This window comes from Pseudomonas sp. LAMO17WK12:I10 (assembly GCF_900215185.1).
GTDB lineage: Bacteria > Pseudomonadota > Gammaproteobacteria > Pseudomonadales > Pseudomonadaceae > Aquipseudomonas > Aquipseudomonas chlororaphis.
Map to the genome: position 1 here is coordinate 278,664 of NZ_OBDX01000004.1, position 42,334 is coordinate 320,997.

41 protein-coding genes and 4 tRNA genes (1 of these 45 running past the window's edge) are annotated in these 42,334 nt (G+C 61.8%); 14 read left to right on the plus strand and 31 right to left on the minus strand.

What is annotated here, in order from left to right:
• The 3 genes from sugE to rdgC all read right to left on the minus strand — a co-directional run.
• A protein-coding gene (gene sugE, locus CRO75_RS07410; RefSeq protein ID WP_097134875.1) for a quaternary ammonium compound efflux SMR transporter SugE crosses the window boundary here: on the minus strand, positions 1–22 show its 5' end (the start). The gene continues 296 nt to the left of window position 1, outside the view; the window shows 22 of its 318 coding nt (coding positions 1–22); its start codon is at positions 20–22; its stop codon lies beyond the left edge, outside the window.
• Positions 23–140: 118 nt separating this feature from the next.
• Positions 141–1,106, minus strand: a complete 966-nt coding sequence (locus CRO75_RS07415) for a bile acid:sodium symporter family protein (protein ID WP_097134876.1) — start codon at positions 1,104–1,106, stop codon at positions 141–143.
• Positions 1,107–1,231: 125 nt separating this feature from the next.
• Positions 1,232–2,152 carry a recombination-associated protein RdgC gene (gene rdgC, locus CRO75_RS07420; protein ID WP_009045083.1) on the minus strand — a complete coding sequence of 307 codons (921 nt, stop codon included), beginning with the start codon at positions 2,150–2,152 and terminating at the stop codon, positions 1,232–1,234.
• Between the two features lie 160 nt (positions 2,153–2,312).
• Between rdgC and CRO75_RS07425 the strand changes: the two genes are divergently transcribed.
• From CRO75_RS07425 to CRO75_RS07440, 4 genes are all read left to right on the plus strand, one after another.
• Positions 2,313–2,388: transfer RNA gene (locus CRO75_RS07425), tRNA-Val, on the plus strand.
• A gap of 19 nt (positions 2,389–2,407) precedes the next feature.
• Positions 2,408–2,484 (plus strand) — tRNA-Asp (locus CRO75_RS07430).
• Between the two features lie 186 nt (positions 2,485–2,670).
• Positions 2,671–2,746: transfer RNA gene (locus tag CRO75_RS07435), tRNA-Val, on the plus strand.
• Positions 2,747–2,765: 19 nt separating this feature from the next.
• Positions 2,766–2,842 (plus strand) — tRNA-Asp (locus CRO75_RS07440).
• Between the two features lie 129 nt (positions 2,843–2,971).
• Here CRO75_RS07440 and CRO75_RS07445 read toward each other — a convergent pair.
• A complete protein-coding gene (locus tag CRO75_RS07445; RefSeq protein WP_097134877.1) occupies positions 2,972–4,108 on the minus strand; it encodes a catalase family protein in 1,137 nt (378 codons plus the stop codon).
• A gap of 28 nt (positions 4,109–4,136) precedes the next feature.
• Positions 4,137–5,945 (minus strand): di-heme-cytochrome C peroxidase, encoded by a 1,809-nt coding sequence (locus tag CRO75_RS07450; protein WP_097134899.1) that lies wholly within the window; start codon positions 5,943–5,945, stop codon positions 4,137–4,139.
• A 259-nt stretch (positions 5,946–6,204) separates the two neighbouring features.
• On the opposite strand from CRO75_RS07450, the gene CRO75_RS07455 reads away from it, so the two are divergent.
• The 5 genes from CRO75_RS07455 to CRO75_RS07475 all read left to right on the plus strand — a co-directional run bounded on the left by CRO75_RS07455 (position 6,205) and on the right by CRO75_RS07475 (position 8,912).
• Positions 6,205–6,918 carry an FKBP-type peptidyl-prolyl cis-trans isomerase gene (locus CRO75_RS07455; RefSeq protein ID WP_007927823.1) on the plus strand — a complete coding sequence of 238 codons (714 nt, stop codon included), beginning with the start codon at positions 6,205–6,207 and terminating at the stop codon, positions 6,916–6,918.
• 289 nt (positions 6,919–7,207) lie between these two features.
• The gene (locus tag CRO75_RS07460; RefSeq protein ID WP_007927824.1) at positions 7,208–7,663 is read left to right on the plus strand and encodes a DUF1232 domain-containing protein; all 456 of its coding nucleotides are present in this window, start codon (positions 7,208–7,210) and stop codon (positions 7,661–7,663) included.
• 107 nt (positions 7,664–7,770) lie between these two features.
• Positions 7,771–8,112 (plus strand): helix-turn-helix transcriptional regulator, encoded by a 342-nt coding sequence (locus tag CRO75_RS07465; RefSeq protein ID WP_097134900.1) that lies wholly within the window; start codon positions 7,771–7,773, stop codon positions 8,110–8,112.
• The gene (locus tag CRO75_RS07470) at positions 8,109–8,480 is read left to right on the plus strand and encodes a hypothetical protein (RefSeq protein WP_007927825.1); all 372 of its coding nucleotides are present in this window, start codon (positions 8,109–8,111) and stop codon (positions 8,478–8,480) included. Before CRO75_RS07465 ends, CRO75_RS07470 begins: the two co-directional genes overlap by 4 nt.
• A complete protein-coding gene (locus CRO75_RS07475; RefSeq protein ID WP_097134878.1) occupies positions 8,481–8,912 on the plus strand; it encodes a sel1 repeat family protein in 432 nt (143 codons plus the stop codon). It begins immediately after the preceding gene.
• Here the strand turns inward: CRO75_RS07475 and CRO75_RS07480 are convergent.
• Positions 8,848–10,674 (minus strand): bifunctional diguanylate cyclase/phosphodiesterase, encoded by a 1,827-nt coding sequence (locus CRO75_RS07480; RefSeq protein ID WP_097134879.1) that lies wholly within the window; start codon positions 10,672–10,674, stop codon positions 8,848–8,850. The two genes, CRO75_RS07475 and CRO75_RS07480, sit on opposite strands and share 65 nt — an antisense overlap.
• 133 nt (positions 10,675–10,807) lie before the next feature.
• A complete protein-coding gene (locus CRO75_RS07485; protein WP_177409730.1) occupies positions 10,808–12,892 on the minus strand; it encodes a carboxy terminal-processing peptidase in 2,085 nt (694 codons plus the stop codon).
• A gap of 138 nt (positions 12,893–13,030) precedes the next feature.
• On the opposite strand from CRO75_RS07485, the gene CRO75_RS07490 reads away from it, so the two are divergent.
• Positions 13,031–13,993 carry a zinc-binding dehydrogenase gene (locus CRO75_RS07490; RefSeq protein ID WP_097134881.1) on the plus strand — a complete coding sequence of 321 codons (963 nt, stop codon included), beginning with the start codon at positions 13,031–13,033 and terminating at the stop codon, positions 13,991–13,993.
• A 111-nt stretch (positions 13,994–14,104) separates the two neighbouring features.
• Here the strand turns inward: CRO75_RS07490 and CRO75_RS07495 are convergent, their stop codons facing one another.
• From CRO75_RS07495 to CRO75_RS07520, 6 genes are all read right to left on the minus strand, one after another.
• Complete coding sequence (locus tag CRO75_RS07495; protein ID WP_097134882.1) at positions 14,105–14,758, minus strand: HAD family hydrolase; 654 nt, start codon at positions 14,756–14,758, stop codon at positions 14,105–14,107.
• A 37-nt stretch (positions 14,759–14,795) separates the two neighbouring features.
• Entirely contained in the window at positions 14,796–15,785 is a 990-nt protein-coding gene (locus CRO75_RS07500) for an ABC transporter ATP-binding protein (RefSeq protein ID WP_009045075.1), read from the minus strand.
• Complete coding sequence (locus CRO75_RS07505; protein WP_097134883.1) at positions 15,782–16,582, minus strand: ABC transporter permease; 801 nt, start codon at positions 16,580–16,582, stop codon at positions 15,782–15,784. Before CRO75_RS07505 ends, CRO75_RS07500 begins: the two co-directional genes overlap by 4 nt.
• On the minus strand, positions 16,569–17,414 hold the full coding sequence (locus tag CRO75_RS07510) for an ABC transporter permease subunit (protein WP_007927839.1): 846 nt from the start codon (positions 17,412–17,414) through the stop codon (positions 16,569–16,571). Before CRO75_RS07510 ends, CRO75_RS07505 begins: the two co-directional genes overlap by 14 nt.
• Entirely contained in the window at positions 17,411–18,217 is an 807-nt protein-coding gene (locus tag CRO75_RS07515; protein ID WP_097134884.1) for an alkaline phosphatase family protein, read from the minus strand. The genes CRO75_RS07510 and CRO75_RS07515 overlap by 4 nt, the downstream gene beginning before the upstream one ends.
• A 125-nt stretch (positions 18,218–18,342) precedes the next feature.
• Complete coding sequence (locus CRO75_RS07520) at positions 18,343–19,410, minus strand: ABC transporter substrate-binding protein (RefSeq protein ID WP_009045072.1); 1,068 nt, start codon at positions 19,408–19,410, stop codon at positions 18,343–18,345.
• A 352-nt stretch (positions 19,411–19,762) separates the two neighbouring features.
• Here CRO75_RS07520 and phnR point away from each other — a divergent pair, with 352 nt between their 5' ends.
• Positions 19,763–20,476 (plus strand): phosphonate utilization transcriptional regulator PhnR, encoded by a 714-nt coding sequence (gene phnR / locus CRO75_RS07525; protein ID WP_097134885.1) that lies wholly within the window; start codon positions 19,763–19,765, stop codon positions 20,474–20,476.
• A 55-nt stretch (positions 20,477–20,531) separates the two neighbouring features.
• Here the strand turns inward: phnR and CRO75_RS07530 are convergent, their stop codons facing one another.
• The 9 genes from CRO75_RS07530 to minC all read right to left on the minus strand — a co-directional run bounded on the left by CRO75_RS07530 (position 20,532) and on the right by minC (position 29,705).
• The gene (locus tag CRO75_RS07530; RefSeq protein WP_097134886.1) at positions 20,532–21,878 is read right to left on the minus strand and encodes an amidohydrolase; all 1,347 of its coding nucleotides are present in this window, start codon (positions 21,876–21,878) and stop codon (positions 20,532–20,534) included.
• Between the two features lie 108 nt (positions 21,879–21,986).
• Positions 21,987–24,143: a mechanosensitive ion channel domain-containing protein gene (locus CRO75_RS07535; RefSeq protein ID WP_097134887.1), complete on the minus strand. Its 2,157-nt coding sequence runs from the start codon at positions 24,141–24,143 to the stop codon at positions 21,987–21,989.
• A 78-nt stretch (positions 24,144–24,221) separates the two neighbouring features.
• Positions 24,222–24,398 (minus strand): hypothetical protein, encoded by a 177-nt coding sequence (locus CRO75_RS32975; RefSeq protein WP_007927853.1) that lies wholly within the window; start codon positions 24,396–24,398, stop codon positions 24,222–24,224.
• 199 nt (positions 24,399–24,597) lie between these two features.
• Positions 24,598–25,887 carry a M18 family aminopeptidase gene (locus CRO75_RS07540; protein WP_009045068.1) on the minus strand — a complete coding sequence of 430 codons (1,290 nt, stop codon included), beginning with the start codon at positions 25,885–25,887 and terminating at the stop codon, positions 24,598–24,600.
• 105 nt (positions 25,888–25,992) lie between these two features.
• Positions 25,993–26,829, minus strand: a complete 837-nt coding sequence (locus CRO75_RS07545; protein WP_097134888.1) for a hypothetical protein — start codon at positions 26,827–26,829, stop codon at positions 25,993–25,995.
• Positions 26,830–26,981: 152 nt separating this feature from the next.
• The gene (locus CRO75_RS07550; protein ID WP_007928667.1) at positions 26,982–27,617 is read right to left on the minus strand and encodes an RluA family pseudouridine synthase; all 636 of its coding nucleotides are present in this window, start codon (positions 27,615–27,617) and stop codon (positions 26,982–26,984) included.
• A 117-nt stretch (positions 27,618–27,734) separates the two neighbouring features.
• Positions 27,735–27,989, minus strand: a complete 255-nt coding sequence (gene minE / locus CRO75_RS07555) for a cell division topological specificity factor MinE (RefSeq protein ID WP_007928666.1) — start codon at positions 27,987–27,989, stop codon at positions 27,735–27,737.
• Positions 27,989–28,801: a septum site-determining protein MinD gene (gene minD / locus CRO75_RS07560; RefSeq protein WP_007928664.1), complete on the minus strand. Its 813-nt coding sequence runs from the start codon at positions 28,799–28,801 to the stop codon at positions 27,989–27,991. The genes minE and minD overlap by 1 nt, the downstream gene beginning before the upstream one ends.
• 166 nt (positions 28,802–28,967) lie before the next feature.
• Positions 28,968–29,705, minus strand: a complete 738-nt coding sequence (minC, locus tag CRO75_RS07565) for a septum site-determining protein MinC (RefSeq protein WP_085532517.1) — start codon at positions 29,703–29,705, stop codon at positions 28,968–28,970.
• 121 nt (positions 29,706–29,826) lie between these two features.
• On the opposite strand from minC, the gene CRO75_RS07570 reads away from it, so the two are divergent.
• Together CRO75_RS07570 and CRO75_RS07575 are read left to right on the plus strand one after the other, a co-directional pair.
• Entirely contained in the window at positions 29,827–30,759 is a 933-nt protein-coding gene (locus CRO75_RS07570; protein ID WP_097134889.1) for a lipid A biosynthesis lauroyl acyltransferase, read from the plus strand.
• Between the two features lie 48 nt (positions 30,760–30,807).
• Positions 30,808–31,980 carry a patatin-like phospholipase family protein gene (locus CRO75_RS07575; protein ID WP_085531843.1) on the plus strand — a complete coding sequence of 391 codons (1,173 nt, stop codon included), beginning with the start codon at positions 30,808–30,810 and terminating at the stop codon, positions 31,978–31,980.
• 89 nt (positions 31,981–32,069) lie between these two features.
• Here the strand turns inward: CRO75_RS07575 and CRO75_RS07580 are convergent, their stop codons facing one another.
• The 9 genes from CRO75_RS07580 to puuE all read right to left on the minus strand — a co-directional run bounded on the left by CRO75_RS07580 (position 32,070) and on the right by puuE (position 41,199).
• Positions 32,070–32,924, minus strand: a complete 855-nt coding sequence (locus CRO75_RS07580) for a pirin family protein (protein ID WP_085531841.1) — start codon at positions 32,922–32,924, stop codon at positions 32,070–32,072.
• Between the two features lie 142 nt (positions 32,925–33,066).
• A complete protein-coding gene (locus CRO75_RS07585; protein ID WP_085531839.1) occupies positions 33,067–33,852 on the minus strand; it encodes an outer membrane protein OmpK in 786 nt (261 codons plus the stop codon).
• Between the two features lie 384 nt (positions 33,853–34,236).
• Positions 34,237–35,022 carry an outer membrane protein OmpK gene (locus CRO75_RS07590; RefSeq protein WP_085531837.1) on the minus strand — a complete coding sequence of 262 codons (786 nt, stop codon included), beginning with the start codon at positions 35,020–35,022 and terminating at the stop codon, positions 34,237–34,239.
• A 145-nt stretch (positions 35,023–35,167) separates the two neighbouring features.
• Positions 35,168–36,526: a nucleobase:cation symporter-2 family protein gene (locus CRO75_RS07595; protein ID WP_062825014.1), complete on the minus strand. Its 1,359-nt coding sequence runs from the start codon at positions 36,524–36,526 to the stop codon at positions 35,168–35,170.
• 189 nt (positions 36,527–36,715) lie between these two features.
• Positions 36,716–38,035 (minus strand): urate hydroxylase PuuD, encoded by a 1,320-nt coding sequence (locus tag CRO75_RS07600; protein ID WP_097134890.1) that lies wholly within the window; start codon positions 38,033–38,035, stop codon positions 36,716–36,718.
• Positions 38,036–38,086: 51 nt separating this feature from the next.
• Entirely contained in the window at positions 38,087–38,590 is a 504-nt protein-coding gene (locus tag CRO75_RS07605; protein WP_007921785.1) for an ureidoglycolate lyase, read from the minus strand.
• An 87-nt stretch (positions 38,591–38,677) separates the two neighbouring features.
• Positions 38,678–39,679 carry an allantoicase gene (gene alc, locus CRO75_RS07610; protein WP_097134891.1) on the minus strand — a complete coding sequence of 334 codons (1,002 nt, stop codon included), beginning with the start codon at positions 39,677–39,679 and terminating at the stop codon, positions 38,678–38,680.
• Positions 39,680–39,760: 81 nt separating this feature from the next.
• Complete coding sequence (gene uraD, locus CRO75_RS07615; RefSeq protein WP_097134892.1) at positions 39,761–40,276, minus strand: 2-oxo-4-hydroxy-4-carboxy-5-ureidoimidazoline decarboxylase; 516 nt, start codon at positions 40,274–40,276, stop codon at positions 39,761–39,763.
• Positions 40,273–41,199 (minus strand): allantoinase PuuE, encoded by a 927-nt coding sequence (puuE, locus tag CRO75_RS07620; RefSeq protein ID WP_007921782.1) that lies wholly within the window; start codon positions 41,197–41,199, stop codon positions 40,273–40,275. Before puuE ends, uraD begins: the two co-directional genes overlap by 4 nt.
• Before the next feature lie 420 nt (positions 41,200–41,619).
• Between puuE and uraH the strand changes: the two genes are divergently transcribed.
• A complete protein-coding gene (uraH, locus tag CRO75_RS07625; RefSeq protein WP_097134893.1) occupies positions 41,620–41,973 on the plus strand; it encodes a hydroxyisourate hydrolase in 354 nt (117 codons plus the stop codon).
• The last annotated feature ends 361 nt before the right edge of the window (positions 41,974–42,334 follow it).

Consider the following 42,334-nt stretch of genomic DNA (forward strand, 5'->3'; position numbering starts at 1 on the left):
AAAACAGAATGATCCAGGACATGATGACCTCCATCGATTGACGGGGTCGTCCCCAGATTAATGACTCGATCGAGCCGCGGGGTCGTCCCCGCGTTGCGCAGTATAGTGCCCATCATTAATCCGGGGATCAAGGTTTCTCCTCAGTCGCTCGCGTGCTGGGCAGCCAGTGCGCGGTCGTCCTTTTCGCTCGTGCGGCGGAACCAGGTGGAAAGCAGCGCCCCGGAAATGTTGTGCCAGACGCTGAACAGTGCGCTCGGCACCGCCGCCAGGGGCGAGAAGTGCGCGCTGGCCAGGGCGGCGCCGAGGCCGGAGTTCTGCATGCCGACTTCCAGGGCCAGGGATTTGCGTTGCGCCAACGGCAGCTTGAACAGGCGGCCGGTGAAGTAACCCAGCAGGTAACCGAAGCTGTTATGCAGCATCACCACGGCCATGATCAGCAGGCCGGACTCGGCGATTTTCGCCTGGCTGGCGGCGACCACCGCGGTGACGATGATCACGATGCTGACCACCGACACCAGCGGCAATACCTCCACCGCATGCCGCACCCGGTCGCCGAGCACGCGCTGGGCAATCACCCCGAGCACGATCGGCAGCAGCACCACTTGCAGGATCGACCAGAACAGCTCCATGAACGAAACAGGCAGCCAGGCCGAGGCCAGCAGCCAGATCAGGGCCGGGGTCAACAGCGGCGCCAGCAGGGTGGTGACGGCGGCGATCGCCACCGACAGCGCCAGGTCGCCGCGGGCCAGCCAGGTCATGACGTTGGACGAGGTACCGCTCGGGCAGCAGCCGACCAGGATCACGCCGACGGCGATTTCCGGCGGCAGGTGGAAGACCTGGCACAGCAACCAGGCCACGCCCGGCATGATCACGAAGTGCGCGACCACGCCCAGGGCCACGCGCCACGGATGGCGGGCGACTTCGGCGAAGTCTTCGAGCTTCAGGGTCAGGCCCATGCCGAACATCACCAGGCCCAGCAGCGGCACGATGGCGCCCTTGAGGCCGATGAACCAGTCCGGCTGCAAGAACGCCACCACCGCGAAAATCAGAACCCAGTAGGCAAAGGTATTGCCGACAAAACGACTTAATGCTGCCAGTGCACGCATGGCCTGTTCCTTCTTATATGAAAACGCCACCGAAAGCGGTGGCGTCTGTGGTGCTCCCGCAGGAGCGAGCGAGTTGGCGATTAGGCCGGATGCGGCCCGTCGCCAGCAAGCAGGCTTCTACAAGATCAGATGCCTTGTGGAATCTCTTCGCCACCCAGGGCTTCGAACAGCGCCGGGAGGAAATCGCCGAAGGTCAGCATCATCAGGGTGAAGCTGGCATCCAGCTGGCCGAGGGCTTCGTCGCCGCCGTCCTGTTCCGCCTGATCCTGCAGCAGGTCTTCGAACTTCAGGCGCTTGACCGTCATCTTGTCGTCGAGCATGAAGGACAGCTTGTCCTGCCAGGCCAGGGACAGTTGGGTGACCACCTTGCCGGTGCTCAGGTGCAGCTGGATTTCTTCGCTGGTCAGGTCCTGGCGCTTGCAACGGACGATACCGCCGTCTTCATGAGTGTCGCGCAGCTCGCACTCGTCGAGCACGAAGAAGTCGTCGGCGGCTTGTTGGGTTTTCACCCAGTCGGTCATGATCGCGGTCGGTGCGGTCTTCACGGTCAGCGGACGTACTGGAAGGGTGCCGAGCACTTCACGCAGGGTGGAGAGCAGGTCTTCGGCGCGTTTCGGGCTGGCCGAGTTGACCAGGATCAGGCCCTGTTTCGGCGCGATGGCGGCGAAAGTCGAGGAGCGGCGGATAAAGGCACGGGGCAGGAATGCCTGGATGATTTCATCCTTGATCTGATCGCGTTCCTTTTTATAGACCTTGCGCATTTGCTCGGCTTCGATCTCTTCGACCTTTTCCTTGACCGCGTCGCGCACCACGCTGCCAGGCAGAATACGTTCTTCCTTGCGCGCGGCGACCAGCAGGAAATCCTGGCTGACGTGCACCAGCGGCGCATCTTCGCCTTTGCCGAATGGCGCGACGAAACCGTAAGTGGTCAACTCCTGGCTTGCACATGGACGCGCCAGTTTGGTGGCCAGTGCGGTTTCCAGCGCCTCAGCATCAAAGGGCAGATCTTGGGTCAGGCGATAGATAAGCAGGTTCTTGAACCACATGGGGTGAATCTCTCCTTTATACAAAGGGGGGCATTATTCTCCGCGCAGCTCCATAGGCCAACCCTCCGCTAAGCCTTTGGAAGGCCTGAAAAAATTATTTTAAAAAGTGCTTGCCAGAGTAGGGGGCGCTCCGTAGAATGCGCGCCACACCGAACGTGAAGGGTGATTAGCTCAGCCGGGAGAGCATCTGCCTTACAAGCAGAGGGTCGGCGGTTCGATCCCGTCATCACCCACCATTCGCTTTCAGTGTTACGCGCAGCGGTAGTTCAGTCGGTTAGAATACCGGCCTGTCACGCCGGGGGTCGCGGGTTCGAGTCCCGTCCGCTGCGCCATATTCGATGATCTGGAACACTGAACGCCAGGTCATCACAGAAAGCCCGCTCACGCGGGCTTTTTTGTGCCTGTGTTCCGCGCGAGGCGCCCGAGACATCGAAATTCAGCTTTTTTTGATAATTTTATTATTTAAATCAGCACGTTATGAATTTCTGTGTAATAATGCGCCCCGCAACGAAGGTAAAGGGTGATTAGCTCAGCTGGGAGAGCATCTGCCTTACAAGCAGAGGGTCGGCGGTTCGATCCCGTCATCACCCACCACTTGCTTTCAACGCTACGCGCAGCGGTAGTTCAGTCGGTTAGAATACCGGCCTGTCACGCCGGGGGTCGCGGGTTCGAGTCCCGTCCGCTGCGCCATATTCGATGAGCTGGAACACTGAACGCCAGCTCATCACAGAAAGCCCGCTCACGCGGGCTTTTTGCTGTCTGGAGTATGTAAATGCTCCCCAAAAAAGCGGCCCGCGGGCCGCTTTTTTCGTTTGTGGATCACTGCTCGGCGTTGCGGCTGTGCCGGTAGTCGCTGACCGCTTCGTACACCGCCTTGCGCAGGCGGTTGATGCCGCCGATGGGGCGGTGCGCTTCCAGCCCGAACCAGGGGTTGAAGGACAGGTTGTCGCATTGCAGGTTCTGCCGCGGGGTATCGAAGTCCTGGGCGGGAATTTTGATCCGCGCCACGGTTTCGAAGGGCGCATCGCTTTCCCGCCATTCGATGCTGGTGTCTTCGATGGGCATGTAGTGGCTTGGGTCCTGGCGCTGCACCTGTAATACGAAGCAGGCCGGCACACGATCGGTCGACAGCTGCTGGTTCAGGGCGTTGCGTAGAAAATTGGGCAGGGCCTGGTTCTGTGGGGGCAGGTTGTACGGCGGGCAGCTGTCGGGGTCCGGTGCGACGCGGAACTTGGCGTTGGCGCTGCCGAACTTGTAGGGCGAAACCGAAAAATAGCGGGTTTGCGTCGGGCTGGCCGGGGGCGGTGACAGGGTGGCCAAGGCAATGAACAGGTGACGAACCTGCCAGGTGCGTGGGTCCCAACCGGGGAAAAAGGCTCCGACCTTTTTTCCGTCCGCCTGCGCGGCGACATTCTGCCGGTACTCGGCGACATCGCTGACGAAGAAGTTCGGATGGTTGAACATCACGAAATCCTGCTCGCCACGGCCCTGCTGTTCCTTCAATAGTTGGGTGCCGGGCACATTCAACAACTTGATTGCCATTCCGCGCGCGTCACGAATGCTGTCGAACTGTGGATAAGCATTGCCGTTGGACAGCCGCACCATGGCTTGCCAGGTCTTGCCGGGTTCGGCGAACACGCCCTGGCGCAACGGCGGCGCCAGTTGCTCGAGCACCTGGACCTCGGCCTTTACGCAGCCGTGGGCCTTGGCGTGGGCGTCGCGCAGGTAACGGGTGTTATCCCGGTGCTGATCGACGATGCGCACGGCGGTCTGGATGATGTCCTGGGTCATGGCGGCTTCGCCGGGCGGAACCTGTTCTTCGATCGAGACCGGCCCCTGGTAGCGCCAGATGGACCAGGCGCTGTTTAGCGCCCAGCCGAGCAGGGCGATCAGCACCAGCAGCACAAGTGTCTTGAGCAGCAGCGCCCCTATGCGAAGCCATAAGGTGATCAGCATGAAACCGTCCTTTCGATGAGGGTCAGGGTCATGGCAGTTGCGCCTCCAGCGGCCCGCCCAGCACTTTCAGGTATTCCAGCAGGGCCCAGCGTTCCTCGGGTTGCAGCAGGCGGCCGATCACCCCTTCGCCACGCTTGCCCGAACGGAATTCATGGCCGCTGTTGTGATTGCCGCTGATCCTGGTATCGAACAGGAAGCCGTTCTTGAACGGCTCGGTACGATAGCCAAGATGCTTCGGATCGTATTCGAAGGTGCCTTTATAGAAGGTGCTGGCGCGTTCGTCCTGAGGCGAAAGCAACTGATACAGGCTGGGCACCGAACCGTTATGCAGGAAGGGCGGGGTAGCCCATACCCCGGCCAGCGGCCGGGCCTTGTAGGCGCGCAGTTCGCGGACGCCGATCGGCAAGCCGTAGCCATCGAGTCGCGGGCGTTCCGCCGGGGTCACCTGGGCGTCCCGGTAGGCGCGCTCCTCGACGAAGGCAGTGACATAGGCCAGGCTCTTGGCCGCTGACAGCTGGCGCATGTCCAGCGGCTCAGTGGGCGTGGGGTGCAACTGGACATTCGATTGCGCCAGCTCGGCGGCATCCCATTGCAGCGCGCTCAGGTCGTAACGCTGATCGGCAATATTGTTGGCCGTATTCGGGTCGGTGCCGATCACCGCGACTGGCAGCATCTTCAGTTGTTGTACCGGGCGCCCGTTGGCCTCGGTGACCGGCGGGACATGGCAGCCTGCACAGTTTTCCGCGAACAGCGCTCGCCCCTTGGCCGCCAGGGGCTTGTCGATGCCGCCGAACAGTTCTTCTGGCCAGGTCGGCGGTTTCAGTCGTTGCAGGGTTTCTTCGATGCGATTGAGGTCGCGCACCCGAACGCTCGACGCGTATCGGGCGTCGCCCTTGAGCTGCTGGCCCTGGGCATCGAAGAAGTTCAGGGTGGCGCCTACACCCAGCGCCTCGCCGATATTGCGGGCCATGGGTTGCTGGGCCGAGCCGTTCCACTGTACCCAGTCGAAGGTCCAGATGTCCCATAGATGCGGATAGTCCACCGGTGCGTTGGCCACCCGATAGTTGTCGGGGGAAATGGCGTCGCCGAAGCTGGCATTGGCGATCCGGCCAAAGGCATCGGTACGCCCGGGGCCTTCTTCGGTGGGATAGAGGCCGCGGTGAGTGTCGTTCCAGGCGACGCGCAGGAAGGTGTCCAGCGACGCCTTGAAGTCCTTGCGCAGTTGTTCATGCTCGGCGTCGTAGTCCTGGCCCAGCACGTTGCGGGCGAAACGCTCGAATTTCCACGGGTTGTAATAGGTCGACGCCAGGCTGGCGACCAGCGCCTGGCCGAAGCTGCCGCCGCGCAGGGTGGGCACGCTGGAGGGCAATACATGTTGCGCCGAACCGCCGTCGACCCGCAGGGCCTGCTGGTTGTAGCGCAGCTCGCCGGTGTGGCAGGCGGCGCAGGTGATGTCCAGGTACTGCTGCGGGCTGCCAGGGTTCTGATGGCGAGTGAAGCCGACCGGCAGGTTCGCCGGGTTATCGGCGCTGGCCTGCTGCGCCGGATCCACCAGGAAGCCGAAGCGAGCCAGGTACTGCGGCGCGGCGAAGCGTTGCGTGGAGAAGGGCAGTTCCAGGGCGGCGAACCACTCATAACGCATGCCCTTCACCTGAGTGCCCTGGGGGGTGAAGTAATAGGTCTGGCGGTCGGCGGCGCTCCATTGATCCTGATAGTGCACCTGCCGGGCGGGCATATAGTCGGGCAATTTCGGATTGGCCACGTAATACAGGACCACGGCCAGGGCGACGCCGATCAGGGCGAGGATCAAGAGCAAAACACGGGATAAGAGGCGCAAGATAAACATCCTTGTCGAGTTGTGGCTCTCTTATGCCTCAAGGGCAAACTGCCGGGCAAGTGGCCATTACGTGCGCTGTCATTACTTTGCGGTCGAGGTGTTCTTTCCCGCGCTCGTTGTAATGGCTGGCGAAATGCTTTTAAACACGTGAACTTATCGGGCTAATCCGGCTCTCATGCCGGTAGCCATTGGTCGTGGCCGCCTGATAAGCTCGCGGCTTTACTCGATTGCCCTTTAGGCGCATGAACAAGGAAATAGCATGAAACAGCATCGGTTAGCGGCGGCGGTAGCCCTGGTTAGCCTGGTACTCGCGGGTTGTGACTCGCAGACCAGCGTGGAGCTGAAAACCCCGGCGCAGAAAGCTTCCTATGGTATCGGCCTGAACATGGGCAAAAGCCTTGCCCAGGAAGGTATGGATGACCTGGATTCCAAAGCGGTAGCCCAGGGCATCGAAGATGCCATCGGCAAGAAAGAACAGAAGCTGAAAGACGACGAACTGGTCGAAGCCTTCGCCGCGCTGCAAAAGCGTGCTGAAGAGCGCATGGCCAAGATCAGCGAAGAGTCGGCAGCAGCCGGCAAGAAATTCCTCGAAGAAAACGGCAAGAAGGCTGGCGTGACTACTACCGCCTCCGGCCTGCAGTACGAAGTGCTGAAAAAAGCCGATGGCGCCCAGCCTAAGCCGACCGACGTGGTGACCGTTCACTACACCGGTACCCTGACCAACGGCACTGTGTTCGATAGCTCGGTCGAGCGCGGCAGCCCGATCGATCTGCCGGTCAGCGGCGTGATTCCGGGTTGGGTCGAAGGCCTGCAACTGATGCACGTCGGCGAAAAGTACAAACTGTACATCCCGAGCGATCTGGCCTACGGCGCACAGAGCCCGAGCCCGGCCATTCCGGCCAACTCGGTTCTGGTGTTCGAGCTGGAACTGCTGGGTATCAAGGATCCAGCGAAACAAGACGACGCCAAGTAATCTTCGTCTGGTTCAATGACAACGCCCCGTCCTTACGGGGCGTTGTCGTATCTGGTCGTTGGTCCGGGAAAAAATGCGAACCCACGGCATAAGGCATAGTCTTAACAGCACGTGTTACGGCTAGCCGCATGAGGCTGCCAAGTCAATGAAATTATGGGTTTTTTTATGTGAGTAAAAAACGCCCGATCTGAGCCGAGCCCTTGTAAAACGGGGCTTTCAGCTGTGAAAAGCAGCTCTGTTCACAAGGTTATCCACAATTTGTGTGGATAACATTTCAGTGGGAGTGACGATGAAAGCACCCTGGAATTTTGCCCGCTTCCTGCCCCTGGCCGGCCGCTTGCTCAGCCGTGGCCGACTGCCGACCCTGTTGTTCGCCGTGGCCAGCAAAGGCGCCTTGCAAGGCGGTCGTCTTGGCAAGCTCAAGGACGATCTGCGCCTGCTGCAGGCCCTGTGCCTGGCTTACTGGCGTGGCGAGTACCGCGCCATCAGCCCCAAGGCGCTGTTGTCGGTGGTCGCGGGCCTGATGTACTTCCTCAGCCCGCTGGATGCCATCCCGGACTTCCTGCCGATGTTCGGCATGCTCGACGATATCGCCGTTCTGGCCTGGATCATGAAAACCCTGGACGGCGAACTCAGCGCCTTTCGCGCCTGGCGCAATCGCCAGCAACCGGAGAAGCTGGCGGTAGTGGAGCGTTTGCCTGACACTCCGGAACAACTGCAATTGGAAGGCCCGAAGAAAAACTGAGGTGAATTCGGATCCATACAACGATGCCCCCGCGACCTTAGCGACTGTTAGGATTACACTTCATAAGGAAAAGTCCGACTCGTTATGTGTCGTTCTACGGGGTAGTAATGGATATTCAGATAATTGCACGCGATGGCGAGCCCGAATATGCGGTTCTGCCATGGGCTCAGTATCAAGCTTTGCTAAAAGCCGCAGGTATCACCGAACAATCTCCGCGAGAAGCCAGGGGGCCTGTCGCGACCACAGCCGACCAGCCGCTTCCAGGTCTGAATCAACTTCGCAGTTTGCGTGAAGCCAAGGGCATCGCCATTGAGGCGCTTGCCCGTACGGTAGGTATCAGTCCGTCATATCTGGCCATGATTGAAAGCGGTGAGCGTCAACCCGACGCCGCTATACGCCGTAGCCTGGCCTGGGAATTGACGGTTCCGGGTTGGAGGGATGAATCGTGAGCGTAAGGATCAGTCGTCAACATTGGGATGGCCTGTTGGGGGAACTCGACCAGGCCCGTCGGCAACGCCATCTTTTGACCTATCGCGCTCTGCTTGAGCGCTTGCAGCTACCCAGCCCCGCCATGCAGACCCTGACGGCGGCCCTTGAGCATCTGGCCGCGCTGGATGCGCGTGCGGAGCAGCCGTTGCGCAGTTCGCTGGTGATCAGCCAGGGGGCGAGTCGATTGCCGCGCACCGGTTTTTTCGAGTGTGCGGAGCGCCTTGGGCGTTTTTCCGGGCCTTCCGATGGGGTCGCGGCCGCGTCGTGGCACGCCTCGGAAGTGGTTCGTGTGTTCGAGTACGAATACCCCGAGTCGGTGGAGGCCTGAGTGTTCTGGCGCCTCAAGGCGCGAGCCGGCTACTGGCTGGCTCGCCGGTTGTTTCATTGGCCCTGGTTTGTGCGTCAACCCCGGGGCTGGCACTGGCTGGAGGGGCAATTGGCGCGCATGGCGAACCTGGGGGACGTCGGCGCACAGAGCTTTTATGGCCATATCCTGACCTTTCGTGGCCAGGGGCTGGGGGCTCGCGAAGAAGGCATACGCCTGTTATGTCTTGCCGGCTTGGCCGGGGACGCCAAGGCGGCCTATCAGATGGGTGTCATCAGCCTGGCCGGTTCGCCCAGCAAGGCCGCGGATACGGTGCAAGCCGCCCGTTGGTGGACCCTGGCGGCGAAAGCCGGGCATCCCCTGGCCGAGGTCAAGCTGGCGCAGCTGAATCAGTCGAGTACGCCGGACCCGCAAGCAGGTCCGCGTCAGCCGTAAAGCCGTCTGCCATCTGGCGGCTGTCGATCACATGGATGCTGTAGCCCGGCACGTTCTTGGCGTGGTGCTTGGCTTGCGAGGCCAGCTCGGCCAACTGGCTGGCATCGAGTTGTCCACAGGCCTGTGGATACAGGTGCACCACGCCAATGGACAGTGACAGCAAGGCGAACTCCTGGCGAATGCCCTGGCGGTTGGGGGCGATGAAGCAGCCGGCTTCCAGGTGTTCGCTGCGATAAAAACGCCGGCACTGGCTATGGAAGTCGTCCAGCAGCTGGTTCAGGCGTTTTTGCCAGTCCTCGGGGCCCAATACCAGGAGAAAGTCGTCGCCGCCGATATGGCCGACGAAATCGCGGCTGGGGTCCACCCGGTCATTCAGGCACTGCGCCAGGCACAACAGCACTTCATCACCACGGCCGTAGCCATAGATGTCGTTGAAGGGCTTGAAGCTGTCGATGTCCACGTAGCAGATCAGCGATTCCCGTCCTTGTTGCAGCAGGTGGGTCAGGCACTGCTGGATCGGCACGTTACCAGGCAGCAGGGTCAACGGGTTGGCATAACGCGCCTGCTGGATCTTCAGCTCGGTAATCAGCTTGAGCACATCGATCACCCGCCCCAGGCCCAGGTAGCTACCGTTGAGGGTGATGATGAAATCCTCTTCGATCCGTTGTCGGGCACGGCTGGTGATCAGGCGGCTGACCTGTTGCAGCGACTGGCTGAGTTCCACCGCCAGGAAGTCATCGTTCATCAGGCGGCTGATGGGCTTGCGGGCAAACAGGTCGGTGGCGAAGGGCTTGAGCAGGGCATCGGACAACGAATGGCGGTGCACGATGCCGCAGGGCTGGCCCTGTTCGTCGAGTACCGCCAGCGAGTTGAGGTTGGCCTGGCGACGGAAGGCTTCCAGCACCGTGGCCGTGGGTATGTCGCGTGCTACCGCTGGTTGTTCGTTGAGCAGGGCACTGAGGTCGCTGCCTTCGTCGTTGAGCGTCGCCGGAGTGCTTTCGCGCTTGGGCAGCAGGTTGCGGCCATCGCGGGGCGGATGTTCCTGGGGGCGGCAGAGCAGGTAACCCTGTAGCAGGTCCACGCCCATTTCCGTGAGCACCTCCAGCTCTTCCGCCACTTCGATGCCCTCGGCGATCACCTGGGCCCGGGAGGCCTTGGCAATTTGCAGGATCGAACCGACGAACTCGCGCTTGAGGGCATCCTGATGAATGCCGTCGATAAAGTGCCGGTCGATCTTCACGTAGTCCGGGCGCAGCTCTGACCACAGGCGCAGGCTCGAGTAACCGGCGCCGAGGTCGTCCAGGGCGATCGAGAAACCCATGTCCCGATAATGATGCAGCGCATTGTGCAGCAGCTGGAAGTCATCGATCGGCGTCTGCTCGGTGAGTTCGATCACCACCTGGCTCGGCGGAATACCGAAGTCTTGCAGCAATTGCAGGGTGCGCCCGGGCTGGTGGGCTGCCTCCAGCAGCGATTCCGGAGAGACGTTGAGGAACAGCTTGCCGGGCAACTGCTGCTCGCTGAACCCCTTGCAGGCGCTCTGGCGGCAGGCGATTTCCAACTCGCTGAGGCGCCCGACCTGGCGGGCCACGGCAAACAGAGCGACAGGGGAGTGTAGCGGGCTGTTGGACGGGCCACGGGTCAAGGCTTCGTAGCCGAGAATGCGTCGTTCGGAGAGACAGATGATCGGCTGGAACAGACTGTGCAAACCGCTTTGAGCCAGGATTGAGCTCAAGGCACTCAGCTGTTCGGTCGTGGTCATGGCGATCTCTGTCGATAAAAAAAGGACCGGGCGCGCCCTTGATTCAAGAGCAGCGCCCGGTCCTTTATTTCACGACAGAATGATGACTGTTTGATGACGCTCCGAGGAGCGTCAGCATTAAATTGCCATCATCTTAGTGCTTGGCGACCGCGGTGTTGAGCTTCAGGTAATCGAGGAGGATTCGCCCGGTTTCGCTGAGGTAAGCGTCGTCTTCCGGCTTGGTCTTGTCCGGATCGGCGGCCGCGATGGCGTCCTCGTCTTCTTTCTTCAGCTCCTTGAGCGGCTCTTCACCCTTGGCCTTGCGGCGGATGTTTTCCAGCGCCAGTTGCTTGGCCTCGATGTCAGCATGCTGCGCCCGACGTTCGGCTTCGTTGAGGCTGACGGTTTTTTCCGCCATCAGCTTCTTGGCCAGGGCCAGCTTGTCGCGGATGAAGGCGAACTCGGCGTCCTTGGCCGAGCGCACGTCATGCTCGGATTTCAGCTGCGCGAGGAACGGCTTGAACGGATCCACCGCCGGCTTGATGGCCGGGCGAATGGTGTCCCATGGCATGGCTTCGGGCAGGGCGCTTTCGCCGATTTCCTTGGTGTCGATGATCGACGGGTAATCGATGTCCGGCAGCACGCCCTGATGCTGGGTGCTCTGCCCGGAAACCCGATAGAACTTGGCCAGGGTCAGTTTCAGCTCGCCGTGGTTGAGCGGCTGGATGGTCTGCACGGTGCCTTTGCCGAAGGTCTGGCCACCGATGATCAGGGCGCGGTGATAGTCCTGCATCGCACCGGCGAAAATCTCCGAGGCCGAAGCCGAGAGACGGTTGACCAGCAGCGCCATCGGCCCTTTGTAGAAGGCGCCAGGGTTTTCATCTTCGAGCACGTCGACCCGGCCGTCGGCGTTACGCACCAGCACGGTAGGGCCCTTGTCGATGAACAGGCTGGTCAGCTCGGTAGCTTCCTGCAGGGAACCGCCGCCGTTGTTGCGCAGGTCGATGACCACGCCGTCGACCTTGTCTTTCTGCAACTCGGTCAGCAGTTTCTTCACGTCACGGGTGGTGCTCTTGTAGTCCGGATCGCCGGCACGGAAGGCCTTGAAGTCCAGGTAGAAGGCCGGGATCTCGATCACCCCGAGCTTGTAGTCCTTGCCGTCCTGCTTGAGGTTGAGGATCGACTTCTTCGCCGCCTGCTCTTCCAGCTTCACCGCTTCGCGGGTGATGGAGACGATCTTGCTGGTCTGGTCGTTCGGCGCGTTGCTCGCCGGGATGATTTCCAGGCGCACCACCGAGCCTTTCGGACCGCGGATCAGCTTGACCACTTCGTCCAGGCGCCAGCCGACCACGTCGACCATTTCCTTGTCGCCCTGGGCCACGCCGATGATCTTGTCCGCTGGGGCCACTTGCTTGGTCTTGTCGGCCGGGCCGGCCGGCACCAGGCGCACGACCTTGACCTGGTCGTTGTCGCTCTGCAACACGGCGCCGATGCCTTCCAGCGACAGGCTCATGTTGATGTCGAAGTTCTCCGCATTATCCGGCGACAGATAGTTGGTGTGCGGGTCGTAGGACATGGCGAAGGTGTTGATGTACGCCTGGAAGATATCTTCGGCGCGGGTCTGGTCCAGGCGGGCGAGCTGATTCTTGTAGCGCTTGGTCAGCGTTTCCTGGATCTGCTTGGGTTCCTTGCCAGCGATCTTCATGCGCAGGACTTCGTCCTTGACGCGCTTGCGCCACAGGTCGTCGAGTTCCGCGGTGGTCTTGAGCCAAGGCGCGTCCTTGCGATCGATCAGCAAGGACTCCTTGGTGGTGAAGTCGAATTTGTCGACGCCTTTGCCCAGCTCGGCCAGGGCAAAGTCCAGGCGCGCCTTGACGCGGTCCAGGTAGCGTTTGTAGATGATGAAGCCGGCGTTCAGGTCACCGCTTTTCAGGAAGTCGTCGAACTGGGTTTTCCACTTGTCGAATTCCGCGATGTCGCTGGCCATGAAATAGCTGCGCGACGGGTCCAGCAGCTTCAGGTAGCTGTCATAGATGATCGCCGAGCGCGCGTCGTCCAGCGGTGGCTTGCTGTAGTGATGACGCTTGAGTAGCTCGACGACATTGAGGCTGGCAATTACCTCGTCGCGATCCGGCTGAAGTTTGTCCCAGCTATTGGCTGCGAACGTATTGGTCGACATCGGCAGCAGACCGAGACCAATGAAAAGAGCGAGGGCGGTGCTGGGGAACAAATGCTTCATGCTGATTCGACGCGGGGGCAATTGATAACGCATATTAGGCCGTCTTTGAAGTCGCCGGTTCCACAAGGACCGGTCGCATAATGCAAAAAGCCCGGTGCTACAGCTCCGGGCTCAGTCCAGACTCACTATGGAGGCACTGTGAAAGCATTGCAAGGCGTTGAAGGTCATGTGGAGTGGGTTGAAGAGCCCAGTCCGACGTGCGACGTAGGACAAGTGCGCATCCGCGTGGCGGCCGCGGGACTGAACCGGGCCGACCTGTTGCAACGGGCCGGGCTCTATCCGCCGCCACCGGGCGCCAGCAAGGTGCTGGGCCTTGAGTGCTCGGGGGTGATCAGCGAGGTCGGCCCAGGTTCGGCGTGGCAGGTCGGCGATCGGGTCTGCGCACTGCTGGCCGGGGGCGGCATGGCCGAGGAAGTGGTGGTCGATGCCCGTCATGTCCTGCCGGTGCCGGAAGGGCTGTCCCTGGCACAGGCGGCGGCGCTGCCCGAGGTGTACAGCACCGCCTGGCTGAACCTGTTCCAGCTGGCGGCCCTCAAGCCGGGGGAAAAGGTCCTGCTGCACGCCGGCGCCAGTGGTGTCGGTTCGGCCGCGATCCAGTTGTGCAAGGCGTTTGGCAATCCATGCTGGGTCAGCGTCGGTTCCGCCGACCGCCTGGCCTACTGTGAAGCACTGGGGGCCCAGGGTGGCGTGGTGCGCACTGATGGCCTGGAAGGCCTGCGGGATTTCGGGCCGTTCGATGTGATCCTGGATCCGGTCGGCGCCAACTATGCCGTGCACAACGTCAAGCTGCTGGCCCTGGACGGGCGCTGGGTGCTGATCGGCTTGATGGGTGGGCGCGAGGCCCAGTTGGACCTGGCGCAGATCCTCGGCAAGCGCATCCAGTTGCTGGGGTCGACCCTGCGCAGCCGCGACGAGCAGTTCAAAGCCGATCTGTTCAGCGACCTCAGCCAGCATGTCTGGCCACTGTTCGCCGAAGGGCGCCTGAGCCCGCAGCTGGCCATGACCTTCCCGATCAAGGACGCCGAAGCGGCCTTTGCCGAGCTGGCGACCAACCAGGTGTCGGGCAAGCTGATGCTGCTGATCGACGAAACCTTGGTCTGATCCTGTAACCGCTGCCGCAGGCTGCGATAAGCCCGAAGGGCTTCAGCGATCTTCAGATCTTGCGCCCACGTTGTGGGCGATCGCAGCCTGCGGCAGTGGCTACAGTGGCGCTTATTTCCACTGATGAATCGGCCAGCCGGCCTTTTCCGCGTGTTCGCGCAGCACCGGGTCCGGGTTGACCACATGCGGGTAGTCGACCTTCAGCAGCAATGGCAGGTCGTTGCGCGAGTCGGAATAGAAGCTCGCGCCTTCAAGGTTTTCTTCCTCGGCATCCAGCCATTCCAGCAGGCGGATGACCTTGCCTTCGCGGTAGGTCAGGGTGCCCAGGGTATTGCCGCTGTAGACCCCGTGCAGCACCTCCAGCTCGATCCCCAGGACCTCATCGATGCCCAGGCGTTCGGCGATGGGCTGGACCAGGTGAGTGCCCGAGGCCGAGATCACCAGGATCCGGTCGCCGGCCTTGCGGTGGGCGGCGATGGCCTTGCAGGCGTCGCTGAAAATGATCGGTTCGATCACGTCCTCGACCCAGGGGCCGACCAGGTGCCCGACCTCTTCCGGGGTGCGGCCGGCCATCGGCTCCAGGCTGAAGGCCATGAACTCCTCCATGGCCAGCTTGCCGTGGCTGTAGGCGTCCATCAGTTCATTGTTGCGGCGCATGAAAGACTCGCTGTCGACCCAGCCCAGGCGCCCCATCTGTTCGCTCCAGAGGGTGGCGCAGTCGCCGTGGATCAGGGTCTCGTCCAGATCAAAAATTGCCAGGGCCATTAGTACCGCTCTCTCTTAATCGTTTGCGTCAAAGTCATCAGGCTACCTCACAGAGGGCCGTGGGATCGATGGAAAGTGCCAGGCGTTGGCCGTCGGGGTGCAGATCGTCCGGCGAGCGGTTCAACACATCCACCACCAGTTCCACGCCACGGGCCTCGACCCGGTAGCGGATCACATTGCCCAGCAGGCTATGGCTGCGGATCTGCGCGTCGGGTTCGCCGTCCTTGCGTAGTTCGATGGCTTCGGGACGAATCGCGATACGCCCGGTGATCGGTCGCTGCAGCAGCCTGCTGGCACTTTCTGCATCCAGCAGGTTGTAGTTGCCGATGAAGCCAGCGGCGAACACATCCACCGGTGCGGTGTAGAGCGTCTCGGCGTCGCCGCTCTGGACGATCTTGCCCTGGTTCATCAGGAAAATACGGTCCGACATGGTCAGGGCTTCTTCCTGGTCGTGGGTCACGAAAATCGTGGTCAGCCCCAGTTCGCGCTGGATCTGCCGGATTTGTTCGCGCAGGTGCTTGCGGATCCGTGCGTCCAGCGCCGACAGCGGCTCGTCCAGCAGCAACAGGCGCGGGCGGGTCACCAGCGAGCGGGCCAGGGCCACGCGCTGGCACTGGCCCCCGGACAGTTGATGGGGATAACGGCTGGCGAAGTCGTGCAGTTCCACCAGGCGCAGGACTTCGAGCACGCGCTGGTGGCTCTCGTCGGCGTTGACCTTCTGCATGCGCAGGCCGAAGGCCACGTTCTGCTCCACGGTCATGTTGGGGAACAGCGCATAGCTCTGGAACACCATGCCGATCCCGCGTTTCTGCGGGCTCAGGGGCACGATGTCGTGGCCGTCGAGGAGGATCTTGCCGGCGTCCACCGGGGTCAGGCCGGCGATGCAGCGCAGCAGGGTGGATTTGCCGCAGCCGGACGGGCCGAGCAGGGTGACGAATTCGCCCTTGTGGATTTCGCAGTTGATGTCGCTGAACACCGGGGTGCCACTGTAGTTTTTCTGCAGGTGTTGGACGCTGACGAAGCTCATTGGCTTTTGTCCTTGTTCAAGATGTTGGCGGCCCAGGTCAGAACCAGCACAAAGAAGAAGTAGGAAATCACCAGCGCGCTGGTGAAGTGGCCGCTGCTGTTGCGCATGTTGTTCAGGTAGACCTGCAGGGTTTCGTAGCGGGTGCCCACCAGGATGTTGGCGAACACGAACTCGCCGAACAGGAACGAGAACGACAGCAGCAGGGCCACCATCAGGCCCTTGCGCAGGTTCGGCAGCACCACCAGGAAAGCCGCCTGCCAGGTACTGGCGCCCAGCAACTGGGCGGCGTCCATCAGGTCGCGCAGGTTGATCGCTTGCAGGTTATTGGTGATCGCCCGGTACATGAACGGCAGGGCCACGGTGAAGTAGCAGCCGACGAGGATCCACGGCGTGCCGACCATGGCGAACGGTCCCGAACCGTAGAGTTGCAGCAGGCCCACCGAGGACACCACCGGCGGCACCGCGAACGGCAGCAGGATCAGGATGTTCATCAGCGCATCGAGCCTTGGGAAGTGGTAGTGCACCACGAACAGCAGCGGCAGGATCAGCACCACCGACAGGATCAGGGCGCCGACGCAGACCAGCAGCGACTGGCCGAAGGCGTGCAGGAAGCGCGGGTCGCTCCACAGCTGGATGTACCACTTGAAGGTAAAGCCGCTGGGCAGGATGGTCGCCGACCAGTTGCTGGCGATGGAGTAGACCAGGGTCCCGGCCAGCGGCAGCAGGAGGATGGCGAACAGCAGATACACCACGACCCGGTGATAGAGGGCGGCGGAGCCGGGTTCAGCGCGAGACATGGTAGCTCCTCTTCAACAGCAGCTGATGGACGATGGTCACCAGGGTCATCAGCGCCACCAGGACCACGGCCAGGGCGCTGGCCATGTTCGGGTCGAGGGAGATGTCGCCGGAAACCATGGCGGCGATGCGGATCGGCAGCACGTTGAAGTTGCCGGTGGTCAGTGCATAGACCGTGGCATAGGCGCCCAGGGCATTGGCCAGCAGGATGACGAAGGTCCCCAGCAGCGCCGGGGTCAGCACCGGCAGGCCGATGTGGCGCCAGAACTGCCAGCCACTGGCGCCAAGCAGTGCCGCGGACTCGCGCCAGTCTTCACGCAGGGCATCGAAGGCCGGGTAGAGCAGCAGCACGCCCAGGGGGATCTGGAAGTAGGTGTAGAGGATGATCAGGCCGGTCTTGGAGTACAGGTTGAAGTCCTGAATGATCCCCGCCTGCTTGAGCATGATGGTGATGCTGCCGTTGAAGCCCAGCAGGATGATGAAGGCGAACGCCAGGGGCACGCCGGCGAAGTTGCTGGTCATGTTGGCGAAGGCGTTGACGAAGTTGCGCAGCTTCGAGTCGACCCGGCGCAGCGAGTAGCTGCCGAGAATTGCGATGACGATGCCGAACACGCTCGACCAGAAGCTGATCTCCAGGCTGTACTGGATGGCCTGCAGATAGAACCTGGAACTGAAGATCTTGTTGAAATTGGCCAGGCCCCAGCCGAACTCTTCCGATTGCAGGCTATTGATCAGCACCCAGAGCAGCGGAGCGATCTGGAACACGATGAAGAACAGGGCAAAGGGCAGCAGGCACAGGATCGCCAGCCATTTGCCGCGGGTGAATGCATTCACTTCAGCAACTCCCGGCATACAGGTTTGTCGTGGGGCACGCCGAGCAACTCGCAGATGGTGCCGCACAACTCGGTCTGATCCGGCGTGGCGACGGGGCTGAAACTGAACGCATCGCCGAGAACGAACAACGGCACTTCCCGCTCCTCCGGCAGCAGGCCGTTGTGGGAGCGGTCGTTGTTCATGCCGTGGTCGGCGGTCACCAGCACCTGGTAGCCGGCGTCGAGCCAGCCTTGCAGGTAATCGGCGAGGATGATGTCGGCCGCGCGTGCACTGTTGCGGTACTGCGGGCTGTCGAGGCCGTGCTTGTGCCCGGCGTCGTCGATGTTCATCGGGTGCACCAGGAGAAAGTTCGGGGCATGGCGCAGCCGCAGGTGTTCGGCATCGGCGAACAGGTGGGAATCGGGGTAGTGGTCGTTCCAGTAGAAATGCCCGTGCTGGATCGGCAGTTTCTTGTTGTCGGTATGCCGGTCCCGGGCCGGGTTGAACGGTGAGCGGTTGTACAGCTCGCTGATCCAGTGATAGGCCGCGGCGGCGGTGCCGAGCCCGGCGGCGCTGGCGTAGTGGAAAATGCTGCGCTGGTTGGACAGGCGCGAGATGTTGTTGTGCACGATGCCGCTGTCGATCGGTGGCACCCCGGTCAGGATGCATTCGTAGAGCGGTCGGGACAGGGCCGGCAGTTCGCATTCCAGCTTGTACAGCGCGGCGCGTCCCGCGCCGACATAGGCCTGAAGGTGCCCCATGGCGTGGCGGGCGACCTCATGGTTGAGGCCATCGAGCACGACAAGGATGACGTTGTGTGACATGGGGAAGGACTCCGCAAGACAACCAGGTGCCTGTAGGAGCGAACTTGCTCGCGATTGTATCTCCGCGGTTCCAGGACGACCGCGGCGCCTGGATCGCGGGCAAGCTCGCTCCTACAGATGCAGCATTACTGCATGTTGATGATCACTTCTTCCTGCCATTTCTGTGGCAGGCCCTTGGAGGTCTTCTCCCAGGCATCGGCGTCCTTGATCGGCGTGACTTTCTTGTACTGCTCGTTGGGCAGCAGGTTGGCCTGGACTTCGGCGGGCAGGGTCAGGTGCTCGGCGCGGATCGGACGGGCATTGCCGCGCGCCAGGTTGATCTGGCCGGCATCGCTGAAGATGTATTCACGGGTCAGCTTGGCCGCGTTCGGGTGCTTGGCGTATTTGTTGATGATGGTGGTGTAGCCGGAGATCACCGAGCCGTCCGACGGGATCAGCACGATGTAGTCGTCCTTGTTGACCATCTTGTTGCGGTAGCTCAAGCCGTTGAAGTCCCAGACCACGCCGACTTCCACTTCACCCTTTTCCATGGTGGCGATGGTCGGGTTGGCCAGCGACAGGCGCCCCTGCTTGGCGATTTCGGCGAACATCAGCAGTGCCGGCTGGATGTTCTTTTCATCGCCGCCCTTGGCGATGGCCGCGGCCAGCACGCCGTTGGCGGCCTGGGCAGCGGTGCTCACGTCGCCGATGGAGACCTTGTATTTGCCTTTCTCCAGGTCGGCCCAGCTTTTGGGGGCTTCGGAGCCGTGCAGCAGCTTCTTGTTGATGATGAAAGCGATGGTGCCGGTGTAGGCCAGCGCCCAGTTGCCGTCCTTGTCCTTGGCCCAGTCCGGGACCTGGTCCCAGGTGCTTGGCTTGTAAGGCTGGACCACGCCCTGCTTGACCGCGATCGGGCCGAAGGCCGCGCCGACGTCGCCGATGTCGGCGCTGGCGTTGTCTTTCTCGGCGGCGAACTTGGCGATCTCCTGGGCCGAGCTCATGTCGGTGTCGATGTGCTTGAGGCCGTAGTGCTTGGCCAGGTCTTCCCAGGTCCCTTTCCAGTTGGCCCAGTCGTCGGGCATGCCGACGCTGTTGACGGCGCCTTCGGCTTTCGCCGCGGCTTCCAGGGTCTTCAAGTCGGTATCGGCGGCCATGGCGGCGGTGCACAGGGCGATGGTCGAGCCTAACAGTGATGCCAGGAAAAGCTGTTTCATCCGAAGCTCCTTTGGGCGTGTTCAACGCTGTGTTTGTCTAACGTTGTTGGTCTAGGTCAGCAATACCTGAGCCAATTTAAGCCGGCTGGATGACACTTTGATGTCGGCATCAGTCCTGCAAGGCGTTTGCGAGTGTCCGGCACGGGTCTGCGAGATAAGCGTAGCCCAGGGCTAAACAGCTGATATGAAAGGACTTGGCCAGCCAATTGCAGGCGTCTGGCACAGCCATTTGGCGGTGTTGTCATCTGTCAGTCATATGCAGTGCCTAGGCTCTCGGTGAAGGCTGAGGGCCTTTTTCCCTGGCACGTTTTGCCCTGAAACAGTGCTGGTCTAGTCCAGATAGGTAACGTTGATGCGCGAAGAGGCAGTCAAGGCGGTGACAGCCATTGGGCAGGTCCTGCAGGAACAGATCGATCACGGGTTGTTGGCACCCGGTAGCAAGCTGCCGGCCGAGCGCAAGCTCAGCGAGTTGTTCGGCACTACGCGGATTACCGTGCGCGAAGCCTTGTTGCAGTTGGAGGCCCAGGGCCAGATCTACCGCGAGGAGCGGCGCGGCTGGTTCGTCTCGCCGCCACGCCTGGCCTACAACCTGATGCAGCGCAGCCATTTTCACGCGATGGTCAGCGCCCAGGGGCGGGTGCCGTCGACCGAGATGATTTCGGCGCGCCTGCAACCGGCTTCAGCGGCGGTCTGTGCCTGGCTGCAACTGCCGGCGCTGTCCAGCGTGATCCAGATCCGTCGGGTACGACGCATCGACGAGCGCCTGGTGCTGTATGTCGAGCACTACCTCAATCCGCAGTACTTTCCGGGCATTCTCGATTTCGACCTGAACCAGTCGATCACCGAGCTGTATGCCCGGCACTACGACCTGCATTACGGCCGGGTGCGCTTCGAGATCGTGCCGACCTCCTTGCCGGTGGAGGCGGCCGCGGCGTTGAAGGTTTCGGCCGGCAGTCCCGGGCTGCGGATCGCCCGGGTCAATTACGACCAGCACCAGCGCCTGATCGACTGCGACCTGGAGTTCTGGCGCCACGACGCGATCCATGTCGGTGTCGATGTGGTCTGAGCCCGCTCCCGGTGCGGGAGCGAGCTTGCTCGCGATGACGCCAGGGGGCCAATCCTTAAGGTTTGGCCCCGGCAAACAGATAATCGGTGGTCAATGACGCCAGGGTACGCACGCCCACCACCAGCGCCGATTCATCGACAAAGAACCCCGGGTTGTGGTTTGGCGCGGCCTTGGCCATGTCCTGGTCCCGCGGTGTCACGCCGAGAAACACGAACAGCCCCGGCGCCTCCTTGGCATAGAAGGAAAAGTCCTCCGCGCCCCCTACCAGCGGGCCTTGCACCACATCGTCCCTGGCCGCCCAGCGCAGGCTCGGCAGCATCTTCTCGGTCAGGGCCGGGTCGTTGATGGTCGGGTCGTACTTCTCGATGATGGTCACCTCAGCCTTGGCGCCGCCGCTTTCGGCGATCTTTTCCACGGTCTGGCGCACATCGCTGTGCAGCTTCTGGCGAATGCCGTAGTCGTAGGAGCGGATGGTGCCGCTCATGTCCAGCGACTCGGGGATGATGTTGTAGCGCGTGCCACCGTTGATGGTGCCGATGCTGACCACCGAGGGAAACGACGAGATGTCGGTGCGACGGCTGACCACGGTCTGCAGCCCGACTATGGCCTGGGCCCCGACCGTGATCGGATCGATGCCGTCCCAGGGGCGGCCGGCGTGGGTCTGCTTGCCGAGGATCCTGATGCGCAGGTCGTCGGAGCTGGCCAGGGTCGGGCCCGGGCGATAGGCGATGCGCCCGGCCGGAATCCCGGCCCAGACATGCAGGCCGAACACCGCGTCCGGCTTGGGCGATTGCATCACGCCTTCCTGCACCATCATCTTCGCGCCCCAGATGTTCTTGCCGTCGGGGATGAAATCGCTCGGGCCTTCTTCGGCGGGCTGGAAATAGAACACCACGGTGCCGGGCAGGCGCTCGCGCATGTCGCTGAGGATTTTCGCCGTGCTCAGCAGGATGGCGGTGTGGGCGTCGTGGCCGCAGGCGTGCATGACGTCCACTTCCTTGTCCAGGTAGCGCCCCTTGGCCTTGGAGGCGAACGGCAGGTCCGCGACTTCCTTGACCGGCAGCGCGTCCATATCGGCGCGCAAGGCCACGGTGGGGCCGGGCAGGGCGCCCTTGAGCACCGCCACCACACCGGTACGGGCGACGCCGGTCTTGACCTCCAGGCCCAGAGCGCGCAATTGCGTGGCTACCAGCTGTGCGGTGCGCTGTTCGGTGTTACCGAGTTCCGGGTGGGCGTGGATATCGCGACGGGTTTCCAGCAGCGTCGGCTCCAGGGCCTTGGCCTGTTCGGCGATGTGCTGGCGGGCCTGTTCCATAGCGCTGTCGTCGACAGCGTTGGCGGCCTGGCCGGACAAGGCCAGGACGCCGATCAGGCAGGCTTGGGCGATAGCGGATAGCTGCATAGGGACTCTCTCCATGATTAGTGTTGTGCTGCTCAGGTGCCAGAACCTGTGACCGCCCCCAACCCTGGAGAGTGCGACCGCGCCCTTGCCGAGGCGCGGCCGGACGCCTTACTCCTCTTGCTGGGGCCCGCCGCCGGCGGTGATCACTTGCACGCTCATGCGTGGCGTGGCCAGGTCCATTCCGGCTTCGTCGAGGTGACGCTTGAGGGACAGGTTGAAGGCTCGCGACACCTCCCATTGTTTGATCGGCGCGGTCTTGAAGCGGGCGCGCAGAATCGCGTTGCCGGACTCGAAGCTTTCCACCCCCTGGAACTCCAGCGGCGACCAGATATTGCGCCGTTGCAGCGGGTCGGTGCGCATCTTCTGGCCGACATCGCGCATCAGTTTGATGGCTTCGTCTATGTCCATGTTGTACGGAATGGCCACCCGGAAGATCGCGTAGCCGAACTCCCGGGAGTAGTTCTTGATGCTCTTGATTTCGCTGAACGGGATGGTGTGCACGATGCCGTCGATGTCCCGCAGGCGCACGGTGCGGATGGTCAGGCCTTCGACGGTACCCAGGTGGCCGCCGACATCCACGTAGTCGTCGATGGCCAGGGAGTCCTCGATGATGATGAACAGGCCGGTGATCAGGTCGGCCACCAGCGACTGGGCGCCAAAACCGATGGCCAGGCCGATCACCCCGGCACCGGCCAGCAGCGGCGTGACGTTCATGCCCATGTTCGCCAGGGCGACGATCAGGGCAATGATGAAGATCGCCACGAACAGCACGTTGCGGATCAGCGGCATCATGGTCTGCGCCCGGGCATTGGCCAGGCCTTTGCGCGAGCGGGTCAGGGCGTGGTGCACCGCGGTGTCGCTGAGGATCCAGATCAGCCAGGCGAACAGCAGGGTGCCGCCGAGGCTGAACAGCTTGACGCTGATTTCGTGGCCGTCGCCTTCGGTGAAGCGGATCAGCGACATGCCCCAGACCCGCAGGCCGAGCTCGATGAACACCAGCCATACCATCAGGTGGGCGAGGGTGTAGAAGAAGCCTTTGAGGCGCTCGGAGTACAGGGCGTGGCGCTTGTGCCCGCGCTGGGGCTTGAGGGAATGGCGGCGCACCAGGCCGTTGATCACCATGCACAGCACCAGCAGTACGGTGCAGATCAGCGACTGGCGCAGGGCGGTGCTGGTATCGCCAGCGGAAATGAAGGTGGCGAACAGGGAAATGGCCACCAGCACCAGCGCTGGCAGGTACCAGAAGGTGCCAATGATCTCGATGGTGTCGCTAAGGGCGCGGCGGGTCAGGCGGCGGGACAGCGGCTGGTTGCGGATCAGGTGCGCGATCGGCCGGCGGAAACGCAGGATGAATACCCCGGTGGACAAGGCCGCCATCACATTGGCGAAGGTGGCCGCGGTGTGCGCCAGGTGGCTGCCCAGGCTGGCGATCAACCGCGGGTCGCTCAGGGCCTCGCCGAAGGCGGCGAAACTGCCGATCAGCCACAGCGGCCGGAACGCCTGGCGACGCAGGATGTACAGCGCGCGGTGACGGTTCGGACCGTCCAGCACGGAAAAGGCGATCACGCAGATCGCCGAGAAGCAGGTGCCGACCACCAGCGCATAAGCCAGGACCATGGCCAGGTCCTTGCCCAGGGACGATGGCAGCTTGTAGGTCATGTACACGGTCATGATCAGCGCGATCAGCCAGGGCCCGAGTTTGCGCAGGGCGAAGCGCAGCAGGTCCCAGGTCTTGGGGTGTTGTGGCAGTTCTTCGGTGAGACCGAAACGCTCGCGCAGGCGGTGGCTGAGCCAGATCAGCGCCGCCGCCAGCAGGCTCCAGACCATCAGGATCAGGGCGAAGGCGAAGATGATCGGCAGCCATTCGCTGGCCGGCAGCATCAGGGCCGCCAGTTCATCCTGGGCCTGATCGAATTCGTTCGACCAGCGAGTGATCGGGCTGTCGGCGCCGGAGAACTGTTTTTCGAAGCTGGACAGGGTGCCGCCGATCAGGCCGAGCACGCCTTCTTCGGCGGGCATCTGGGCCTTCTTCGTGGCGTCGCGGAGCTTTTTCAGGTCGGTCAGCAACTGGGTGCGTTGCTGGTCGTTTTCCAGGGACTTGATCACTTCGTCCAGCGACTGCCCCAGGGGCAGCTCGGCTTGTGGCTGGGTTTTGCCGCTGTTGAGCAGGCCCGGCAAACCCACTGCCTGGGCCGATGACAGCGGCAACAGTGTCAGGAGACAGAGAAACAGGCAGTAGGGCAGAACGGAAAGACGAGCAAACACTGGGCGATCAACCTCAGAAAAAGCGGATCGACCGAGTGTACGAGGCAGCCAATACCAATGCGAGCCTGGACGGCGGATTTATTCGGCGAGTTTGGCGAGGATTTTGTAGATCACGGTGCCGAGGATCAGCAGCATACCGGCCCACATGCTGAAGATACCGGCGTTCTTGTCGCGGAAGTTGTAGCCGATGGCCAACAGGATCATTCCCGAGAGAATGGGAATGAGCATGGCGTGGAACGAAGACATCGAGATCATGGCGACAGCCTTGTCGGAAGGGGATAGTCCTAAGTCTAGGTGGCTTTGGCGAGGTTCGGGTTGATGTGCATCAGAAATGCTTCGGCACCCTTGTCGCCACTGCCGCAGGCTGCGATCACCTGTAAAAACAGGCGCAGGATCTTGAGATCGCTGAAGCCCTTCGGGCTTTTCGCAGCCTGCGGCAGCGGCTACACGGGGCTTACGGCAGATCGCGGCTGGCGTAGAACGCGCTCAAGACCTTCACCAGGTGAGCCAGGTCGTGGCTGCCGCACAGTTCGCGGATCGAGTGCATGGCGAAAGTCGGCAGGCCGATATCCACGGTGCGCACGCCCAGGTGGCTGGCGGTGATCGGGCCGATGGTCGAGCCACAACCCATGTCGCTGCGCACCACGAAACTTTGCACCGGCACTTCCTCGGCCATGCACAGGTGGCGGAAGAAACCGGCGGTTTCGCTGTTGGTGGCGTAGCGCTGGTTGCTGTTGACCTTGATCACCGGGCCGGCGTTGAGTTTCGGGCCGTGGTTGGCATCGTGCTTGTCGGCGTAGTTGGGGTGCACGCCGTGGGCGTTGTCGGCCGAGACCAGCAGCGACTTCTGGATGGTACGCACGAATTCGTCGCCTTCGGGCAGCAGGCGGCGCAGGGTCTGCTCGAGCATCGGGCCGTCGGCGCCGCAGGCCGAGCAGGAGCCGACTTCTTCGTGGTCGTTGCAGACCAGCACGCAGGTTTCCTCGGTGTCGGCGTTGAGCAGGGCTTGCAGGCCGGCGTAGCAGGACAGCAGGTTGTCCAGGCGCGCACCGGCGATGAAGTCGCCGTGCAGGCCGATTACCGCCGCGCTTTGGGTGTCGTAGAAGCTCAGCTCGTAATCGAGCACCACATCGGCGTTCAGGCCGTGTTCGCGGGCCAGCTGGTCGGTCAGCACCGCGCGGAAATCGACCCGCTCGTCGCCGGCGAATTGCGCGAGGATCGGCGGCAACTCGGTCTGGGCATTGATGGCCCAGCCCTGGTTGGCCTCGCGATTGAGGTGAATCGCCAGGTTGGGGATGATCGCGATGGGCGCCTTGAAGTCGATCAGCTGGCTTTCAACCCTGCCGTCGCGGCGGAAGGTGACGCGGCCGGCCAGCGACAGGTCGCGGTCGAACCAGGGCGCCAGCAGGGCGCCGCCGTAGACTTCCACGCCCAGTTGCCAGAAGCCCTGGCGTTGCAGCTCCGGTTGCGGCTTGACCCGCAGGCACGGGCTGTCGGTGTGCGCGCCGACCATGCGGATCCCGCCTTGCAGAGGCGAATGCCGCCCCAGCTTGACGGCCACGATGGAGGAGTCATTGCGGGTGACGTAGTAGCGACCGTTGGCTTCGGTGGTCCACGGCTCGCGCTCGTCGAGACGCTGGTAGCCCGCGGCCTCCAGGCGTTGTACGAGGCTGGCGGTTGCATGGAAAGGGGTAGGGGAGGCCTTGAGGAAGTCGATCAGGCCCTGGTTCAACTCTTCGCGCATAAGTAACTCCAGACAGCAGTGGCGCGAGTTTACCGTATCGGCTCGCGGCATTGCAGGCGCAATGCCGTTGAGGGAGACAACATTCATCGCGGCAGGGAAAACGGCTCAACCGGTGATCAGGTTGCCTTTGAGGAATACTTCGCGGCGTTGCTTGCGACCCACATATTCATGCTTGCTGGCCTGGTAAACCTCATTGAATTTCTCTGCGCAAATGCCTGGCAGTTGATCGAGGTATTCCTCCACCAGCGCATCGTACTGCGCTTCGGTGATCAGTTTGTAGACTTCGCGGCGATAGAAGAAACCCAACTGAAAACCCAGGGTTTCGCTGGCATGGGGCGTGATGGTCGCGAAGCAGTTCTCGAAGTCGATGGCCTTGAGCGGAGCCTGGGGGCTGATCATGATGTTGCCGGCCCAGAAATCCATGTGGGTGATGTTCTTTTGCGCGAGGGAGTGCAGCAGGCCGAATGCATCGCGGATAAAAGGCTCGATCTTGTCCGGGTTGTTGCGCAACCACTGTACGCCGTCGACGTAATCATCCAGCAGGCGGGTAAGGATGAAGTATTCCTGTACCAGCCCCAGGCGATCCCGGGTATAGCCGAATCCTTCAAGGTCGGACATCTGTACGCCGCGTCGCTGGGCTTCGACGGTGTTGATCAGCTCTTCCAGTGGCCAGTCGAAGCGACCGTTGCGCTGGGGCTTGCCCAGGGTGACGCGAACTTTCGCCTTGAGCGTATCCAGGGGCTGCACCTTGGCGAACAGCGGTGTCTGGCCGGTCGCCAAGGGGGCGCTGGCGCGGGTCTGTTTGTGTGCGTGACGTTGGCGGATGAGTTGTTCGAGGGCTGTGCAGGCGTCTGCCGAAGGTTTTTCGCGAAGGTGCAGGGTGGTATTCAGAAAGCAGAAGGTGAAAGGGTAATCGCGTTGAAATGGCTGACTGCTGAGCACGAGGGCTTCCTGCCTTAATGTCGAATAGCCACTATTTTAATATTTTTTTCACAAATTCATAACAAATTATTCAGATTAATCTTCAATTTTGATCGGATTTTTCCTGTATGCCCCTCAATCGAGGGGCGTCCCGCTGGGGTAGCCGCTCTCGATCAGAACGGTGCCGGGCACTCGAAGCGCAGGCGTTCGCCGCTCTGCGGATGGGTGAAGCTGAGCATGCTGGCGTGCAGGCACAGGCGTGGCCAGGCGGCCAGCGCTTGCGGATGCGCGTACAGGCCGTCGCCCAGCAGTGGGTGGCCGATGGACAGCATATGCACCCGCAGCTGGTGCGAGCGCCCGGTGATCGGGGTCAGCTCGACGCGGCACCAGTCGCCGCAGCGTTCCAGCACTCGCCAGAAGGTCAGGGCGTTCTTGCCGAATTCGTGGTCCACCACGTGCCGCGGTTTGGTCGGCGGGTCGTAGCGCAGTGGCAGGTCGATACTGCCGCTGTCCAGTTCTGGCTGGCCCCAGCACAGGGCGGTGTAGGCTTTTTCGGTCTCGCGGTCGTGAAATTGCCGGGACAGTTCGCGATGGGTATCGGGGTCGCGGGCCAGTAGGATGATGCCGGATGTTTCCCAGTCCAGGCGATGGACGATGCGGGCTTCCGGGTAGCCGTTTTCCTGCAGGCGGGTGATCAGGCAATCCTTGTTGTCATCGGCCCGGCCGGGCACGGAGAGCAGCAGGGTGGGCTTGTCCACCACCAGGACGGCGGCGTCCTGGTGAATGATGCGGATATTCGACAGCGGCATTAAAACAGCCTCGTAACAAACGCCAACGGCGGCTCGATCGACCCGGCTTCTACAGGAGCGCGTGTGCTCCTGTAGAAAAACCGAGGGACCGAGCCGCCGTGGCTCCAGCCGAATCGATCAGCGATCAGGCAGGGTGATATTGAGTTCCAGGATCGAGCAGCTGCCCTGGTTTTCCAGGGCGACATGCACGTCATCGGACCCGATATTGACGTACTTGCGGATGACTTCCACCAGTTCCTTCTGCAAGGCAGGCAAGTAATCAGGGGTAGTGCGCTGGCCGCGTTCATGCGCCACGATGATCTGTAGACGCTCTTTCGCTACCGACGCGGTGCTTACTTTCTTGCTGGCACGAAAGAAGTCAAAAAGATTCATTACCTACCTCCAAACAGGCGCTCGAAGAATCCCTTCTTCTCAACATCAAGGAACCGGTGTTCCACGGTTTTACCCAGCAGACGGTCGACAGCATCGCTGTACGCCTGGCCGGCGTCGCTCTGGTCATCGAGAATCACCGGAACGCCTTGGTTGGAAGCCTTGAGTACTGCCTGGGATTCTGGAATCACGCCCAGCAGCGTTACTGCGAGAATCTCTTTGACGTCTTCGACGCCAAGCATTTCGCCGTTGCTGACACGCGAAGGGTTGTAGCGGGTCAGCAGCAGGTGTTCCTTGATCGGGTCTTCGCCGTTCTCCGCGCGCTTGGACTTGCTGGCCAGCAGGCCCAGCATGCGGTCGGAGTCACGTACCGAGGAAACTTCCGGGTTGGTCACGACAATCGCTTCGTCGGCGAAGTACATGGCCAGGTGAGCACCTTTCTCGATACCGGCCGGGGAGTCGCAGACCACGAATTCGAAGGTCTCCTTGAGCTCCATCAGCACTTTTTCCACGCCTTCCTGGGTCAGCGCGTCTTTGTCGCGGGTCTGACTGGCGGCCAGTACGTAGAGGTTTTCCAGGCGCTTGTCTTTGATCAGGGCTTGCTGCAGGTTGGCTTCGCCGTTGACCACGTTGACGAAGTCATACACCACGCGACGTTCGCAACCCATGATCAGGTCGAGGTTACGCAAGCCGACGTCGAAGTCGACGATGACTGTTTTGTGGCCGCGCAGAGCGAGGCCGGTACCGATAGCGGCGCTGGTGGTGGTCTTACCCACACCACCCTTGCCGGATGTAACCACGAGAATCTTGGCCAAGGTGTTTCACCCCTAAGGAAAAAGGACTTTTAGCCCCTGAAAAACATCTCTTGAAAACTACTGCAGTCGGACAGCCTTGGCTGGAGGTCGGTAAACACCTGCTCCTACTTCGTTTGAGCCGTATTCGCTACGTTTTAGAGATGCTTGGAAAATGCGGCAGTATCCGTTAAAGACGTGTGATGTTCAACACGTCACCCGACAGGCTGACCTGGACCCCGGCACCCCACAACGGATCGCGCCGCAGGTCCTCGGAAACCTTGTACTGGCCGGCGATGGACACCAGTTCAGCGCTCAATTGCTGACAGAAAATCCGTGCCTTGGTATCTCCCTTGACCCCGGCCAGCGCTCGACCGCGCATCGGGCCGTATACATGGATGTTGCCATCGGCCAGAAGTTCCGCACCCGGGCTGACCGAGGAGGTCACGACCAGATCGCCACCCTGGGCATAGATCTGCTGCCCGCCGCGTACTGGCGAAGTGATGATACGGGTGGGTTTGATGGTCGGCTCAGGCGGCTTTTCAGGCTTTTTCCGGGCTTCGCTTTCCTGCGGTTCCAGCGGCCGCTCCCGGGCGCCGGAAGGCGGCAGCACGGGCAGGTCGACGGCGATCGCCGCGGCGATGTCTTCGATGCGGCTGGCGCGGATTGCCAGGGTGCGCAGGCCATGGTGACGGCAGACGCGCATCAGGCCGGGCAGATCGACGGCGCCTTCGCTGGCCGGCAGCTTGTCCAGCGCCAGCACCAGCGGGGCGTTACTGAAGAAATTCGGGGCTTGCGCGACCTTCGCCGCCAGTTGGCGATCGAGGCCCTCGAGGTCGTTGCGGGCCAGTTCCAGCACGGTGATGGCCAGCATGCTGCCCTTCAACTGGAACACAGGATCCAGGTCTTGCGATTCGGTTTGGCTCATGGTCGGCATAAAGCGGCTTGTCACTAAAAGTGCCGAGACTTATAACGAGAACGCCCGCAGGCCGCAAGCCGGGTCGAACCGATGTAGAATGCGCGACCTTGTTGTCTGTCCGGAATCTGTAATGGATCGCCCGCGTTTTCGAGCTGCATTTCTTTATCCCCGTTTTTGGCCGCTGTGGCTGGGTCTGGGCCTGCTATGGCTGGTGGTCCAGCTGCCTTATCCGTTGCTGCTGTGGATCGGTCGTGCCCTGGGCGCGCTGATGTACCGGGTGGCCGGTGAGCGCCGGCGGATCGCCAAGCGCAACCTGGAACTGTGTTTCCCCGAAAAGTCCGCCGCCGAGCGCAAGCGCCTGCTCAAGGAAAACTTCGCCTCCACCGGCATCGCCTTTTTCGAAATGGCCATGAGCTGGTGGTGGTCCAAGCCCCGCCTGGCGCGCCTGGCCCATGTCGAAGGCCTGGAGCATCTCAAGCAGGCGCAGCTGGAAGGCAAGGGCGTGATCCTCATGGCCCTGCACTTCACCACTCTGGAAGTCGGCGCGGCGTTGCTGGGCCAGCAGCACACCATCGACGGCATGTACCGCGAGCACAAGAACCCGCTGTTCGATTTCATCCAGCGTCGTGGCCGCGAGCGGCACAATCTGGATTCCCTGGCGGTGGAGCGTGAAGACGTGCGCGGCATGCTCAAGCTGCTGCGCGCCGGGCGGGCCATCTGGTACGCACCGGACCAGGATTACGGCGCCAAGCAGAGCGTATTCGTGCCGCTGTTCGGCATCCAGGCGGCGACGGTCACCGCCACCAGCAAGTTCGCCCGGCTGGGCAAGGCCCTGGTGGTGCCTTTCACTCAGCAGCGGCTGGCCGATGGCAGTGGTTATCGGCTGGTGATTCACCCGCCGTTGCAGGATTTCCCGGGTGAGACCGAAGAGGCCGATTGCCTGCGTATCAACCAGTGGATCGAGGGTGTGCTGCGCGAGTGTCCGGAGCAGTATCTGTGGGCGCACCGGCGCTTCAAGAGCCGCCCGCCAGGCGAGCCGAAGCTGTATAAGAAGCGCGGTTGAACTTATCGCGCTAGATTGAAAGCCCTTTCAGCGTCATGGAGTGTAGCGATGAGCCCAGCGGAACCGGTCACAGGATTGATTCTTTCCGGCGGCGGGGCTCGTGCGGCATATCAGGTAGGAGTACTGGCGGCGATTGCCGAGTTGCTGCCGGCGGGGGCGAGCAATCCCTTCCCGGTGATAGTCGGGACCTCGGCCGGGGCGATCAATGCGGTCAGCCTGGCCAGCGGCGCGCTGGATTTCACCGCGGCCATCGAGCGTCTCACGGCGTTCTGGCAGGGCTTTCGCAGCCATCAGGTGATCCGCAGCGACTGGCCCGGGGTGATCCGCCAGGCTACCCGGTTCGTCGGCCACAGCCTGCTCGGCCTGGGCGCGCCGGTCCCGGTGGCGCTGCTCAACAGCGCGCCGCTGCGGCAGTTGTTGAACGATAAGCTGCAGCTGTCCGGTATTCGTCATGCCATTGCGCAAAAGCATCTGCAGGCGGTGGCGGTCACGGCCTTCGGTTATGAATCGGGCCAGGCGGTGACCTTCTACCAGGGCGGCGGCACCATCGAGGCCTGGTTGCGCCATCGACGTATCGGCCTGCCCACCGAACTCACGGTCGAGCACTTGCTGGCCAGCTCGGCGATTCCACTGCTGTTCGCGCCGGTGAAAATCGACCAGGAGTTTTTCGGCGACGGCGCGGTGCGGCAATCGGCGCCCATCAGCCCGGCGTTGCACCTGGGCGCCAGCCGGGTGCTGGTGGTCGGGGTCAGCGGCAACCCCCGTGGCATCGATCCGCAGGCGCCCCAGCAACGCAGCTACACCGGGCAGCAGCCGACGCTGGCGCAGATCGGTGGCCACATGCTCAACAGTACGTTCATTGACAGCCTGGAGAGCGACATCGAGCTCTTGCAGCGACTCAACCAGTTCAGTCATCTGCTGCCGTCGGGCACGCCCGTCCGCACCCTGGGCGTGGCGCCGGTGGAGGTGCTGGTGATCGCACCCAGCCAGCCGATCGACGAGATCGCCGCGCGTCACCGGCATGAGCTGCCGGCGGCATTGCGCCTGTTCCTGCGCGGGCCGGGGGCGACCAAGACCAGCGGTGCCGGGGTCTTGAGTTACCTGCTGTTCGAGGCGGGATATTGCAGCGAGTTGATCGAGCTGGGGCGCAGCGATGCCTTGGCCAAGCGCGACGAGCTGCGGCGGTTCCTGGGGTTGGCGGCAGAAGTCGCGACCGTCTAAATGCATCGAGGGTAAGCCTGCCCTCACAGAAAACTTGCCTCTGTGTGGGAGCGAGCTTGCCCTCGATAGCGGTTTTGAGCCTGCGTGGCTCAAGCCGTCAGTTTGTCGTCGCGAAAATCCCGCAATGCCTGCTCGATCTCTTCCCGGGTGTTCATCACGAACGGTCCGTACTGCACGATCGGCTCGCCCAACGGCTTGCCGGCGATCAACAGCACACGGGCGCCGTCGGCACTGCTCAACTGAATCTCGCCCTGGTCGGACAGGCGCACCAGCTTGCTGCTGGCGACCGGTTGCGGATGTCCGGGCAGGTCGATCTGACCTTCATAGACGTACAGCAGGGCCCGATGCCCTTCAGGCAGGCGCGGGCTGATGCTGGCGCCCGCAGGCAGGCGCAGGTCGAAGTAGTGGGGCTCGGTGTCCGGCCGTTCGACGGCGCCGGTCTGCTGCGCCTGGCCGTCATCGAAGCGGCCGGCGATCACCACCACTTCCACGCCATTGGCGGTGGTCAGGCGGGGGATGTCCTGGGGTTGAATGTCCCGGTAGCCGGCCTTGTCGAGCTTGTGCTTGCCCGGCAGGTTCAGCCATAGCTGGAAGCCGCGCATCACGCCTTCTTCCTGTTCCGGCATCTCGCTGTGGATGATGCCCTTGGCGGCGGTCATCCATTGCACGCCACCGCCTTCCAGCAGGCCGACGTTGCCCAGGTGATCCTCGTGGCGCATGCGGCCTTCGAGCATGTAGGTGACGGTTTCGAAGCCACGATGGGGATGGGGCGGGAAACCTGCGATGTAGTCGTCGGGGTTTTCCGAGCCGAATTCATCGAGCATCAGGAACGGGTCGAAGCGCTCGACACCCTGGCCACCGAAGACCCGGGTCAGTCTGACGCCGGCGCCGTCCGAAGCGGGCTGGCCGGTATGGACACTGAGTACTGTGCGAAATTGAGTCATAGATGCAACTCCTGATCAGGTTGGAATGAGCGACATGCTATGCCAGCTCAACTGATCGATGGTTGCGAATATCGGCACGTTGCTATCGATTTATTCGATGTAATCCGTTCCCGCGGCCAGCACGGGAACGGCGCTCACTGCATCAGAAGTGGTACTTGAGCAGCAGGCTGGCGGTGTTCTGGTCGGTGTCGAAGTAGGGGGTGTCCTTGACCCCGTACTTGTTCTTCCAGTAGTCATATTCGATACCGACATACAGCTGTTTGTCGCCCAGTTTCAGCGCCTTGCCCAGGTCGTACTTGATCTGCGGGTTGATGTGCAGGTTGGCGTGGTACTCGCCTTTGGCATTCTTGTCGTTGTCCACCACCCAGTCGATGAAACCGTCGATGAGGATGTCAGAACTGCCCACGGGAATGGTGTAGGACCAGACCGGAGTGATCTGCCAGACATTGTCGCCGGCACGGCTGCCTTCGGTCTGGCGGTTGTAGAAGTTCAACTGGAAGTAATCGAACCCGGGGATCGCCAGGTCGAAGCCCGGACCGATCAGGTAGGACTCGTTATCACCTTCGCCGAACTCGTAAGTCATGGCCAGCAATACATCCTTGATCGGGCCGAACTCCAACTTCTGATCAAAGATCTTGCCGAACGAAAGACGCGGGCTGAACTCGCCGTAATAAGTGTTCGGGCCGACGTTGCCGTCTTTTTTACCGTTGTAGAAGATCTTGTCGATAAACAGGAAGTTGTCGCCGTACTTCCAGGCATCGGCATGTTCGAACGTAACGGTCTGCTGGATCTCTGGATTGATCGCGAAGTCTTTGCCGTAGAGGTAAGTCAGGCTGTTGTTCTGCCATTGCAGCAGGTCGCCGGCGGTGGCCTGGGCCCCTGCCAGCAAGGATCCGGCAAGCATCAGGCCTTTACAGATGCGGTTCATTCGGTTGCTCCCAAAAAGTAAGTGGTTCCACGTTTTTCTTTAAAAGCCGGTGCTCTGGTGTGGCACCTTTTAGTGGCTGAAAAATCATCCGATCGGTCAGCTTTGTTGCTGATAGCAAGAGCTGAGCCAAGGCGAAAAAAAAGCGCAAAAACTCCCGCGCGCCTGTACGAATACAGTCGATCGAGAGTGAATTCGGTTTTAACTCGGTACGCCTTGGTACTTCCCAGAGGCCGGGATAAGTTGGCTTTCCGGTCAGGTTTTAAATCCGGCCTTTTTTTTTCACCGGATTCAGGCGGCCGCGGAGAATACTGACTCCCACGGCCTTGCTCAAGTGCTCTGCAATAGCGCACTTGAAACAACTTTGGGGCACGTTTGCCGGTCATTCTAGAAATGCACCTTCACCAGCAGGCTGGCGGTGTTCTGATTGGTGTCCAGGTTGGCGCTGTTCTGAATGCCGTATTTGTCTTTCCAGTAGCTGTATTCGAGACCGACATACAGCTGCTTTTCGCCCAGGCGCAGGGCCTTGCCCAGGTCGTATTTGATCTGCGGGTTGATATGCAGGTTGGCGTGGTAGGTACCGCGGTCGTTCCGGTCGTTGTCCACCACCCAGTCCAGGTAGCCGTCGATCAACAGGTTCGAACGGCCCAACGGAATGCTGTAGGACCAGGAGGGAGTGATCTGCCAGACACCGTCGCCGGGGCGCGGGCCTTCGGTCTGGCGGCGGTAGAAGTTCAGGGTGAAATAGTTGAAGCCCGCAACGGCCAGGTCGAAACCGGGGCCGATCAGATAGGCCTCGCTGTCGCCTTCGCCATATTCGTAGGTCATGGCCAGCAACACATCCTTGACCGGGCCGAAGGCGAATGAGCGGTCGAGGATCTTGCCGAACGACAGCCTGGGGCTGAACTCGCCGTAAAAGGCGTGGGGACCTTTGTTACGGTCTTCCTCGCCGTTGTAGAAAATCTTGTCGACGAACAGGAAGGTGTCGCCGTATTTCCAACGGTCGGCGTGTTCGAAGGTCACCGTCTGCTGGATCGACGGGTTGATCGCGAAGTTCTTGCCATACAGGTACGTCAGGCTGTTGGTCTGCCACAGCAGTAGGTCGCCGGCCATGACCTGGGTCGTGGCCAGCAGTGCGCCGCCGAGCAGCAGGCGTGCGTGTGCATGTCTCATCGTGTTGCTCCCTGTTTGTTTTTATTGTCAAGGCGCAGGCAGCCGCCGACTGCGACCGGGCGCGGTGCCGGGTCTGCCTGTCGTGCGTGTATTTCGGGTATCGACGGTCAAGCAGGGGCGGCTATCGGGCCGCCCCGTCCAGGCTTCAATGCTGGTGGACGTGTCGGGCGTTGCTGGCGGCCCGTTCGGTGCCGCCCAGGATGTTGAACAGCAGGTTCAGGGCCAGCGCACTGAGGGTGGCCATGGCGATTCCGCTGTGGGTGATCGGGCTCATCCACAAGGGCAGGTGGGCGAAGAACTCCGGGCGGACCACCGGAATCAGGCCCATGCCGATGCTCACCGCCACCAGCAGTTGATTGCGCCGGTCGGCGATATCGGTCTCCTGGAGGATCTTGATCCCGGTCGCCGCCACCATGCCGAACATGGCGATAGCCGCGCCACCCAGTACCGCCGGGGGAATCGAGGCCACCAGGAAAGCCGCCTTGGGCAGCAGGCTCAGCACGATCAGCAGGCCGCCGGCGACTATGGTCACCGAGCGGCAACGCACGCCGGTCATCTGCACCAGGCCGATGTTCTGGGCGAACGAAGAGTGGGTGAAGGTGTTGAGGAAACCGGCGAAAAACGAGGCGCCGGCATCACACAGCAGGCCGCGGCGGAGCATGCGCGGGGTGACTTCCTGGCCGGTGATTTTCCCCAGGGCGAGGAACATCCCGGTGGACTCGACGAAGATGATCACCACCACCAGGCACATCGAAAGGATCGGCGCCAGATGGAACTGCGGCATGCCGAAATGCAGCGGAGTGACCACCTGCACCCAGGGTGCCTGGGCCATGCCACTGAGGTCGACCATGCCGATCAGACCGCAGAGCACGTAGCCCAGGCCCATGCCGATCAGCACGGAAATGTTCACCCAGAAACCGCGCATGAACCGATGCACCAGCAGGATTGTGCCCAGCACCAGCGCGGCGATGGTCAGGTAGATGGGGGAACCGAATTCGGCATTGTGGCTACCGCCGCCCGCCCAGTTCACCGCGACCGGGAACAACGACAGGCCGATGGAGGTGATGACGGTGCCGGTGACCAGGGGCGGAAAGAAGCGCACCACCTTGGACATGAAGGGCGCGATGAGCATGCCGAAGAAACCGGCGGCGATGGTCGCGCCAAAGATCCCCTGCAGGCCGATGCCCGGCATGCCGGCCATGGCCACCATGCTGCCCACCGCGGCGAAGCTGGCGCCCATCATCACCGGCATGCGGATGCCCATGGGGCCGATGCCGAGGGATTGCACGAGGGTGGCGATGCCAGCGACCAGCAGGTCGGCATTGATCAGGAAGGCGATTTCTTCACGACTCAGACCCGCGGCCTGTCCGATGATCAGCGGCACCGCGATGGCGCCTCCGTACATCAACAGAACATGTTGCAACCCGACCAGAATCAGTTGCAAAAGAGGCAGTCGCGCAATGGCGGGTGCGTCGGGGATGCGCGGTTCGTTTAACGCGGACATGCAACACCTCGGATCTTCTTATTCTTGTGATTAGAAAGCTGTGTGGTTGCGAACAGCTTTTTTGCAGCAGGCCAACCGCGTGGCGGTTGATCGCGGGCAAGCTCGCGCCTACAGGTATTGCATGAGCTGTAGGGGCGAGCGGGCGGCGATCCGACTTGCCCGCGATAGCGGTCGTCGGGCATCGCGGTACTAGTTGGTGCGTGCCCCCTGGTTGATCCAGGCACCGATCAGGTCACGTTCCTGCTGGGTCATCTGGGTGATGTTGCCCAGCGGCATGATCTGGCTGGCGACTGCCTGGGCCTGGATGCGTGGGGCCTGGAGCTTGATCTGCTCCGGGGTGTCGAACATCACGCCGGCCGGCGCGGCACTGAACAGCGGGCTGGTGGGCTTGGCCGAGTGGCAGACGGTGCAACGCTCCTGGATCACGTTGTGCACCTTGTCGAAGGTCGGGCCCAAGGCCGCCGTGGACGCTTGTGCCGGGGCCACTTCGGGAGTTGCCGGAGCTGCCGGAGCCGCGGCGGTTTCAGGCTTGGCGCCGCCGCCAATGGCGGTTTCCGGCAGTGGCTGGTACTCGATCTTCGCCGGCGCCTTGGCCACTTCCGGGCTGTTGGCCATTTGCGCGGGGCCGGTGACATAGGCCAGGCAGATCATGCCCAGGGCGGCGACCGGCAGGGTCCAGGCGAACTTGTGGCTGTCGTGGCGGGTGTTGAAGTAGTGACGCACCAGCACTGCCAGCACCGCGATCCCGGCCAGGATCAACCAGTTGTACTGGCTGCCGTAGGTGCTCGGAAAGTGGTTGCTGATCATGATGAACAGCACGGGCAGGGTGAAGTAGTTGTTATGGCGCGAACGCAACAGGCCTTTGGCCGGCAGGGTCGGGTCCGGCGTGCGGTTTTCCGCGATGGCGGCCACCAGCGCGCGCTGGGCCGGCATGATGATGCGGAACACGTTGCCGACCATGATGGTGCCGATGATGGCGCCGACGTGCAGGTAGGCGCCGCGACCGCTGAACACCTTGCTGAAGCCATAGGCCGCGGCGATCAACAGCACGAACAGGATGAAGCCGAGCAGGGCGGGTTTCTTGCCCAGGGGCGAGTCGCAGAGGAAGTCGTAGACGAACCAGCCGGCGATCAGCGAACCGATGCCGATGGCCACGCCTTCAGGGCCGGTCAGGCCGCTGCCGGGCGCTACCAGGTAGAGCATCGGGTTGTAGTAGAACACCAGGCACAGCAGGGCGATCCCCGACATCCAGGTGAAGTAGGCTTCCCACTTGAACCAGTGCAGGTTCTCCGGCATGGACGGTGGGGCCAGCTTGTATTTTTCCAGGTGATAGATGCCGCCACCGTGGATCGCCCAGAGGTCGCCCGACAGGCCGTCCTTGGGGTTGACGCGATTGAGGTTGTTTTCCAGCCAGACGAAGTAGAACGACGCGCCGATCCAGGCCACGCCAGTGATCATGTGAACCCAACGCACGCTCAGGTTGAGCCATTCCAACAGATGTGCTTCCACAGTCTTTACCTCTCGCCTGTCACCCTTGTTGTCGAGTGATCAGACCTTCTCTTATTGGTGGGGGGCGAGGATCAAACACTCATCCTCTTCAAAGAAATGCTCATCGCAGTTATTGCCTGTGCCACTGCGATCAACCACCAGGAAGTCATCCCGCTTTTCGATCGTCAGCACCGGGTGGTGCCAGACGCCGCGATGGTAATTAATGCCCTGCCTGCCATTGCTGACAAAGGCGCGGACCAAGCCCGATACAGGTGCATCGCCAAGTGGCGCGACCACGATCAGAAAGGGATTGCCGAGCAGCGGAATGAAAGCCTGGCTGCCCAGCGGATGGCGCTCCAGCATGCGGACGGTCAAGGGCATGTCCAGCGCGTCGGCGCGGAAGATGCTGATGATCGCCTTGTCGTCCGGCGTGGCGGTTTCCACGGTAGCCAGACGATGGAAGCGCATGGTCGAACCGTTGTTGATCATGAAGTGATCGCTGCCGTCGGTTTCGATCACGTCACCGAAGGGGGCGAAGGCTTCTTTGCTCAGCGGTTCGATCATCAATGTGCGCATGCTGTTCTTCTTAATCTGTGAGTTCGTTGTTGTCGGTGAATCATCTTTCCCACAGGAGCGAGCAGCCTCGCTCCTGTGGGCGCAGCATTACTTCGACTTCGCGACCTTGCCGAGGATCCGCAGGCGGCTGACGCCACCGTCCGGGAACACGTTCAGGCGGATATGGGTGATCGGGCCCAGGGCCTTGATCTGCTCGGCGAAGGTGTGTTCGGCGTGCATTTCCAGCTTCTGGCTCGGCAGCAGTTCACGCCAGAACAGCGACTGGGTTTCGATCTGGCTGTCGGTACCGCCCTTGACGAAGGCGCCCTGGATCGAGCAGCTGTCCGGGTAGTTGCCCTTGAAGTGCAGGGTGTCGACGATGATTTTCTCGATCTCGCCCGGATGGCCCAGGGCGACGATCACCCAGTCATTGCCCGGGGTACGGCGGCGTGCGGTTTCCCAGCCATCGCCCATGTTGATGCCGCGGCCCGGGTTGAGGATGTTGCTCATGCGGCCGAAGTGTTCGTCGGAGCAGGCCAGGGCGCGGCCGCCGTTGAGGGCGGCTGCCAGGTCGATCTGCTCGTTGTCGCCGACCGCCGACCAGTCGCGGTACGGAATGCCATGCACGCGCAGACGGGCCACGCCGCCATCCGGGTAGATGTTGAAGCGCAGGTGGCTGAACGCCTGGTCGTTGCTGATCTCGTGGTAGTGGTGGCTGTTGCCTTGCAGCTCGACGGCCGACAGCACTTCCACCCACTGGGTGTTTTCATTCGGTTCGCCTTGGGCCAGGAAGCAGGCTTCCAGGGAGGCCGATGGCGGGAAGTTGCCGGTGAAGAATGAGGTGTCGATGTCCACGCCTTTGATCTGGCCAGGCACGCCCAGGCGGATCACCGCGCTGTCGTAGCCTTCGAAGCGCTTGCGGCGCGACTCCCAGCCGTCCATCCACTTGCCGTTGTCATCGAAAACGCCCTCCTTCCATACGGCCGGGGTCGGCTGGAACAGACGGTTGGCGTCAGCGAACCAGTCATCGGTCACCGAGATGATCTTGGTGCCCAGGCGGGCGTCGGCCAGGTTGACGAACTTCTCGAAAGGTACGGCGTAAGCTTTCATTCTTCTTGTCTGCCTTTTTATAGAGTGGCTTGGGATGCTTGCTGGCCCTGTGTGCTTTGCACTTTGCACAGGGGCTGCTCGCTAAAGAGTCAGTAATCGGAACAGGGCGATCTTGTTGATCTCCGCCAGTGCGCACCTGAATTCGGTGTCCACCGAGTTGTGGATGCGTGCTTCGAACGCCGCGAGGATCTGATGCCGGTTGCTGCCTTTTACCGCCATGATGAAGGGAAACTTGAACTTGGCCTTGTAGGCGTCGTTCAGCTCGGTGAAGCGCTGGAACTCTTCGGCCGTGCATTGGTGAATACCCGCGCCAGACTGTTCTTCAGTGCTGGCCGCGGTCAGTTGCCCCTGGACGGCGGCTTTGCCGGCCAGGTCCGGGTGAGCGTTGATCAGGGCCAGCTGGCTCTGGTAGTCGGCGCTCAACAGGATATCGCTCATGCGCTGGTGCAGGACGTCGATCCGGTCGATCGAGGCATCCTGGCCCAGGTCGAAGGCCTTTTCGGCGACCCATGGCGAATGTTCGTAGATGTCGGCGAAGGCTTTGACGAAGGCGTCGCGGCTCAGGGTCGAGGGTTTCAGGGTTTGGAAGGTGCTCATTTCGCCGCCCCCGGGAACGGATGGGTTTGCTGCCAGTGGCGGGCGATGTCCACTCGGCGGGTGAACCACACCTGATCGTGACCTTTAACGTACTCGATAAAACGCTTCAGGGCGGCCAGGCGCGCCGGGCGGCCGATCAGGCGGCAGTGCAGGCCGATGGACAGCATCTTCGGCGCCTCGGCGCCTTCGGCGTACAGCACGTCGAAGGCATCCTTGAGGTACTGGTAGAAGTCGTCGCCCTTGTTGAAGCCCTGGACCTGGGTGAAGCGCATGTCGTTGGTGTCCAGGGTATAGGGGATCACCAGGTGCGCCTTGCCGGTCGGGTTGTTGGCTTCCCAGTAGGGCAGGTCGTCGTCGTAGGTGTCGCAATCGTAGAGGAAACCGCCTTCTTCCATCACCAGGCGCCGGGTGTTCGGGCCGGTGCGGCCGGTGTACCAGCCCAGCGGGCGCTCACCGGTGATTTCGGTGAGGATGCGGATCGCTTCGAGCATGTGCTCGCGTTCCTGGGCTTCGTCCATGTACTGATAGTCGATCCAGCGGTAGCCGTGGCTGCAGATCTCGTGGCCGGCCTCGACCATGGCGCGGATCACGTCCGGATGGCGCTGGGCGGCCATGGCGACGGCGAAGATGGTCAACGGAATATCGAATTCCTTGAACAGCTTGAGGATCCGCCAGACGCCGGCACGGCTGCCATACTCGTAGAGCGATTCCATGCTCATGTTGCGTTCGCCCTGCAGGGGCTGGGCGGCGACCATTTCCGAAAGGAAGGCTTCCGACTCCTTGTCGCCGTGCAGGATATTGCGCTCGCCGCCTTCTTCGTAATTGAGCACGAACGACAGGGCGATGCGGGCATTGCCCGGCCAGTGAGGGTGAGGAGGGTTGGAGCCGTAACCGATCAGGTCGCGTGGGTAGTCAGCGCTCACTGCAGTCTTCCTTCTTATCGTGATAACGGTGGCGTGGCGGGGCCTGGGGGGAAGGACAGGCTGACGTCACAGCGATGGGCTGATTGTATACAACTTTTCATTCGGTTTGTAAGCCCGATTTTTTGCATTTTTCATCGATTGTGTTCATGCCTGGGTACTGCAAGAAACCTGCCTGGTTGGTCAGCTAATGGATGAAAAGTCTTCTGTCCTCATGGTGTAGCCGCTAATCAAGGGAATACGGGGGCTTGCTCGAAGTACCCGGAAATGGGTGATTTTTATTGTGTACAATTTTTTTTAAAAGTGTCTTAATAAATTCCTCGCCGCATCCTTTCGTGCTCCGAAACGGTGCGGTCTCCTTATCAACTGACTTCAGGAGGCGCGAGGTCTGGACGTGTGAACGCGCACAGACACGCAGAATCAATGGGACGTTTGACTACACACGTGTTGGATGCCGCGCATGGCTGCCCAGGCAGCGCCATCAAGGTCGAGTTGTACCGGGTCGAAGGTACGCGGCTGGAACTGGTCGCCAGTGCCCTGACCAACAGCGACGGCCGTTGCGATGCGCCGCTGCTGCAAGGCGATGACTACCGCACCGGGGTTTACCAGCTGCAATTCCATGCCGGTGATTACTACCGTGCCCGCGGCGTACAACTGCCCGAACCTGCGTTTCTCGATGTGGTGGTGCTGCGCTTTGGCATCTCGGCCGAGCAGGAGCATTACCACGTACCGCTGCTGATTTCGCCCTACAGCTATTCGACCTACAGAGGAAGCTAGGACTTTCCCCCCACGAAGCCTGCGCAAATAGCTTCTTTGGTCTTTCGCCCGCTCACACTGCGGGCTTTTTTTCGCCCGTCGAAAATGGGGGCATCGCGAGCAAGCTCGCTTGTATGTCTTAAGGTGGGCCTGTCGGGGTGGAGGGACTTAACTCGCTTCTGCAAGCCAGACGGTAGGAGAATTCCCCCACTCTCGCGTTCATCACAAGCGCCGATAAGGAATCCATCGGCTTGAGTAGCCCCTCAAGACCGACCATATCTACAAGCCTGCGCCAAACGCGAGTCCCCGACAGGTCGTTTTATCTTGTCCGCGGGAGCGTCTCATGACAATACAAACACCCATCGTTGGCATCGATGTCGCC

What these genes read in the sequence shown, in the direction of transcription:
- CRO75_RS07415 (WP_097134876.1), bottom strand. Translation starts at nt 1,106, where the DNA reads ATGCGTGCACTGGCAGCATTAAGTCGTTTTGTCGGCAATACCTTTGCC.
- rdgC (WP_009045083.1), bottom strand. Translation starts at nt 2,152, where the DNA reads ATGTGGTTCAAGAACCTGCTTATCTATCGCCTGACCCAAGATCTGCCC.
- CRO75_RS07445 (WP_097134877.1), bottom strand. Translation starts at nt 4,108, where the DNA reads ATGCTGATCACCTTATGGCTTCGCATAGGGGCGCTGCTGCTCAAGACA.
- CRO75_RS07455 (WP_007927823.1), top strand. Translation starts at nt 6,205, where the DNA reads ATGAAACAGCATCGGTTAGCGGCGGCGGTAGCCCTGGTTAGCCTGGTA.
- CRO75_RS07460 (WP_007927824.1), top strand. Translation starts at nt 7,208, where the DNA reads ATGAAAGCACCCTGGAATTTTGCCCGCTTCCTGCCCCTGGCCGGCCGC.
- CRO75_RS07465 (WP_097134900.1), top strand. Translation starts at nt 7,771, where the DNA reads ATGGATATTCAGATAATTGCACGCGATGGCGAGCCCGAATATGCGGTT.
- CRO75_RS07480 (WP_097134879.1), bottom strand. Translation starts at nt 10,674, where the DNA reads ATGACCACGACCGAACAGCTGAGTGCCTTGAGCTCAATCCTGGCTCAA.
- CRO75_RS07485 (WP_177409730.1), bottom strand. Translation starts at nt 12,892, where the DNA reads ATGAAGCATTTGTTCCCCAGCACCGCCCTCGCTCTTTTCATTGGTCTC.
- CRO75_RS07495 (WP_097134882.1), bottom strand. Translation starts at nt 14,758, where the DNA reads ATGGCCCTGGCAATTTTTGATCTGGACGAGACCCTGATCCACGGCGAC.
- CRO75_RS07500 (WP_009045075.1), bottom strand. Translation starts at nt 15,785, where the DNA reads ATGAGCTTCGTCAGCGTCCAACACCTGCAGAAAAACTACAGTGGCACC.
- CRO75_RS07505 (WP_097134883.1), bottom strand. Translation starts at nt 16,582, where the DNA reads ATGTCTCGCGCTGAACCCGGCTCCGCCGCCCTCTATCACCGGGTCGTG.
- CRO75_RS07515 (WP_097134884.1), bottom strand. Translation starts at nt 18,217, where the DNA reads ATGTCACACAACGTCATCCTTGTCGTGCTCGATGGCCTCAACCATGAG.
- CRO75_RS07520 (WP_009045072.1), bottom strand. Translation starts at nt 19,410, where the DNA reads ATGAAACAGCTTTTCCTGGCATCACTGTTAGGCTCGACCATCGCCCTG.
- phnR (WP_097134885.1), top strand. Translation starts at nt 19,763, where the DNA reads ATGCGCGAAGAGGCAGTCAAGGCGGTGACAGCCATTGGGCAGGTCCTG.
- CRO75_RS07530 (WP_097134886.1), bottom strand. Translation starts at nt 21,878, where the DNA reads ATGCAGCTATCCGCTATCGCCCAAGCCTGCCTGATCGGCGTCCTGGCC.
- CRO75_RS32975 (WP_007927853.1), bottom strand. Translation starts at nt 24,398, where the DNA reads ATGATCTCGATGTCTTCGTTCCACGCCATGCTCATTCCCATTCTCTCG.
- CRO75_RS07540 (WP_009045068.1), bottom strand. Translation starts at nt 25,887, where the DNA reads ATGCGCGAAGAGTTGAACCAGGGCCTGATCGACTTCCTCAAGGCCTCC.
- CRO75_RS07550 (WP_007928667.1), bottom strand. Translation starts at nt 27,617, where the DNA reads ATGCCGCTGTCGAATATCCGCATCATTCACCAGGACGCCGCCGTCCTG.
- minE (WP_007928666.1), bottom strand. Translation starts at nt 27,989, where the DNA reads ATGAATCTTTTTGACTTCTTTCGTGCCAGCAAGAAAGTAAGCACCGCG.
- minC (WP_085532517.1), bottom strand. Translation starts at nt 29,705, where the DNA reads ATGAGCCAAACCGAATCGCAAGACCTGGATCCTGTGTTCCAGTTGAAG.
- CRO75_RS07570 (WP_097134889.1), top strand. Translation starts at nt 29,827, where the DNA reads ATGGATCGCCCGCGTTTTCGAGCTGCATTTCTTTATCCCCGTTTTTGG.
- CRO75_RS07575 (WP_085531843.1), top strand. Translation starts at nt 30,808, where the DNA reads ATGAGCCCAGCGGAACCGGTCACAGGATTGATTCTTTCCGGCGGCGGG.
- CRO75_RS07580 (WP_085531841.1), bottom strand. Translation starts at nt 32,924, where the DNA reads ATGACTCAATTTCGCACAGTACTCAGTGTCCATACCGGCCAGCCCGCT.
- CRO75_RS07585 (WP_085531839.1), bottom strand. Translation starts at nt 33,852, where the DNA reads ATGAACCGCATCTGTAAAGGCCTGATGCTTGCCGGATCCTTGCTGGCA.
- CRO75_RS07590 (WP_085531837.1), bottom strand. Translation starts at nt 35,022, where the DNA reads ATGAGACATGCACACGCACGCCTGCTGCTCGGCGGCGCACTGCTGGCC.
- CRO75_RS07595 (WP_062825014.1), bottom strand. Translation starts at nt 36,526, where the DNA reads ATGTCCGCGTTAAACGAACCGCGCATCCCCGACGCACCCGCCATTGCG.
- CRO75_RS07605 (WP_007921785.1), bottom strand. Translation starts at nt 38,590, where the DNA reads ATGCGCACATTGATGATCGAACCGCTGAGCAAAGAAGCCTTCGCCCCC.
- alc (WP_097134891.1), bottom strand. Translation starts at nt 39,679, where the DNA reads ATGAAAGCTTACGCCGTACCTTTCGAGAAGTTCGTCAACCTGGCCGAC.
- uraD (WP_097134892.1), bottom strand. Translation starts at nt 40,276, where the DNA reads ATGAGCACCTTCCAAACCCTGAAACCCTCGACCCTGAGCCGCGACGCC.
- uraH (WP_097134893.1), top strand. Translation starts at nt 41,620, where the DNA reads ATGGGACGTTTGACTACACACGTGTTGGATGCCGCGCATGGCTGCCCA.